60 protein-coding genes, 6 tRNA genes and 1 riboswitch (1 of these 67 cut by a window edge) are annotated in these 57,004 nt (G+C 42.7%); of the genes, 56 read left to right on the top strand and 10 right to left on the bottom strand.

The window, feature by feature from the left end:
* Positions 1-577, top strand: partial view of an APC family permease gene (locus PS3_RS03630; RefSeq protein ID WP_007122097.1) — the 3' portion only. 791 nt of this gene lie to the left of the window's left edge; only the last 577 of its 1,368 coding nucleotides appear in the window; its start codon lies beyond the left edge, outside the window; the stop codon is at positions 575-577.
* A gap of 62 nt (positions 578-639) precedes the next feature.
* Here the strand turns inward: PS3_RS03630 and PS3_RS03625 are convergent, their stop codons facing one another.
* On the bottom strand, positions 640-1,533 hold the full coding sequence (locus PS3_RS03625) for a cation diffusion facilitator family transporter (RefSeq protein WP_007122096.1): 894 nt from the start codon (positions 1,531-1,533) through the stop codon (positions 640-642).
* A 158-nt stretch (positions 1,534-1,691) separates the two neighbouring features.
* Here PS3_RS03625 and PS3_RS03620 point away from each other — a divergent pair, with 158 nt between their 5' ends.
* From PS3_RS03620 to PS3_RS03605, 4 genes are all read left to right on the top strand, one after another.
* Positions 1,692-2,441 (top strand): threonine/serine exporter family protein, encoded by a 750-nt coding sequence (locus PS3_RS03620; protein WP_007122095.1) that lies wholly within the window; start codon positions 1,692-1,694, stop codon positions 2,439-2,441.
* A 9-nt stretch (positions 2,442-2,450) separates the two neighbouring features.
* Positions 2,451-2,951 carry a threonine/serine exporter family protein gene (locus PS3_RS03615; protein WP_007122094.1) on the top strand — a complete coding sequence of 167 codons (501 nt, stop codon included), beginning with the start codon at positions 2,451-2,453 and terminating at the stop codon, positions 2,949-2,951.
* A gap of 46 nt (positions 2,952-2,997) precedes the next feature.
* Positions 2,998-3,666, top strand: coding sequence for a phosphatase PAP2 family protein (locus PS3_RS03610; RefSeq protein WP_007122093.1), 669 nt, complete (start codon positions 2,998-3,000; stop codon positions 3,664-3,666).
* An 84-nt stretch (positions 3,667-3,750) separates the two neighbouring features.
* On the top strand, positions 3,751-4,524 hold the full coding sequence (locus PS3_RS03605) for an SDR family NAD(P)-dependent oxidoreductase (protein ID WP_007122092.1): 774 nt from the start codon (positions 3,751-3,753) through the stop codon (positions 4,522-4,524).
* On the opposite strand, the gene PS3_RS03600 is transcribed toward PS3_RS03605, so the two are convergent.
* Complete coding sequence (locus PS3_RS03600) at positions 4,516-5,304, bottom strand: lp_1002 family arylesterase (protein ID WP_007122091.1); 789 nt, start codon at positions 5,302-5,304, stop codon at positions 4,516-4,518. The genes PS3_RS03605 and PS3_RS03600 overlap by 9 nt on opposite strands.
* A gap of 36 nt (positions 5,305-5,340) precedes the next feature.
* On the opposite strand from PS3_RS03600, the gene PS3_RS03595 reads away from it, so the two are divergent.
* The 8 genes from PS3_RS03595 to PS3_RS03560 all read left to right on the top strand — a co-directional run bounded on the left by PS3_RS03595 (position 5,341) and on the right by PS3_RS03560 (position 9,332).
* On the top strand, positions 5,341-5,793 hold the full coding sequence (locus tag PS3_RS03595; RefSeq protein WP_040468023.1) for a GNAT family N-acetyltransferase: 453 nt from the start codon (positions 5,341-5,343) through the stop codon (positions 5,791-5,793).
* Positions 5,794-5,829: 36 nt separating this feature from the next.
* Positions 5,830-5,998, top strand: a riboswitch (Lysine riboswitch).
* A 63-nt stretch (positions 5,999-6,061) separates the two neighbouring features.
* Entirely contained in the window at positions 6,062-7,570 is a 1,509-nt protein-coding gene (locus tag PS3_RS03590; RefSeq protein WP_007122090.1) for an amino acid permease, read from the top strand.
* Positions 7,571-7,616: 46 nt separating this feature from the next.
* A tRNA-Val gene (locus PS3_RS03585) sits at positions 7,617-7,689 on the top strand.
* A 9-nt stretch (positions 7,690-7,698) separates the two neighbouring features.
* Positions 7,699-7,781: transfer RNA gene (locus PS3_RS03580), tRNA-Leu, on the top strand.
* An 83-nt stretch (positions 7,782-7,864) separates the two neighbouring features.
* Complete coding sequence (locus PS3_RS03575) at positions 7,865-8,602, top strand: sulfite exporter TauE/SafE family protein (RefSeq protein WP_007122089.1); 738 nt, start codon at positions 7,865-7,867, stop codon at positions 8,600-8,602.
* 21 nt (positions 8,603-8,623) lie between these two features.
* Entirely contained in the window at positions 8,624-9,136 is a 513-nt protein-coding gene (locus tag PS3_RS03570) for a hypothetical protein (RefSeq protein WP_040468022.1), read from the top strand.
* Positions 9,137-9,177: 41 nt separating this feature from the next.
* A tRNA-Gly gene (locus tag PS3_RS03565) sits at positions 9,178-9,249 on the top strand.
* Between the two features lie 9 nt (positions 9,250-9,258).
* Positions 9,259-9,332 (top strand) — tRNA-Arg (locus PS3_RS03560).
* A gap of 106 nt (positions 9,333-9,438) precedes the next feature.
* Here PS3_RS03560 and PS3_RS03555 read toward each other — a convergent pair.
* On the bottom strand, positions 9,439-10,350 hold the full coding sequence (locus tag PS3_RS03555) for a lysophospholipid acyltransferase family protein (protein ID WP_050950808.1): 912 nt from the start codon (positions 10,348-10,350) through the stop codon (positions 9,439-9,441).
* A 261-nt stretch (positions 10,351-10,611) separates the two neighbouring features.
* On the opposite strand from PS3_RS03555, the gene PS3_RS03550 reads away from it, so the two are divergent.
* Together PS3_RS03550 and PS3_RS03545 are read left to right on the top strand one after the other, a co-directional pair.
* On the top strand, positions 10,612-11,325 hold the full coding sequence (locus PS3_RS03550) for a PAS domain-containing protein (protein WP_100207282.1): 714 nt from the start codon (positions 10,612-10,614) through the stop codon (positions 11,323-11,325).
* A gap of 6 nt (positions 11,326-11,331) precedes the next feature.
* On the top strand, positions 11,332-11,892 hold the full coding sequence (locus PS3_RS03545; RefSeq protein ID WP_007122087.1) for a phosphoribosyltransferase family protein: 561 nt from the start codon (positions 11,332-11,334) through the stop codon (positions 11,890-11,892).
* A gap of 69 nt (positions 11,893-11,961) precedes the next feature.
* Here PS3_RS03545 and PS3_RS03540 read toward each other — a convergent pair whose 3' ends face one another.
* Positions 11,962-12,891 (bottom strand): 3-hydroxyacyl-CoA dehydrogenase family protein, encoded by a 930-nt coding sequence (locus tag PS3_RS03540; RefSeq protein WP_040468020.1) that lies wholly within the window; start codon positions 12,889-12,891, stop codon positions 11,962-11,964.
* Positions 12,892-13,008: 117 nt separating this feature from the next.
* Here PS3_RS03540 and PS3_RS03535 point away from each other — a divergent pair.
* The 12 genes from PS3_RS03535 to cls all read left to right on the top strand — a co-directional run bounded on the left by PS3_RS03535 (position 13,009) and on the right by cls (position 23,841).
* Positions 13,009-13,082: transfer RNA gene (locus PS3_RS03535), tRNA-Pro, on the top strand.
* A 22-nt stretch (positions 13,083-13,104) separates the two neighbouring features.
* Positions 13,105-13,392, top strand: coding sequence for a DUF2316 family protein (locus PS3_RS03530; RefSeq protein WP_040468019.1), 288 nt, complete (start codon positions 13,105-13,107; stop codon positions 13,390-13,392).
* An 84-nt stretch (positions 13,393-13,476) separates the two neighbouring features.
* On the top strand, positions 13,477-13,698 hold the full coding sequence (locus PS3_RS03525; RefSeq protein WP_040468018.1) for a hypothetical protein: 222 nt from the start codon (positions 13,477-13,479) through the stop codon (positions 13,696-13,698).
* Positions 13,698-14,537: an SPFH domain-containing protein gene (locus tag PS3_RS03520; protein ID WP_007122086.1), complete on the top strand. Its 840-nt coding sequence runs from the start codon at positions 13,698-13,700 to the stop codon at positions 14,535-14,537. The genes PS3_RS03525 and PS3_RS03520 overlap by 1 nt, the downstream gene beginning before the upstream one ends.
* A gap of 411 nt (positions 14,538-14,948) precedes the next feature.
* Positions 14,949-16,322, top strand: coding sequence for a branched-chain amino acid transport system II carrier protein (gene brnQ / locus PS3_RS03515; protein ID WP_007122085.1), 1,374 nt, complete (start codon positions 14,949-14,951; stop codon positions 16,320-16,322).
* Positions 16,323-16,418: 96 nt separating this feature from the next.
* A tRNA-Gln gene (locus PS3_RS03510) sits at positions 16,419-16,491 on the top strand.
* A gap of 119 nt (positions 16,492-16,610) precedes the next feature.
* The gene (locus tag PS3_RS03505; RefSeq protein WP_040468017.1) at positions 16,611-17,102 is read left to right on the top strand and encodes a hypothetical protein; all 492 of its coding nucleotides are present in this window, start codon (positions 16,611-16,613) and stop codon (positions 17,100-17,102) included.
* A 157-nt stretch (positions 17,103-17,259) separates the two neighbouring features.
* Complete coding sequence (locus PS3_RS03500) at positions 17,260-17,694, top strand: MarR family winged helix-turn-helix transcriptional regulator (protein WP_050950807.1); 435 nt, start codon at positions 17,260-17,262, stop codon at positions 17,692-17,694.
* A 1-nt stretch (position 17,695) separates the two neighbouring features.
* Positions 17,696-19,441, top strand: a complete 1,746-nt coding sequence (locus PS3_RS03495) for an ABC transporter ATP-binding protein (protein ID WP_007122084.1) — start codon at positions 17,696-17,698, stop codon at positions 19,439-19,441.
* Positions 19,419-21,260 (top strand): ABC transporter ATP-binding protein, encoded by a 1,842-nt coding sequence (locus PS3_RS03490; RefSeq protein ID WP_040468016.1) that lies wholly within the window; start codon positions 19,419-19,421, stop codon positions 21,258-21,260. The genes PS3_RS03495 and PS3_RS03490 overlap by 23 nt, the downstream gene beginning before the upstream one ends.
* 80 nt (positions 21,261-21,340) lie before the next feature.
* Positions 21,341-22,351, top strand: coding sequence for a serine hydrolase domain-containing protein (locus PS3_RS03485; RefSeq protein ID WP_007122082.1), 1,011 nt, complete (start codon positions 21,341-21,343; stop codon positions 22,349-22,351).
* Positions 22,351-23,841 carry a cardiolipin synthase gene (gene cls / locus PS3_RS03480; RefSeq protein ID WP_040468015.1) on the top strand — a complete coding sequence of 497 codons (1,491 nt, stop codon included), beginning with the start codon at positions 22,351-22,353 and terminating at the stop codon, positions 23,839-23,841. Before PS3_RS03485 ends, cls begins: the two co-directional genes overlap by 1 nt.
* Before the next feature lie 42 nt (positions 23,842-23,883).
* On the opposite strand, the gene PS3_RS03475 is transcribed toward cls, so the two are convergent.
* The 3 genes from PS3_RS03475 to PS3_RS03465 are packed head-to-tail and all read right to left on the bottom strand — an operon-like array spanning position 23,884 to position 26,240.
* Positions 23,884-24,186, bottom strand: a complete 303-nt coding sequence (locus PS3_RS03475; protein WP_040468014.1) for a hypothetical protein — start codon at positions 24,184-24,186, stop codon at positions 23,884-23,886.
* Positions 24,187-24,195: 9 nt separating this feature from the next.
* On the bottom strand, positions 24,196-24,903 hold the full coding sequence (locus tag PS3_RS03470) for a type 1 glutamine amidotransferase (RefSeq protein ID WP_007122080.1): 708 nt from the start codon (positions 24,901-24,903) through the stop codon (positions 24,196-24,198).
* Positions 24,903-26,240 (bottom strand): Mur ligase family protein, encoded by a 1,338-nt coding sequence (locus PS3_RS03465; RefSeq protein ID WP_007122079.1) that lies wholly within the window; start codon positions 26,238-26,240, stop codon positions 24,903-24,905. The genes PS3_RS03470 and PS3_RS03465 overlap by 1 nt, the downstream gene beginning before the upstream one ends.
* A gap of 173 nt (positions 26,241-26,413) precedes the next feature.
* On the opposite strand from PS3_RS03465, the gene PS3_RS03460 reads away from it, so the two are divergent.
* The 28 genes from PS3_RS03460 (at position 26,414) to PS3_RS03325 (ending at position 51,306) form a co-directional block, all read left to right on the top strand.
* Complete coding sequence (locus PS3_RS03460; RefSeq protein WP_007122078.1) at positions 26,414-27,007, top strand: thymidine kinase; 594 nt, start codon at positions 26,414-26,416, stop codon at positions 27,005-27,007.
* On the top strand, positions 27,007-28,095 hold the full coding sequence (prfA, locus tag PS3_RS03455) for a peptide chain release factor 1 (protein WP_007122077.1): 1,089 nt from the start codon (positions 27,007-27,009) through the stop codon (positions 28,093-28,095). The genes PS3_RS03460 and prfA overlap by 1 nt, the downstream gene beginning before the upstream one ends.
* The gene (gene prmC / locus PS3_RS03450) at positions 28,088-28,948 is read left to right on the top strand and encodes a peptide chain release factor N(5)-glutamine methyltransferase (RefSeq protein ID WP_007122076.1); all 861 of its coding nucleotides are present in this window, start codon (positions 28,088-28,090) and stop codon (positions 28,946-28,948) included. Before prfA ends, prmC begins: the two co-directional genes overlap by 8 nt.
* Complete coding sequence (locus tag PS3_RS03445) at positions 28,949-29,965, top strand: L-threonylcarbamoyladenylate synthase (RefSeq protein WP_007122075.1); 1,017 nt, start codon at positions 28,949-28,951, stop codon at positions 29,963-29,965.
* 45 nt (positions 29,966-30,010) lie between these two features.
* A complete protein-coding gene (upp, locus tag PS3_RS03440; protein WP_007122074.1) occupies positions 30,011-30,646 on the top strand; it encodes a uracil phosphoribosyltransferase in 636 nt (211 codons plus the stop codon).
* Positions 30,647-30,724: 78 nt separating this feature from the next.
* Entirely contained in the window at positions 30,725-31,669 is a 945-nt protein-coding gene (locus PS3_RS03435) for a LacI family DNA-binding transcriptional regulator (RefSeq protein WP_007122073.1), read from the top strand.
* A gap of 216 nt (positions 31,670-31,885) precedes the next feature.
* Positions 31,886-33,229: an SLC45 family MFS transporter gene (locus tag PS3_RS03430; protein ID WP_007122072.1), complete on the top strand. Its 1,344-nt coding sequence runs from the start codon at positions 31,886-31,888 to the stop codon at positions 33,227-33,229.
* Between the two features lie 22 nt (positions 33,230-33,251).
* Positions 33,252-35,504: a glycoside hydrolase family 65 protein gene (locus tag PS3_RS03425; protein ID WP_007122071.1), complete on the top strand. Its 2,253-nt coding sequence runs from the start codon at positions 33,252-33,254 to the stop codon at positions 35,502-35,504.
* A gap of 11 nt (positions 35,505-35,515) precedes the next feature.
* Positions 35,516-36,178 carry a beta-phosphoglucomutase gene (pgmB, locus tag PS3_RS03420; RefSeq protein WP_007122070.1) on the top strand — a complete coding sequence of 221 codons (663 nt, stop codon included), beginning with the start codon at positions 35,516-35,518 and terminating at the stop codon, positions 36,176-36,178.
* Between the two features lie 130 nt (positions 36,179-36,308).
* Positions 36,309-37,439, top strand: coding sequence for a YibE/F family protein (locus tag PS3_RS03415; RefSeq protein ID WP_007122069.1), 1,131 nt, complete (start codon positions 36,309-36,311; stop codon positions 37,437-37,439).
* On the top strand, positions 37,418-38,188 hold the full coding sequence (locus PS3_RS03410; protein WP_040468013.1) for a YibE/F family protein: 771 nt from the start codon (positions 37,418-37,420) through the stop codon (positions 38,186-38,188). The genes PS3_RS03415 and PS3_RS03410 overlap by 22 nt, the downstream gene beginning before the upstream one ends.
* A 263-nt stretch (positions 38,189-38,451) precedes the next feature.
* The gene (gene atpB / locus PS3_RS03405; protein ID WP_007122068.1) at positions 38,452-39,162 is read left to right on the top strand and encodes a F0F1 ATP synthase subunit A; all 711 of its coding nucleotides are present in this window, start codon (positions 38,452-38,454) and stop codon (positions 39,160-39,162) included.
* A 30-nt stretch (positions 39,163-39,192) separates the two neighbouring features.
* Positions 39,193-39,405, top strand: a complete 213-nt coding sequence (gene atpE, locus PS3_RS03400) for a F0F1 ATP synthase subunit C (RefSeq protein WP_040468012.1) — start codon at positions 39,193-39,195, stop codon at positions 39,403-39,405.
* Positions 39,406-39,448: 43 nt separating this feature from the next.
* Positions 39,449-39,958 carry a F0F1 ATP synthase subunit B gene (gene atpF, locus PS3_RS03395; protein ID WP_007122067.1) on the top strand — a complete coding sequence of 170 codons (510 nt, stop codon included), beginning with the start codon at positions 39,449-39,451 and terminating at the stop codon, positions 39,956-39,958.
* The gene (gene atpH / locus PS3_RS03390) at positions 39,948-40,490 is read left to right on the top strand and encodes an ATP synthase F1 subunit delta (RefSeq protein WP_007122066.1); all 543 of its coding nucleotides are present in this window, start codon (positions 39,948-39,950) and stop codon (positions 40,488-40,490) included. The genes atpF and atpH overlap by 11 nt, the downstream gene beginning before the upstream one ends.
* A gap of 29 nt (positions 40,491-40,519) precedes the next feature.
* A complete protein-coding gene (gene atpA, locus PS3_RS03385) occupies positions 40,520-42,052 on the top strand; it encodes a F0F1 ATP synthase subunit alpha (RefSeq protein WP_007122065.1) in 1,533 nt (510 codons plus the stop codon).
* Positions 42,053-42,083: 31 nt separating this feature from the next.
* Positions 42,084-43,007 (top strand): F0F1 ATP synthase subunit gamma, encoded by a 924-nt coding sequence (locus tag PS3_RS03380; RefSeq protein WP_007122064.1) that lies wholly within the window; start codon positions 42,084-42,086, stop codon positions 43,005-43,007.
* A 15-nt stretch (positions 43,008-43,022) separates the two neighbouring features.
* Positions 43,023-44,438: a F0F1 ATP synthase subunit beta gene (gene atpD, locus PS3_RS03375; protein ID WP_007122063.1), complete on the top strand. Its 1,416-nt coding sequence runs from the start codon at positions 43,023-43,025 to the stop codon at positions 44,436-44,438.
* Positions 44,439-44,449: 11 nt separating this feature from the next.
* Positions 44,450-44,878 carry a F0F1 ATP synthase subunit epsilon gene (locus PS3_RS03370; RefSeq protein WP_007122062.1) on the top strand — a complete coding sequence of 143 codons (429 nt, stop codon included), beginning with the start codon at positions 44,450-44,452 and terminating at the stop codon, positions 44,876-44,878.
* 63 nt (positions 44,879-44,941) lie between these two features.
* The gene (locus tag PS3_RS03365; protein WP_040468011.1) at positions 44,942-45,166 is read left to right on the top strand and encodes a DUF1146 domain-containing protein; all 225 of its coding nucleotides are present in this window, start codon (positions 44,942-44,944) and stop codon (positions 45,164-45,166) included.
* A gap of 51 nt (positions 45,167-45,217) precedes the next feature.
* Positions 45,218-45,469, top strand: a complete 252-nt coding sequence (gene yidD / locus PS3_RS03360; RefSeq protein ID WP_040468010.1) for a membrane protein insertion efficiency factor YidD — start codon at positions 45,218-45,220, stop codon at positions 45,467-45,469.
* Complete coding sequence (locus PS3_RS03355) at positions 45,469-45,690, top strand: DUF2969 domain-containing protein (protein WP_040468009.1); 222 nt, start codon at positions 45,469-45,471, stop codon at positions 45,688-45,690. Before yidD ends, PS3_RS03355 begins: the two co-directional genes overlap by 1 nt.
* 23 nt (positions 45,691-45,713) lie before the next feature.
* Entirely contained in the window at positions 45,714-46,892 is a 1,179-nt protein-coding gene (locus PS3_RS03350) for an FtsW/RodA/SpoVE family cell cycle protein (RefSeq protein ID WP_007122061.1), read from the top strand.
* The gene (locus PS3_RS03345; protein WP_040468008.1) at positions 46,889-47,188 is read left to right on the top strand and encodes a biotin/lipoyl attachment domain-containing protein; all 300 of its coding nucleotides are present in this window, start codon (positions 46,889-46,891) and stop codon (positions 47,186-47,188) included. The genes PS3_RS03350 and PS3_RS03345 overlap by 4 nt, the downstream gene beginning before the upstream one ends.
* A gap of 70 nt (positions 47,189-47,258) precedes the next feature.
* Complete coding sequence (locus PS3_RS03340; protein WP_007122060.1) at positions 47,259-48,233, top strand: DUF2785 domain-containing protein; 975 nt, start codon at positions 47,259-47,261, stop codon at positions 48,231-48,233.
* Positions 48,234-48,293: 60 nt separating this feature from the next.
* Positions 48,294-49,427 (top strand): D-alanine--D-alanine ligase family protein, encoded by a 1,134-nt coding sequence (locus PS3_RS03335; protein WP_007122059.1) that lies wholly within the window; start codon positions 48,294-48,296, stop codon positions 49,425-49,427.
* A gap of 187 nt (positions 49,428-49,614) precedes the next feature.
* Positions 49,615-50,460 carry a helix-turn-helix domain-containing protein gene (locus PS3_RS09755; RefSeq protein WP_007122058.1) on the top strand — a complete coding sequence of 282 codons (846 nt, stop codon included), beginning with the start codon at positions 49,615-49,617 and terminating at the stop codon, positions 50,458-50,460.
* Between the two features lie 18 nt (positions 50,461-50,478).
* The gene (locus PS3_RS03325; protein ID WP_040468007.1) at positions 50,479-51,306 is read left to right on the top strand and encodes a helix-turn-helix domain-containing protein; all 828 of its coding nucleotides are present in this window, start codon (positions 50,479-50,481) and stop codon (positions 51,304-51,306) included.
* A gap of 34 nt (positions 51,307-51,340) precedes the next feature.
* Here the strand turns inward: PS3_RS03325 and PS3_RS03320 are convergent, their stop codons facing one another.
* The 3 genes from PS3_RS03320 to PS3_RS10585 form a co-directional block, all read right to left on the bottom strand.
* Positions 51,341-52,225, bottom strand: a complete 885-nt coding sequence (locus PS3_RS03320; protein WP_007122057.1) for a glycosyltransferase family 2 protein — start codon at positions 52,223-52,225, stop codon at positions 51,341-51,343.
* Positions 52,226-52,307: 82 nt separating this feature from the next.
* Positions 52,308-52,823, bottom strand: coding sequence for a DMT family transporter (locus tag PS3_RS10590; protein ID WP_235719982.1), 516 nt, complete (start codon positions 52,821-52,823; stop codon positions 52,308-52,310).
* 2 nt (positions 52,824-52,825) lie between these two features.
* Positions 52,826-53,194, bottom strand: a complete 369-nt coding sequence (locus PS3_RS10585) for a DMT family transporter (protein ID WP_235719981.1) — start codon at positions 53,192-53,194, stop codon at positions 52,826-52,828.
* Between the two features lie 272 nt (positions 53,195-53,466).
* Here PS3_RS10585 and PS3_RS03310 point away from each other — a divergent pair.
* The coding region (locus tag PS3_RS03310; RefSeq protein WP_040468006.1) for a Rib/alpha-like domain-containing protein at positions 53,467-57,004 on the top strand (3,538 nt) is incomplete at its 3' end.

Here is a 57,004-nt window from a genome sequence, read left to right as displayed (position 1 = left end):
CGTCAAAACCAATCAAGTCGTGGCCTTGGCAGCTGTCTTTTCTAATCGAATTTTGCAAACCATCATTTTATTAGGGGCCTTAGTCTCCATGTTCGGGATCAATGTAGCGGCCTCTTTCAACTCACCGCGAATTTTAGAAGCGATGGCCAACGAAGGTCAGATGCCACATTGGATTGCGAAACGTAATCGCAAGGGAATCCCGATTGTGGCTTATATCATCACCGTGGCTTTAGCCATCTTAATCCCAATGTCATTCTTATATGAAACTACTTTGGTAATTTTGATGAGTGCCATGGTTCGCTTTTTTGAATTTATTGTCATTCCGATAGGGGTGGTTGGGTACTATTATGATAAGCATCAACAACCAATCTTAAATGCCCCGAAAAACTGGTGGACGGATGTATTAATTCCGCTGCTAGGGGTCTTGTTGACGGCCTTCTTACTCTTTGAATATGATTGGGTCGGTGAATTCTCGATCCACGGTCACCTGAATTGGTATGCGATTTCTGGAATGATCGGTGGCTTTGTGGTCTTACCGATTATCTTTGCCCTATTTGCGCGTTGGGAACGTAAGTAACTAAAGGACCTATGCGGTCTACTAAAAAGGCTGGAGCTGATGCCCCAGTCTTTTTTAATGAGTTAAAATTGGTCGCTATCGGGATTAAATAACCGTTCATGGCGGCCCCGATAGCATTCGGCTTGGATCGTAACGTGATCGATCTGATACTTGTCTTTCAGGAGTTGATCAACCTGTTGGTACAATTGTTCAGCTTCGCTTAGTCGAATATCATTACAATTAATATGAAGTGACATCGAATTGTGGTGTTCATCAATCATCCAAGCATGCAGATGGTGGACGTGACAAATCCCATCAATGGCTAACAGATCCCGCTCAATTTCATCATAATTTACAGCGGGTGAGGTTTGCATCAAAATGTTAAAAGTGGTTTTGATGATTGGCCAGGCTTCATAAGCGATATAAAGGGCGACAATGATGGTTAAAAGGGGATCCACCCATTCGGCATCGGTAAAGGTCAGAACGAGAGCCCCAATGATCACGGCAACTGATGATAAGGTGTCGCTGAGTAAATGGAGATAAGTAGCCTTGATGTTTAAACTAGTGTCTTTACCCGCGTTTAAAAGAAACATTGATACAAAGTTGGCAATTAACCCAATCACAGCAACTACCAGCATTAATGGACCGTCAATTTTTTCGGGATGCTGGAAACGTTGAATGGCTTCAATGATTAAGACGACTGCGATCAAAACTAATAAAGCGGCATTAAAAAGAGCGGCCAAAATTTGGGCCCGTTGGTAGCCGTATGTTCGCTTAGAATTTTCCGGCCGTTGACTAATGATTTGCGCTCCATAACCAATCGCAATTGATACTGTATCGCTAAGGTTATGCATTGCGTCGGAAAGGAGTGAAAGGCTACCGGAAAAGATACCACCTAAAATTTCTACCACCGTAATGATGGCATTAAGGAGGGTGACACCGCCAAATCGCTTCCCCGAAACCTGATGTTGATGCATATAAATCCCCTTTATCTTGCTTTTGAAAATATTGTACAATAACTGGTCTGATAAGGAAATGTGACCTTTAAAGAAAAAACAAGCTAAATCGCCGAAAGGGCTTGTTATTTCGGTTGCTTTTACAGATAATTAACTCATTGAATATGAGGGAGAAGCGTATGGAAGATCAAGAACGAAATCTTGCAATTACGACCTGTATCTTAGCGGGCCAGATTTTGATCGAAAATGGATCGAATATGGATCGTGTGAACGACACTATGTATCGTATGGGGAGTGCGGCAGGCTTAAAATCCTTTCAGGTTTTTACAACGGTTACTGGGATCGTAGCCTCGTCTGATCATCAACCGAATGCTCAGGCCGTCGATATTCGGGTACGAAAAAATAATTTGCGCAAAATTGCCCAAGTGAATAGTGTTTCCCGGCAGTTTTCGGCCGGAGAACTAAGTCTTCAGCAAACCTATCAACGACTGAGTGAAGTTGATCGGGATCAAACTAATTTACCAGAATGGCTCCAATGTTTAGCAGCAGCGATCTTAAGCGCCGTTTTGATGGTGATTTTTACCGAAGATGTTCGCGATATCGCCTATGGATTTGTGATCGGTGGCTTAGGTTATTGGACTTTTCTCCGGCTGTTTGGTCGTTTCCAAATTAAGTATATTAGTGAATTTTGTTCTGCCTTGGTGATTGGGATCTGTACCGTTTTATTAGGCAAGTTAGGCTTGGTTCATGATACCAGTGCCACCATTGTTGGTTCCATTATGCCACTGGTACCAGGGGTTCCATTAACGAATGCGGCCCGCGATTTTGTTTCTGGAAATCTGATTAGTGGCCCTTCACGAGCTTTAGAAGCTTTATTGACGGCAGCATCGATTGGTTGTGCGATTGTCATCGTTTTGCGTTATTTTTAGGAGTGGCTAATGCAAACTAATTTATTAATTCAATGTTCAATGGCCTTCATCGCAGCAATCTGCTTTGGGATGATGTTAAATATCCCCGTCAAAGCATATCTGCCTTCGGGCTTGATTGGTTGTTTATCCTGGGCAGTCTATGTCATTTTATATTTCCAACTTCATTTAGGGCTAGCCATGAGTAACATGATTGGGGCCATTTTAATTTCGGTTACTAGTATGTTGTTGGCCCGCCGGCAAAAATTACCCATGATTATTTATAATGTACCGGCGCTAGTTAACTTTGTGCCTGGGGGCCAATCCTACCGGATGATCAGTAATTTTGTCTTGGGTCATAATGCTTTAGCGATGACTTATTTTTATCAAGTCATTGTCATTGCTGGAGCTTTGTCACTGGGTTTTGGGATTGGTGATTTGCTGAATGCCGCTATTTTCGGCCGACGGATTCGGGGACCGCGGCCCTTTAGTCAGGTATTATTACCGAAAAAACGCCCGCCGAAAAAAGACTGATATGGTATAATTTTCCCAATAGACAAGAAAGCGAGAGAGAAACTTAATGTTAATCCAACAAGATCATGGACGGAAACTACGCTTTTATGTTTCCGGAATTCTTTTCATCATCATTGCTCTAATGGTTTGGAAGAGCACCTTATTACCGAGCACCGTCGATGCAGCATTGCAAACTTTGTTCACCAGCAACCACGCATCGGGTTTCATGACTTTTATCATGAAATTTATCAGCTTCATTGGTAGCCCGAAAATGACCATTCTGTGGACCTTAGTGATTGCCTTCCTGTTATGGGGATTCAAGTTTAAGGTGCCGGCGGTATGGTCAGTTGTCACCTTGTTTGGTGCAGATGTCCTGGGCTGGATTGTTAAACACATTATCCAACGGGCACGGCCATCGCAACACTTGGCTTCTGATGATGGTTACAGTTTCCCGAGTGGGCATGTCTTAGGGACTTTCATTGTAGCCGCCATTATTCTTTTGATCCTGGTACCTTTGATTCAAAATCGGTTAAAACGAAATCTAACGATTGCCTTAACTTTGATTTTCGTAATTCTGTTAGCCATTTCACGGGTTTACCTATATGCTCACTACCCAACTGATACGATTGGGGCTATGTTATTAGCCTACACTTGGGTTCAAGTGATGGAAATGGCTTATGTAAAATATGCACCGACTTTACAGCACTGGAATTTTACCCACAATTCACGGATCTAAAAAAACCGCCAAAATGGCGGTTTTTTTGTTAGCTTTCATTTCGTGATACAATCAGGTCGTAAGATCAACTGGGAGGTGGAACTAATGGAGTCCTTTAATTCAACAAGTTTTCGCCTTGATGGGCGGGTAGCCTTGGTCACTGGTGGTGCCAAAGGGTTAGGAAAATATTATTCAATTGCCCTTGCCATGTATGGGGCGAAAATTTTTGTGGTTTCTCGATCAAGAGATGGTTGGGATGAGTTGAGAAGTAAAGTAAGCGAGTTAGGATCAGAAGTTAATTTTCTGCAAGAAGACATTAGTCAAACTGATTGTGCCGATCAGATTGTCGAAGCGGTTATTAAGCAGTATGGTCATTTAGATATATTAGTTAATAATGCCGGAATCCAGATCCGTAACGATGTTTTAGCCTTTAAAGATGAGGATTGGGATAAAGTGATTAATCTCAATCTAAATGCACTTTATCATTTGTCGCATGCCGCCGCTAAAGTGATGGTTAAACAATCCTCGGGAAAAATCATTAATATTGGGTCGATGCAATCATATCGGGCAGGAAAGTATATTTTCCCTTACACCGCTTCTAAGCATGGGGTATTAGGATTAACGAAGGCCTATGCGGATGCCTTAGCCCCATATCATATTCAAGTCAATGGCTTGGCACCAGGCTATATAAAAACTGACATGACCAAAGCCTTACAAGATGACCCCGTGCGCGGTCCAGAGATTCAAGCTCATATTCCATCAGGCGATTGGGGCGTTCCGGAAAATTTGATGGGCCCAATGATCTTTTTAGCCAGTTCGGCTTCTGATTATGTGACTGGAGTGATGTTACCAGTTGATGGGGGCTATTTATTACGTTAAGGATTGTAGCCACTCGTTAGCTAAATCGATCCAATGAGCTACGTGAGGATCGGCATGATCGGGTTCGTTTGGTTTAGCTGCTAATGGGTTAGCGATCGTCATTCCATGAGGCCCGTGCTGAAAAAGATGAACCTCATGGGGGATTTGATGGGCGTGAAGGGCTAAACTGTAATTGATCGTGTTTTGGACGGTAATCAATGGATCATCCATTATCGCCCACAAAAAGGTGGGGACGTTAGCGTCCGTGACATGATGACTGGCGCTATAAAATTCAGGGTCATTCGTCCATTGATGAAGGGTATCAACATCATTAGGAAAACCTAGATCAAGGTCAATCACCGGATAACCAAGAATGGCATTGGATGGCTTTAAGATAGCGCTGTGCGTACCTAGCTGATTGGTGAGCCAAGTACTGTCCCAATAATCATTATATAATGAGACGATCAGTCCACCCGCCGAGAACCCAAGAAGGGTTAACTGATCATTTAAATGCCATTCTTCGCGATGCATTTTAACCATGATTACCGCCGCCGCTAAGTCTAAAATTGGTTGGGGTAATAAGGGCTGTTGTTCACTAAGAAAAGTGTAGCGGAGGACCAAGGACTGAAACCCTAGCGCGTTAAAACGTAAAGCGGTTTTTTCGGATGACTCAGTGGGAATATGAGTCATTGATCCACCCGGGACGATTAGGATCGCTGGTAGTTTTTGGTCAGGATAAGTACTTTGCAAATAAGCCGTTAATTGGGCGTGTTCATTAATCGGGTAATCTTTAATTTCCATACAGTCACCTCATGTGGTTTAAATAGGAGCATTATAATGCAAGTGGACGAAAGTTCTCAAGTTCAAATTCATCAATTAGAGGCCCGTGAGCTTGATCAGATTGAAAACCTGCTGGCCGATCGACAGCTTGCCCAAGCCGCTGGATTAAAATTGAGTGAGCATCCGGCTGCCCGGCGATGGGCAATTCAAAATTGGCTGAATCAACAAGTCCTCTGGGGAATTTTTAAGGGGAAACAATTGATCGGGCTGATCGCCTTATTTCTGATTAATACCGGTCGTGAATTAGGATATTTATTAGAAAGACCTTGGTGGAATCAGGGGATCATGACGAAGGCGGTACAACAAGTTTTAGGTCACTATGCTAACCAGTTAATTGTTGCTTATACGCGGGATGACAACCTAGCTTCACAAGCAGTTTTGCAAGCAAACGGCTTTCATTTAATTGCTAAACAAGCTGGCATCATCAAGTGGTCGACTTGTAAAATGTGAGTAAGCGTGTATAATCACTAATGTATCAAAGTAAATAGTTAACGAAGAGGTGCATGTCTCATCAGTAATCATTGTTAGGCTGGCAAAAGCTGGAGCATTGATGAAAGGGTGCCGTGCCGAAACAAAACTGGTTTGCCCCAGTGGCGTTGGGGGATCGTTGAAGAAGCGATTCACTGTCGTGGAAACACGGAGCGCTTCTAGATAAGATAGGTTCTTTCTGGTGTGCCCGGGAAGAACTTTTTTGTATCGAAAACGAGGAGGAAATCTGATGGCAACAGACACGAGTCACCAGCAAGGTGGCGAAATTAAGCGATCTTTGCAATCGCGACATTTATCAATGATCGCTTTGGGAGGATCAATTGGGACCGGGCTTTTTATTGCCAGTGGGTCCGCAATCACGACGGCAGGACCGGGGGGCGCTTTGGTAGCCTACGCCGTAATGGGAATCATGGTTTACTTTTTGATGACTTCCCTTGCCGAAATGGCCACCTATATTCCGTTGAGTGGCTCTTTCGCGGCTTATGCAACTAAATTTGTGAGTCCTGCCATGGGTTTTGCCCTTGGTTGGAACTATTGGCTAAATTGTGCTATCACCGTCCCGGTAGAAGTCACTACGGCGGGGTTAGTCATGAACTTTTGGTTCCCCCATATTCCATCATGGATTTTTAGTGCGGTTGTTTTCGCTTTGATCTTTTTAATCAACGTGTTGTCAGTGAAGTCATACGGGGAGACCGAGTTTTGGTTGGCCCTAGTGAAGGTGGTTACGGTAATTGTTTTCTTAATTGTCGGGGTGCTAGTTATCCTGGGGATTATGGGTGGTCAAGGACCAGTTGGTTTAGAAAACTTTACTTATAAAAAGGCCCCGTTTGTAAATGGCTTTTCGGGAATTTTGAGTGTTTTCCTAGTAGCTGGATTTTCTTTTCAGGGAACCGAAATGGTCGGGATTGCCGCTGGGGAATCAGCAGATCCAGAAAAGAGTGTGCCGCGGGCCATTCATTCTACCTTCTGGCGAATTCTCTTATTCTATATTTGTACGATTTTTGTCATTGCCTGCATTTTGCCATACACCAACCCAAATTTGTTGAGTTCGGACGTTAAAGATATTGTGACTAGTCCCTTTACGCTGGTCTTTAAGCGCGCCGGTTTAGCAGCGGCAGCGAGTGTGATGAATGCTGTGATTCTAGTAGCAGTGCTCTCATCAGCTAATTCGTGGATGTATGCTTCTTCGCGGATGCTTTATTCCCAAGCGCGGGAAGGTTATGCTTGGAAGATCCTTGGTTATATTGATAAGCGTGGGATTCCAATTTATGGGTTATTATCCACCTTAGTGATTGGAATTCTTGTCTGGTTAACCCAATTTATCGGTCCAGAAGCCTATAACTACTTGATTGGCGCTTCAGGATTGTCCGGCTTTATTGCTTGGGTCGGGATTGCCGTTTCTCATTGGCGATTCCGAAGAGCCTTTATGGCCCAAGGTCACCAGTTGAGTGAATTAAAGTATCACGCGGCTTTATTCCCCTTAGGGCCAATTTTAGCCTTTGTTTTGTGTTTAGTCGTCATTTGTGGACAGAATATTGATGCCTTCATCAATATGGATTGGTCCAATATCGCCATTACTTATATGACGGTGCCGATTTTTATCATCTTGTACATTTATTACAAGGTCAAATATGGTAGTAAATTGATCCCCTTAAAGAAGGTCGATCTATCACGGCGTACGAAAGGAGAAGCTTTTGAACCAGCCGATGAGCCGACTGGAGAAAGGCAAAATCACTAATTGACAATTATCGGTAACTATAATAAACTAAAATAGTTATCGATATGGAGGATTAGCTCAGTTGGGAGAGCGTCTGCCTTACAAGCAGAGGGTCACAGGTTCGAGCCCTGTATCCTCCATCGATTCATGCGGATATGGCGGAACTGGCAGACGCGCAAGATTTAGGTTCTTGTGTCCTTGTGGCGTGGGGGTTCGAATCCCTTTATCCGCATTTATAGTTTAAGGAGCTTGATTTAACCATTGGTTATCTCAAGTTTTTTTATTTCTGCGAAAGTCATCAGGGAGGGCGGTTAAATGCAAGTATTTGGATTAGTGATTATCGGAGTTTTAATCGGTACTTTCGTCATTGCCATGGGCGGTGGCGGTGGCGCCTTTTATCTGGGTGTTTTGACAGCACTGTTTGGCCTTTCGCCAGTAACGGCGGCTGCTACTTCTCTGGTTACGGCTTTGCCATCAATTTATGTTGGTGTGATTGGCTATTGGCGTCATCACCGGATTAACTTTAAAATTGGAAATCAAATGTTGTTTGCTGCTATTCCAGGAGTCATTTTAGGTTTATTATTATCACCTTGGATTCCTGAAAAAATATACACTTGGATTATTGCTCTGCTCTTGATTTATTTTGGGGTTAAGATGTTAATGAGACGAGGTCAGCAGCGATCGCTACAACACCCGCAGATCGCGGCCTTGTCCTATGGTTTGCTCGGGGGTCTAATGGTTGGTATTTCGGGATCCAGTGGGGGTGGCCCGATCATTGCTGGTTTATTACTGATGGGTGAATCGCTTTTTGATGCTACGGCCACCTCATCCTATGTTCTAGCCGGAATGTGTAGTTTAGGAGCATTGGTGCATGCGGCCTCAGGAATGGTCGATTGGTCCATAGGGGTTCCTTTGATGATCGGAGCGGTGATTGGTGGCTTGTTTGCCCCTACTATTGTAGAATACCTTGACCGTTACCCGATTAGTGAGCAAATTTTGCGGGTAGTCCTCGCTTTGATGTTAATTTTCTTTGGCTTAAAATCGCTATTTTAAGCATACTAGTAAGGAGAAACGATGGAATTAACCAAAGGACAACAAGTTGAAATTCGCCGAAAACAACGCCAAGGGGTGGCCTTCCCCGAAAGACTATTTCAATTGGCTTATGATCAGATTCCCGACGCTCCTTACGAATTTAAGATCCGTTTAATTGAAAGTCGGCAGAAGGATTGGCCCTTAACCAATGATGATATAAAAGTGTTAAGTGCGCTAGCCAATCATCAAAGCATCGATCGCCTGATAGTCAAACCGACCAAAAAGCGTCAAACGACTAAAAAAGCAAGTCAAGCTGAACTTAATTCGCTTCATCAGCAACTAAAAGGGCTAATCGCGAATTATCAGGCCCTACTTAGTCGTGCTGAAGAAGTTGGCCTCATGCCTTTAGAAAAGCAACGCCGCTGGCTTGATAAGGCTCAGCGAATTTTAGAGAATCATCGGGCCACGAAGGCAGTACTTAGCAAAGAAGTTGCATATTTAGAAGACCAGATTGATCGATGGTCGGATCAAATTAATCGTCGTCAACTGGATTGACAAACTTAGTTATCATGATAGAATACTAAGTATAGTCAAACGCGGAAGTAGTTCAGTGGTAGAACATCACCTTGCCATGGTGGGGGTCGCGGGTTCGAATCCCGTCTTCCGCTTTTTATTTTGCACCTATAGCGCAACTGGATAGAGCGTCTGACTTCGAATCAGAAGGCTGCGGGTTCGACTCCTGCTAGGTGCATCCCATTAAGAAATTGTAAAGCTGGAAAGAAGCAATTATGTTTCTTTCCAGCTTTTTTGGCAAACTAAAAGAGAGATCACCAATAGATCTCTCGATGTAATAGTAATTATGATAAGGAACGATCAGGTGCGGGAACGGGTGTTGAAATTTCTGACTGACGCCGTGGTCGTAAACCAGCAATATCCGTGTCTTCCCAATGATAGGAGAGCGGACGATGATAGACTTTTTCGTAGGCTTGACATTTTTGTTGATAGTCCAATTCCTGCATTCGAACGGAGTTGGCCTTAATAGATTGCCCTGGATCAGGGGAAATCGGTTCTAAGACATGCACCCGATAATGAGTTTTATAAAAGTCATCATTAGCTAATTCGTCATCTTGAATAATTTCAACAAATAAGGAAATGATCGGGACATTAAAGCGAGCCGCATAGTAGTAAGCACCTCGTTGTAATGGGCGAGGTTTCCGATAGTTATACCACATTTCCTGTTCGGGATAGATTAGGATCGGATTGCCTTGGGTTAAGGTCGTTTCGAGTCGATGGGAAAATTCGCGTCCCATATATTCCATACCGCCCCCTTGAGAGGAAATCGGGATTAAATCATAATTCCAAAAGATAAAATGAAGTGGGTATGCAGCCATTAAATTCGTTTCTTGGCTGACAATGGAGAGATTCTGGTAGCCGGCATGGCGGACTGCTGAGCGAACCGCCAAATTTTCGAGCGGGCTGAAGTGGTTACTGGTTACAATAGCCCCGGTATGAAGATCGGTAATTTTCTCCAGGCCCTCAATATTTTCAGCAGGAACTAGTTTCATGGCATAGCGATCCATAAATTTCCGGACGTTGTGGTTTCGGATTTTGGCCCGCCGAGTCTGCTTGTATTTCCAGTATTGGGCAATTAAGTCGCTACTTGCCTGACTGGAGAGACTGGCATCATTGTCCTGAACCTTGGCATGGAAGTCTTGGTCCAAAACAGCCTGGTGAATATTTTCAATAACTTGATAACTTGATTCAAACATTTCAATTCCTCTGGTTTTGCAATCATCGGTCGGTGAAGCTAGGTTATCTTTAATTTTATAGATATTTTAGCTTGATACAATCATCAAATTGGACCAAAGTGTCTCATATCTGATAATTATGGATAGGGTGATAGTAAAAATTTGTGATAATCTTTGATATTTTGACCATCATACCATAATCGAAGGATTTCTTCACAAGCGATTTATGACTAGCGATGATGAAGGAATTTTAGTTACAATAAAAGAAAAGGAGTGATTTAAATGGCTGAAAATGATGGCTTAAGGTGGTTGGGCGAGCTTGACCAAGCAGAAGTGGCGAAGGAAGACTTTGCGGCTAAAGGTCAAGGAAAATTTACGGTGAATGGACTTAATCCCCATGACGATGATTGGCTGGAAAAAGCTAGTCAGAAAGTACATGCTGCTCAAGGGGATGATTATGTGCTCCTCGATCGCGGCTTGTTAACCGTCAATCAATTGAACTGGTTACTAAAAGAAGTTTATGGGGAATTAACCTACTGTGACGATAATCACCAATTAATGTGGTATAACCGGCAATACGACGATCCCAATCAAATGATGGGGCGGCGCCGTCCAGAACAAGTCGGCGATAATATGGATGAGGTTCATCCCGATGTTGGTAATGTGCGTAAATATGCTAAGCAAGTTTGGTATGGGTTACGGACCAAAGCGGATGGTCGCGATGAAGTATGGACACCGGTCTCCAAAGGACATGGTGAGCCCATCATGCATTATAACCGTTATAAGCGGATTGAAGACGAAGCGGGTAATTTCCGGGGGATCGCTGAATGGGTGGTTGATCTCAAGCCATTAGCTGAGTACTATTGTCGGACGAATGGTCTGAAAATGGTCCCAGATGACCAGGCGCAACGACCTGATTTTGTAGAGACCCCGGCAGATGTGAAACGTCATCAAGCTGATAAAGATATAGATGCAGCTAGTCATCCATCCAATTAGGGAGTCATTATGGACTATCAAATATCGATTGGTAAATTTAAGCGAAAGTTACCTTTAGTCAAAATTGATGAAAACACGCAGATTGCCTCGTTTGTTTTATTAGGTGATACTGAACTAACGGTTGAAGCCGCCCGGCAGTTGAAGGAAAAATTGACCTTGGATTATGATTTCGTGGTGACTTTGGAAAGTAAAGGGATTCCCTTAGCTCATGAATTAACTCGCCAAACTAATCGGGACCGGTATGTGGTAATTCGAAAGAGTATCAAGGCCTACATGACCGAGCCGGTAGTGACTACGGTAGAATCCATCACTACTAGTGAGCCACAACAATTGGTCCTAGATGGAATGGATGCGGCAATGTTAAGTGGTAAACGGGTCGTACTGTTGGATGATGTAATTTCAACCGGGGGCTCATTAAAAGCTGCTGAAGAACTACTAGCTCGGGTAGACTGTCAGGTGGTAGCAAAAGCGGCCATTTTAGCGGAAGGTGCTGCGACCCAGCGGAATGACATTATCTATTTAGCATCTCTCCCCTTGTTTGATTCTAGGGGACGAATCAAAGATTAAAAAATGGGTGTGAAGAAATGCTAATTAACATTTCTTCACACCCTGATTGCTTTTTCCCCAGCTTCATTCTCAATCTTGCTTGAGTTCGTTAATTAAGCCTTGATCACGATTTTTAATCAATTGTTGACCGGTATCACCTTGCCAATCATAAAAGCCATGACCAGTCTTTAGACCTAAGGCATGTTGATCAACTTTAGCTTTTAAGCGGGGATCTTCACCAGTTTGATTATCTAAATCAGCGTAGAGATACTTAGAAATGTTATCAAAGACGTCAAGCCCACCAAGATCAGCGTTAGCAATCGGTCCCACTAAATTCCAGCGACGCCCCAAACTGTATTTGACGATTTCATCGACGGCCTGGGGACTGGCAATTCCTTGTTCCACAATGTTTAATGCTTCGCGTAAGACAGCTGCTTGGATTCGATTGCCAACGAAACCTAAGGAGGCCTTCTTTAAGGCTACGGGGTGCTTGTTAATACGGTTCATTAAATCAACGGTAGCTGTAACGGTATCTTCAGTAGTATTCGAGGCTGGTACCACTTCGACCAAGGGCATTAAATGAGCTGGATTCCAAAAGTGGGCGACGACAAAGCGCGTCGGATTTTGTAACTTATTAGCGATGTCATCGGGATTTAGGCCGGACGTATTAGTAGAAAAAATGGTCGTGTCTTCAGCGACCGCTTCGATCTTTTGCCAAAGCTCTTGTTTTAAAACTAAATCTTCACTAATGGATTCGGTAACGAAATTGGCCTGCTTAAGGGTGTCAGCATAATTATCATAATAATGAAGATTAGAAATCACCTCGTCATAAGAACCTGCGCTTAGTTGATGGTCAGCTAATAATTTGACGATCGCACTGATCCTTTGGTGGGTTTGAGCTTTTTGGTCAGGATGATATAAAAAGATGTTCGTGGTAAAACCGGCGGCTGCAAATTGACCAGCGATGGCACTTCCCATAGTTCCGGTACCAAAACAGGCAATTGTGTTAATCTTATTCATTAATTGATCCTCCAATCCTTTTACCTATATGATACTGGGATAAAATGGGGATGTGTAAAAATTTTTATCACCATTACAGAAAAAATAGCGTACAATAGTAATTGTAATTTTATTGATCGGGAATTAGCTCAGCTTGGTAGAGCGCGTCGTTCGGGACGACGAGGTCGCAAGTTCGAATCTTGTATTCCCGATTTTTTATTTGAAGGAGATTGTATGTTAACACCACGTGAAGTTCAAAATACCCGCCAAGAACTCCAAGAAAACTTTCGTCGTCTGGGATATGATCTGGATCGAGTTAGTCAAGAAACTGAATTATCTAAAGCTGCAATCCAAGCAGTCCTTATCATGGATCACCCACAACCGGGGGACGTATGGCAGGTTCGGGATTATCTTGAAGATATGTTAGTTCAGTCTGGGCAAGCCGTTTATCCATGGTCGAAACTTGCGAACCATTCCGCTAATCGGTGGTTTGCTTATCGGACGCCTTGGCGGGAAAAATAGCTGGTATTAAAAGTCATCATGTACGTTAATTGACAACGTATCATGATGGCTTTTTATATTACTTGTATTACATGAGATATAGAAATGGATTATGGATATAATATCCAGCAAGCAATTTTATCAAGAGCGATTAATCTAATTTTGGCACGCTTAATCGAAATTTTAAGATTACTGGTATCTTATGAGACCATAGCACCACCAGCTGTTAATTTCGCACATTGGACAACCAATCCCGCGGTACTGCTTGTTAAGTGGGTCTGGTATAATAAACAAAACTATTTTGAATTACTGGGAGGAAATTCATGATGATTAAGGAAAAGAATGTTTTTCATATTAACGGTTATGCAGGCTTGTTAATTGCCTTGATTTTATTGGCTTTGTCAATTTGGGCCTTCTTTAGTTCGATCGTCTTGGCCGTGATCTTATTCATCCTGTCGTTCATCTTGTCATCAGGTTTGGTGATTGTGCAGCCTAATGAAGCAGTTGTCTTAACCTTTTTTGGCTCTTATTTGGGGACGATTCGCGAGCCAGGGTTATTTATGACCATCCCTTTTACGATGAACCAAAAGGTCTCCTTACGGATTGATAACTTCAACAGTGCCGTGATTAAAGTTAACGACATGATGGGGAATCCAGTCGAAATTGCGGCCGTTGTGGTTTATAAGGTTGTCGATACAGCTCAAGCCCGCTTTGCGGTGGAAGATTATGGACAATTCGTGGAAATTCAAAGTGAATCGGCGGTACGACACGTGGCCAGCGAATATCCCTATGACACATTGGAGGGCGATGATCAACTAACCTTACGAGGAAATCCGACTGAGGTTTCGCAACGTTTAACTCAAGAATTACAGGAACGATTGCGGGTCGCCGGAGTTGAAGTCGTCGAAACGCGATTAACGCACCTGGCCTATGCAACGGAAATCGCGGCGGCCATGCTCCAAAAACAGCAATCAACAGCGATTCTTTCAGCGCGGAAAATTATCGTTGAAGGGGCGGTTAAAATTACTGAAGACGCCATTGATCGCCTGGCTAAAGAGACCAATTTGTCCTTAACCGATGAACAAAAATTACAAGTTATTAACAATATCATGGTTGCGATTATCTCCGAACGGGGGACCCAACCAGTGATTAATACGGGAGAATAGCAAGTAAAACAACTTCGTTACTTAATTATTTTAAGAAAATTATTAAATTTTATTGACATTTAATGATAGCTAGATTAAGATACCAACCATAGATTAATTATTCGAGCACAATGAGAAAGAAGAGTAGGTTGATGAATCTGTCAGCGAGTTCCGTTAGGTGAGAGGGAATCAGATCTTCATGAACTGAAAATCACTTTTGAGTCCGCGCCAACCAAGGCCCGGTGGGAACACCCATTATCGTGTGCGTGTATCGCATTTTTTGCCGTACACAGTAAGTAGGTACTAGTGATAGTACCTGGACCTAAGGGTGGTACCGCGGATTGACGCCCCTTAATCAGGATGGACTGATTAAGGGGCGTCTTTTTTGTGCCATGAATAAATAATAATATATTTTTGAAGGAGTAGATTATTATGAATGATCTCACATCGCGTAAGTTAACCTGGAAAGAATATTTAGTGGTTGCTTCGCTTTTATTCGGTTTATTCTTTGGGGCTGGAAACTTAATCTTCCCACTCCACTTAGGTCAATTAGCTGGGGGCCATTGGGTCTCAGCGACGGTTGGTTTCTTGGTAACAGGGGTGGTATTGCCCTTGTTGTCAGTTTTAGCCATCGCGGTTACCCGGGCCGAAGGGGTTTATGATATTGGGAAACCATTGGGTGCTGGTTTTGCGATCGTCTTTATGGTTTTGATTCACGCGACAATTGGTCCTTTGTTTGGGACGCCCCGGACCGCTTCAGTCTCCTTTACCGTGGGGATTGCGCCATTTATTTCTAAAGGGAACGAAGGGATGGCCCTTCTAATCTACTCCGCGGTTTTCTTTGCCTTAGCCTTTTTCTTTGCTTATCGTGAAAATAGCATTTTAAGTAATGTTGGGCGGGTTCTAAATCCAATGTTCTTAGCTTTACTCTTCATTATGTTTTTGGTTGCCTTTCTACGGCCACTTGGTAATCCGATGACGGCTCAAGCCACGTCAGATTATGTGCATGGAGCGTTCGTGAATGGATTCTTGCAAGGCTACAACACGATGGATGCCCCAGCGGGCTTAGCCTTTGGGGTAACCGTGGTGCACGCCGTTCGGCAAATGGGACAGAAACGTGATAATGATGTTGCCCGAGTAGTTGCCAAGTCTGGTGCCCTAGGGATGGCAGGAGTTGCCGTTATCTATCTCCTGTTAATCGTTGCCGGGGCAATGTCTTTAGGTAAGTTTAAGTTGTCAGCTGATGGTGGGGTAGCCTTTACGCAAATCGTTAATTACTATGGTGGTGCTTTTGGTCAAGCAGTTTTAGCTGTCTTAATTGCTGTTACTTGTTTAACGACGGCAGTCGGTTTAGTGGCAGCTTTTGCTCAAGATTTCCATAAGCATTTCCCACAAATTTCTTACCATATGTGGTTATTCTTAACGACCTTGGCTTCATTCTTATTCGCTAACTTTGGTCTCGATACATTATTAGCATGGTCGACCCCAATGCTAATGTTCTTATACCCATTAGTATTAGTCTTGATCTTGTTATCAGTGTGTTCACCATTATTCCACCGCGACCCATGGGTTTACTTATTTGTAGTAGTATTTACGGTTGTTCCAGCTCTTGGTGATATGGTAGTTTCCTTCCCAAGTGTGGTTAGTGCCAGTGCCTTTGGTAAAATGGTTGCAGCATGGCGTTCCATGTTACCATTATCCGATTTAGGGATGTCGTGGTTAGTTCCAGCCCTAATCGGTTTAGTGTTAGGTTTATTAGTTCACTTCGCCTATGGTCGGAAACGAGTATTATCTCGGGAAGTATAATGCCCGACATCAGTGCAGGAACTTTTTAGTGGGGTAACTTAAAAAAAGATTGATTATTACTTGGCAAATGTTTATACTATGTAATGTTCAATTTATTGGGCATTCGCCAAGGTGGTAAGGCAGTGGACTCTGAATCCATAATGCACTGGTTCGAATCCAGTATGCCCAATCTTTCAAGATGTGACTTAGGGTCACATCTTTTTTTGTTATTTTTGTAAATTTTGTTACGTTTTTGTTACATGAATGTTACAATAAAGATAATAAAAGAGGGGATGGGGGTAAGGACTCATGAAAACCACTAAAAAAACTTTAACTAGTCTGTTGGTATTAGCATTAACAATTGGCCTTGCCGGCTGTGCGACCACTAATCAAGCCGTAACCAGTCATGATAGTAACGTCAAAACGTCAAGTGTTGTTAGTTCATCAACTAAGGAGAAAACGGCTAAACAAGCTAGCTCACAAAGCCAAGCTAGTTCAATGAGTAGTACAACTAGCCAAAGCACGACCGCCACTTCAGTAAATAGTAGTTCAGCGACGGCTGATAATAATTCTTCCAGTGTTGCTAATAGTAATGTCAGTTCGGATGTTTATAATTCCTTTGTTAAAGACAGTGGGGTTAGCTTGAATCAAGATCAGAGTTTAGTGGCCGTGCAAAATTCTGATGGTACTTACCAAGTTGACGTGCGCAGTACAGATGGTGATCCAAATATTGCGCATCTAAATGGTACCTACACATACAACCCATCAACGGGTTCAGTAAGTGAAAATAGTAATCAATAAATTTTGATATGGAAATAGGGTTTGGAAAATTCCAAACCCTATTTTTTTGCGCTTTTTTACCAATCAATATCTTTGACAATCAAATGATTCTGAGTAAAACTACTATAGTTAGGTACCTAAAGGTTAGGTTCCTTACGATTAAATAAGGAGGCAAAGTATGGATGATGAGATTGTCGAATTAGTGATTCGGTTTGTCCATGATTTGAGAATGTTATCCCAGCGCCATCCTAAATATGTCATGTATGGTCAAGGCAAGATTATTCGACTCCTCGATCAACACCCAGGAGTTTCCCAACGCGAACTGGCCGAGTTAGCGGCGTTAAAACTGGCTTCGTTGACGGAAACGATTGAACGGATGGAACGTGATGGTTTGGTTGAGCGCCAGCGGGATCAACAGGATCGACGGATTATTCGGGTCAAATTAACGCCTTTAGGACAAAAACGTTCTCAACAACTAGCTAAAGAACACCAACAGTTCCAAAAAGCCCTGCTTAATTCCTTGTCGGTAGAAGAAAAGCAGGCTTTGATTCAAATTTGTCAGAAATTAAACACTAATTTGCTAGCATTAATAGAAAGGGGCATTCAGAAATAAGATGATTCGGATTGCCAGAAAATATTTTAATTGGTTGGCCGTAACCATTGCTGTTGTCTGTTTGTGTATCCAGGTGGCGTCAGATTTATATTTACCAACCGTAACGTCAGACCTGATTAATAAAGGGGTCTTACAGCAAGATTTTAATTATATATGGCATCAGGGGGCCATTATGCTCTTAGTGGCTTTTGTGGGCTTAGCTGGTTCCGCAGTAAATGTCTACTTTGCTTCAACGCAATCAATGAAAGTTGGGCAAAAATTACGGCAGGATATTTTTAAGCACGTCTTAACCTTTTCCAGTAAAGAAATGAGTGACTTTGGGGATTCTTCTTTAATTACTCGTTCCACGAACGATGTCGTCCAAGTCCAAAACGTCCTAGTACAAATGCTACGGATGATGTTGATGTCGCCAATTATGCTAGTCGGGGCGATCATCATTGCTTACAATCAAGAGCCGCGTCTAACCAAGATTTTTTTGATTTCTTTACCTATTTTGGCCTTAGCCATGATCATTATTATGGTATTTGCTGTGCCATTATTTAAGAGCATTCAAACTAAGACTGACCGGATTAACTTAGTCTTTCGCGAAGGCTTAACAGGGGTCCGAGTAATTCGGGCCTTTAATCAGGACCAACGGGAACAAGATTGGTTCCGTCAAGCCAATGCCGATTATACTAATACCGGGATCAAGGCTTTCACCTTAGTATCATTTTTAATGCCAATTATGACGCTGATCTTAAGTATGACTAATGTCGGGATTACCTGGTTGGGCGCTCATTATATTGCTAATATGTCGATGCAAGTTGGAAATCTTGTCTCCTTTATGACTTATTCGACTCAAATTATGATTTCATTTATGATGTTATCGATGATTTTTGTCTTTGTCCCACGGGCTTCTGCATCAGCAGCGCGGATTAATCAAGTATTAGATACCGATTCGAGTGTGGTTGATGATCCAGAGAATGAGGTAGCTTTAGACGTGGAACAAGCAGCTGATTTGAAGTTTGATCATGTCGATTTTCGGTATGAAGGCGCGGATGAATTAGCCTTAACGGATCTGAATTTTGATGTCAAGGCTGGACAGACCTTAGCCATTATTGGCGGGACGGGGTCAGGAAAATCAACCCTCGTTAATTTGATTCCCCATCTCTTTAATATTGAGCGCGGGCGGATTGAAGTAAATCATCAAGATATTACTAAATTGTCGCAACATGATTTACATTCGTTAATTTCCATTACCCAACAAAAAGCGATTCTCTTTACGGGAACGATTCGCTCCAATCTCTTGTTTGGGAATCCAAATGCGACCGAAGAAGATATGTGGCGCGTTTTAGAAATTGCCCAAGCCCGTGATTTTGTTGAAGAAACGGGGGGCTTGGATGCAATTGTGGAAGAAAATGGGGATAATTTCTCGGGTGGTCAACGGCAACGATTGGCAATTGCGCGAACCTTGATTAAACCAGCCTCCATTTATATTTTCGACGATTCCTTCTCAGCCTTAGACTTTAAGACTGATGCTAAATTGCGAGCAGCCTTACGGGAAGATTCAGCTATGCAGTCAGCTATTAACGTGATTGTCGCACAACGGGTATCGACTGTAGTTGATGCTGACCTAATCTTAGTCTTAGATGACGGGAAAGTAGTCGGTCAAGGAACCCACGCCGAGCTCAAGGCCCATAATCAGGTCTATCAAGAAATTATTGACTCACAAATTCAGGAAGGAGATGTTGAACGTGCGCAACGGTAATCGTCGAGGAAAACCAGTTGAAAAGGCCCGCCATTTCTGGCCAACCACGAAACGCTTAATTTCATATCTCCGACCTTGGAAATGGGGCGTACTGCTTTCAATTTTAATGGCTATTGTTTCGGTGGTCTTAAATATCGTTTCCCCCAAGATTTTAGGTCAAGCTACGACTGATATATATGACGGAATTTTAAAAGGGGTTCAACAAATGAAGTTGGGCCTGCATGTCACTAAATATCCGATTGATTTTAATCATGTGGGGCAAATTTGTTTAATTGTTGTTGCTCTCTACATCTTGTCTGGTTTGTTCTCCTTTGGACAGCAAGTTTTGATGACTTGGATCTCGCAAAAGGTCGTTTATAATCTCCGGCAAGATTTTAAAGAAAAAATGGGTCGGTTACCGATCAAGTACTATGATCAACATTCGAATGGTGATTTAATGAGTCGGATGGTCAACGATATGGATAATATTTCGGGGACTTTACAACAAGGATTGATCCAGATTGTAACTAGTATTATCACCTTTGTTGGGGTCTTGGGGATGATGCTATCAATTAGTTGGAAGTTAACCTTGGTTGCATGTATCACTTTACCATTAAGTGCTATTATAATTGCCTTAGTTGCACCGACCGCTCAACGGCTCTTTGCCCACCAACAAGCTACTTTAGGGAAACTTAATGACCAGGTTGAAGAAATTTATGCTGGTCATACGATTGTGCGGACCTTTAATAAAGAAGCGGATGAAGAAGATAAATTTGCGGAAAACAACCAACGTTACTATCAAGCCGCTTGGAAGGCGCAATTTTTCTCAATTCTTATGTACCCATTGATGGCTTTTGTCCGTAATTTAGGCTACCTGATGGTGGCGATTGTGGGGACGATTGAGGTGGCACATGGGCAAATTACCTTGGGGAATGTGCAAGCTTTCCTCCAATACACTAACCAGTTCTCACAACCCATCACCCAAATTGCCAACTTGTCGAGCACGATTCAACAAACGATTGCCTCGGCAGAACGGATCTTTACGGTGTTGGATGAGGCAGAAATGGATAATCAATTGCTTGATACTACGGTCTTACCGGCGCCACAACCTAAGATTGAATTTAAGGATGTTGCCTTTTCATATGGGGATGAACCACTCATAGAGGACTTCAATTTGAGTGCGGGAAAAGATCATATGGTCGCGATCGTCGGTCCCACTGGAGCTGGTAAAACCACGATTATTAACCTGTTAGAGCGCTTTTATGATGTTGATGCTGGTCACATTTATTTAGATGGTCAAGATACCCGTTCGATGACGCGGCAAGAGGTTCGACAACGTATTTCGATGGTCTTACAGGATACTTGGCTTTTCACTGGGACGATTTATGATAACATTAAGTATGGTCGCGAAGATGCTACGGAAGAAGAAGTCTACGAAGCAGCTCGCCAGGCCCACGCTGATAACTTTATTCGGCAGTTACCTGAAGGTTATCAAACCGTTTTGGACGAAACAGCGTTAAATATTTCGCAAGGTCAGCGGCAATTGTTAACGATTGCCCGGGCTTTCTTAGCTAATCCGGAAGTATTAATTCTGGATGAAGCGACAAGTTCCGTTGATACTCGTACTGAAACCTTGATCCAAAATGCAATGAATGATATTCAACAGCATCGGACAAGTTTTGTGGTTGCTCACCGGCTTTCAACGATTCGTAATGCCGACCGAATTATTGTCATGAATCATGGTCACATTATCGAAACGGGTAATCATGATTCCCTAATGGCTCAAAACGGTTTTTATGCCGATCTGTATAATAGTCAATTTTTGGGTGCAGATATTTAAATATTTATCGATAAGTAACGGAGTTGTGTTTATTCACAGCGCCGTTTTTTGTATAATGTTGACCAAGAGGAGATTTTAGAATGTATCAAAAGACGCAAGCAAGTTTGAAAGCAATGGTCGATCAAGGAATTGTACCAGCTTTAGCAATGGCGATTATTGACCCGCGAGGGGACCGTCAGGTATTTTTTGGTACGACGGATGGACAAGCTAATCACCCCGTAAATGCTAATCATATCTTTGATTTAGCTTCACTGACGAAGGTTCTAGGCACCTTACCAGTGATCTTAAACTTGCTAGGTCAGCATGCTTTGTCTTTAGATGATCCAGTAAATAAATATCTACCGATTGTTCAAGAGTCGCGATTAACAATTCGGCACTTGTTAACCCATACGTCAGTGATGGATGGCTATATTGCTCATCGTGATCAGTTAAGGGCCCCGGAATTGAAGACGGCCCTATTAAGCACCCAAATGAGTGTGGATAATTTAGGCCGCCTAATTCGCTATAGTGATACTAATTTTTTGTATTTAGGCTGGATTGTCGAGAACATTCTAGGGCAACCAATTCAAACCGTTATTGAGCAAAGACTCCTTCAACCACTTGAGATTACGGGATTAACTTTTCATCCTGATCCGCAATTAGCGGTCCCGACAGCTGATCCAGCAGGGAATCGGTTCCAGGGAATTGTTCATGATCCGAAAGCTCGGATCTTAAAAGATCAGTGTGGGAGTGCGGGCCTTTTTGGGACCTTGGATGGGGTTCAACAATTACTTTCTTTATGGTTAGCTAATAATCTAAAGGGAATAATTGAACCATCTTTAACTTCAATGATGCAAACCGATCAAACAGCGATGCCTGGTCACCACCTGCGGGGATTAGGGTGGAAATTAATGCATGCAACAGCGCCGGACCATCATTTTGTGGTAACCCATACCGGTTTTACTGGTACCTGGGTGATGGTTGATTTCAAACAAAATCAAGCATTAATTGTTTTATCAAATCGGGTCTATCCGAATGGTCAGAATGATCAATTCTTAGATCTGCGGGATCAAGTTATGGCTACTTATTTAGGGGAAAAAGAGGAAAATTAATGTTTTTATTGTTATTAAGTCATTCTTTATGGATCATAATTATCTTAAACACCATCTTGGCGATCTGGACGGTCTTTCGGGATCGGCGCGATATTGCAGTCACTTGGGCTTGGTTGATGGTTTTAACCTTCCTGCCAATCATTGGCTTTATTTTCTATTTATTTGTTGGCCGAAAGTTAAGTAAGGACCAAATCTTTAATATTCGGCACGAACAAAAGGCCGTCATGGACGATTTCAAAGTTCAACAACAAAACCTGATTCGTAGTCGCTCGCTCTTAACCAAGCGTAAAAATCTGGAACGAGATTTGCTGTTATCGAATTTATTACTAGAAACGGATGAGGCCATTTTAACCCAAGGGAACCAGGTGCAGCTGTATACGGATGGTAATGAAAAGTTTGATCAATTAATTCAGGATATTAATCAAGCAACGACCCAGGTGCACATTGAGTACTACACCTTCTCGTCTGATCATTTGGGCCGGCGGGTGTTACATGCCCTGGAAGAGGCCGCGCGGCGCGGCGTTGAGGTCCGAGTACTTTATGACTTGGGTGGCTCCCGGGGGACAAATTATCGGTTCTTCCAATATCTAGAACGACTAGGTGGCGAAGCCCAAGCTTTTATTTCTTCTTCTAAAGCTCTGTTCTCTAGTCCCCGTTTGAATTATCACCTTCACCGGAAGCTCGTCATTATTGATGGGAATATCGGCTATATTGGGGGCTTTAATATCGGTGACCAATATGTTGGCGAAGATCCGAAGTTCGGTTATTGGCGGGATACGCATCTGCGGGTAACAGGTTCAGCCACGGTCATGATGCAAATTCGCTTTATGATGGATTGGAACACGACTTGTCGGCGGACGAAGAAGACGCGGATTGATATTGATGCCGAATATATGCGGACCCAGTTTGAACGATTAGCTGAATATGAAAGTCGCTCCCAAGGGGTACCAATGCAGATTGTTTCTTCAGGTCCTGATAATGAAAACTATGCAATTCGTCGAGGCTATCAAGGAATCATTAGTCAGGCGCGGCAGTATGTTTATATTCAAACCCCATATTTGATTCCTGAAGATTCGATTCTGGAGTCATTGATTGTGGCGGCCAAGGAAGGAGTGGATGTCCGCATTATGATCCCTTGTATGCCGGATCATCCCTTTGTCTATCGGGCGACCGAGTATTTTGCCAAGTATCTGACTGATAATGGGGTCAAAGTCTATAAGTATAATCATGGCTTTTTACATGCGAAGACGATGGTTTCTGGTAACAATATTGCCTCAGTTGGTTCGGCTAATTTAGATTATCGGAGTGCCAAGTTGAATTTTGAAGTGAACGCCTTTACATATGATCATCAATTAGCAGGTCATTTAAAAGCGATTTTTGAAGCCGATTTAAAGCAGTCGACCTTATTAACCACCGACTACTTTGCTAATCAATCCAGATGGTTGAAGTTGAAACAATACTTTTGTCGCCTCTTAGCACCAATTTTATAAACCAAATGCCCAGCAACTAAGTTTTAGTTGCTGGGCATTTTGCTAGTTATACTGGTGTCGAATTTGATTCATTAAAATTAAGACGATGGTTTCAATTAATACCAAAAGATCAATTAAGACAAAGCTGATTAAATCAGAGGTAAAAATTATGACAATAATAAATAGCCAGGAAATCCAGTTCCACCAACGCTCAAGCTTAATTACTTGCCCCAGGCGCGGGTTGCTATTAGCGACGCTAGGTGATTGACTAAGGGCGTTTAAGAAGGTGTACAAGCGAACTTCATACACACTTTCGGCGAGATAAATAATGATAAATATTGTAATGATAGTAGTATAAGCAGTCATTGATGCTCCTTAAAAAGTTGGTTTAATTTCCAAAGCTTCTTGCTTGGAAAAGTCAGTCGTCGGATATTTTTTCCGAAGAGCCTGGAGTAAGATCCGTTTAGCCAGCTGACCATTGCGCGTTAAGATCGGGCCGTGGAAATAAGTACAATAAGTTTGTTTATAAATGGCACCTTCAGTCTGGTCTTCGCCATTATTGCCGTTACCAGAAATTACCTTACCGAGTGGATGTTCACTTTCACCAATGAAAGTTCGTCCATTATGGTTTTCAAAGCCATGGTATATCTCACCAGTGAGTTCGTTTTTTATTTCAATATCTCCAATAAAACGGTGGTTGTCTTGGCTGAGGGTGTAATGATCTAAGGCCCCTATACCTTGGATTTTCTTCCCGTCGGCGCCGATATAGTAATGACCGAGTAATTGGTAACCACCACAAATCGCTAACATTGGCTTTTCGTCATTGATAAATTTTTTAATGGCGGCTTTTTTGGTTTGGATATCTTGAGAAACAATCATTTGTTCATAATCTTGCCCACCACCGAAGAAGGCAAGGTCAAATTGATCGGGTTCAAAATCATTCTCAATACTAATTACTTGGACATCAATTTCGGTATCCATTTGTTGCGCATAATATTTTAAGGCGGTGATGTTGCCGACATCCCCATATGTATTTAAAAGATCGCCATACAAATGAGCTAATCTTAAATGATAAGAAGCCATTAATCCATCCCCCCTTGAATATAGTGCTCATCTGCCAATAATTTACGAACTTGCAGGACCGCCGTATAGGTCGCCAGTAAATAAACGTGTTTGGTTGGCATTTGTTTAATTTGATCGATTACCTGGTTTAGATCTGGACAGGTCCACATTTCATCAATCCCCGCCATCGTTAAGCGAGTCGAGATATCTTTATAGCGTTCGCCACCCGTCATAAATTGCGGAATATCATGGTCAAGGAGTTTTTCAAAGTCCCCATCCCAGATCCAACTAGTATCAATCCCGTCAGCATAGTTAGCGTTTAACAAGAAGCCAAAACTGAAGGGTTCAGGATCCGTTAAGATCATGTCAAGAACTTGGTTTAAGCCGACCGGATTCTTCACGAGGATCAAAGTAACTTCTTTGTCGTCGATTGGGATCACTTCTTGGCGACCAAAGACTTTTTTGTCTGAAGCAAAAGCATGTTGGATTTGCTCAGCCGGAACCCCTAAAAAGCGTCCTAAGGAGTATGCAGCCAAGGCATTATAGATGTTATAAACGCCCCCAATTCCGATGTGGTATGCATCTCCATCAATTTCAACTTCGGAACTGGTAGGGGTTAATTGTTTGATGTCAGTCACTTGATAAGTTAATTCCGGACGTTTAAAGCCACAGTGCGGACAATAGTAATCACCTAAGTTGGCATAAACAATCTTATGGTAATGTAAAATATGGTGACATTTAGGACAAAGTAAGCCATCCGTATTCGCAGGAGCTTGGAGATCAGCAGAGCTATTATTAGCGAAACCAAAATAGATGATTGGATTTGGCAGTTCTTTAGTATTAAAAATCTGATCATCACCGTTGGCGATAATGGTAGCATGGGGAGCTAAGGCCACTCCTTTTAGGATTTTGTCATAAGTGGTGTAGATTTCGCCATAGCGGTCCATTTGATCCCGGAAAAGATTGGTGAAGACAAAGGCAATCGGTGTGATTTGGCGGGTGATTTGCACAACATAGGCTTCATCAACTTCGATCACGGCTAATCCTTTTTGCTTAGCCTTAGGAGCAGTGATGAAGGTGGTTACAATTCCTTGAGTCATATTGGAACCAGTCGGGTTGGTCAGGACTTGTTGATACTTTTCTTGAGCAACCCGGACACTTAGCGCCGTGGTTAAGGTTTTTCCATTGGTTCCAGTGACGATCACGACATCGTATTTTTGGGAAAAGGCTTTTAAAATGTTAGGATCGATTCGCGTGGTAATTTTTCCTGGTAAGGAGCTACCGCCGTGAAAGAAAGAATGTAAAAACCAGTAACTGGACCGACCGGCAATTTCAGCAATTGAAGAACGAATTGACATGATATTTTCCTTTTACTTGAACATATTATCGAACTAATTTTAAGGGATTCGGACTAAAAAGAAAAGCAATCCACCACTTTTCGCAAAATTAACGATTGCGCTATGAAAGTTGATCTTAATCGGCTATAATTAAATCGCTATGCAAATGTTCAAGTAAAGATGGGTGAGGACTAATGGCACAATTATTTTTTAAATATGGGGCAATGAATTCGGGAAAATCAATGGATATTCTCAAAGTGGCTCATAATTATGAAGAACAAGGCAAACCGGTCCTGTTAATGACCAGCGGCGTGGATGATCGGTCCGGTCAAGGGATGATTGCCAGCCGCGTTGGTTTGGAACGTGAAGTAACACCAATTTATGCCGATACGAACGTGTTTGATTTAATCAAACAAACTGACCAACAGATTTATTGTGTCCTGGTTGATGAAGCACAATTTTTGAAGCGTGAACACATTGTGCAATTAGCCAAAGTAGTGGATGAGTTAAATATTCCCGTCATGGCTTATGGTTTGAAAAATGATTTTCGGAATGAATTGTTTGAAGGTTCCAAGTACCTCTTGATTTATGCTGATAAAATTGAAGAAATCAAAACCATTTGTTGGTTCTGTTCTCACAAAGCTTTAATGAACTTACGGATTAATAATGGTAAACCAGTCTATGAAGGTGAGCAGATTCAAATTGGAGGCAATGAAAGCTACTATCCAGTTTGTCGGAAACACTACTTTCATCCGGACTTACCATGCGAAACGGAGGAAAAAGATTAATGGAAATTTCTGAAGTCTTTGATAAATTACAAGCGGTCGCCGATCGTTATGAAGAATTGAATGAATTGATTAGTGATCCGGAAGTGATTGCGGATACCCAACGGTTCATGAAATTGTCCAAAGAAGAAGGAAGTTTGCGCGAAACGGTTGAAAAGTACAATCGCTATAAAGAAGTCACGCAAACCATTGATGATGACGAAGAATTATTACGGGAAACGAATGACCCTGAGTTGTTGGAGTTAACCAAAGAAGAATTATCCGACGCTAAACTGGAACAAAGTCAATTACAAGATGAACTTGAAGTATTATTAATTCCGAAAGATCCCAATGACGACAAAAACATCATCATGGAAATCCGGGGAGCTGCCGGGGGAGATGAGGCCAGTCTCTTTGCTGGGGACCTTTATAATATGTACGTTCGGTATGCAGAAAATCAAGGTTGGCAAGTCGAAGTAGTTGATCAAACGGCTACTGAAGTGGGTGGCTTTAAAGAAATCGTCTTAATGATTACGGGCGATAATGTTTACTCCAAGTTAAAATTTGAAAACGGGGCGCACCGGGTTCAACGGGTACCAGTGACCGAATCAGCCGGACGGGTCCACACGTCAACTGCGACCGTTGGGGTGATGCCAGAAGCCGAAGACGTGGAAATTGACTTAGATGATAAGGATATTCGGGTTGATGTCTATCGTTCATCTGGGGCCGGGGGTCAACACATTAACAAGACTTCTTCGGCCGTTCGGATGACCCACTTGCCAACGGGAATTGTGGTGGCAATGCAAGATGAACGGTCACAACAACAAAACCGGGCCAAGGCCATGCGGATTTTAAAGTCCCGGGTTTATGATTATTATCAACAACAAGAACAAAGTGAATACGATGCTAACCGGAAAAAAGCTATTGGGACGGGGGACCGATCAGAACGGATTCGGACCTACAACTTCCCGCAAAACCGGGTAACTGACCATCGGATTGGTCTAACCTTAAATAAATTAGACAAAGTGTTAGCAGGCGATTTAGACGAAATCATCGAAGCTTTAATCATTGCGGACCAAACTGAGAAGTTAGAGCAATTACGTAATGAGTAAGTGGACCTATTTTGAAGCTCAACAGTGGGCGATTAATCAATTGGCGGATACAGGGATGGATCTACAATCACCAGCTTTTATTCTCTCGATGATTCATGATTGGACTTACACCCAATTAATTAGTCATAATCGAGAAACGATGCCGGATGATGAGGTGGTGCGCTATCAAAAGGCGGTTCAACAGATAGCTAATCATGTTCCACCACAATATGTTGTTGGGAAAGCCCCCTTTTTTGGTCGTACTTTCATTGTTAATCAGGATGTGTTAATTCCGGAGAGTGAGACGGAAGAACTAATTGAGTGGGTGCTTAATTATTATGCGGATGATCAGCCATTAAATGTTCTAGATTTAGGAACTGGGAGTGGAGTGATCGGGATTACCTTGGCTCTAGAACGGCCTAACTGGCAAGTAACTTTAAGCGACATTTCACCAGCCGCACTTCGGGTAGCCAAGGCTAACCAGCGATTACATGGAACCAATTTGCGTCAAATCGAAAGTGATCTCTTTGCGCAAATTGATGATCAATACGATTTAATTGTGACTAATCCTCCATATATTGATCATCAAGAAGTTGGCCTGATGGACCAAGCGGTTAAAGAATATGTACCACCTTTAGCTTTATATGCGAATGAGCATGGATTGGGGATTTATCGGCGGATTTTTGAAGAAGCTGGGAAATGCCTAAAAGTAGGTGGTCAAATTTTTGGTGAAACGGGATTTAATCAAGAAGTGACAATTCAAGCTTTATTAAATCGAATTGCGCCTCAGGCGAATATTGAAACTCGGCACGATATTAATGGTAATATGCGGATGATTAGAGTTTGGGACTTATTAGAAAGTCAGGCAAAATAAATGGAAACTAAAATTTTTCAGCCTCAACAAATCGCAGAAGCGGCTCACTTGATTCAGCAGGGACAATTGGTCGCTTTTCCAACCGAAACGGTTTATGGTTTAGGGGCGGATGCTACCAATCCCCAAGCCGTTCGCCAAGTTTATCAAGCAAAGGGGCGACCAAGTGATAATCCTTTGATTGTTCACGTCAGTACGCCAGCTATGGTGGCTCAATATGCTGCGGATATCCCCGTTAAAGCGCAAAAATTGATGACACATTTTTGGCCGGGTTCTTTAACGATTATTTTGCCAATCAAACCCGATGTACTCGATCCAGTGGTCACGGGTGGTTTACAAACCGTAGCCTTTCGTTTGCCGGATAACCAAGTAACCCTTGAAATTATCAATCAAGCCGGGGTGCCGATTGTTGGGCCATCAGCTAATACCTCCGGGAAGCCTAGTCCCACTACGGCGCAACATGTTTATCATGATTTAAAGGGCAAAATTGCGGGGATTGTTGACGATGGGCCTACCCAAGTTGGCCTCGAATCAACGGTGATTGATTTATCTACGGATGAACCTGCGATTTTACGGCCAGGGGTGGTGACCGAAGCTGAAATTGAGCAGGTAATCGGTCCGTTACGGGTTGATCATCATCGAGTTAAGGCGAATGAAACGCCGAAAGCGCCTGGAATGAAGTATAAGCACTACGCCCCAAATGCTCAGGTACTAATGGTGGCGGATGATGACTGGGAACTCGTGAAGGATCAATTAACTGATTCTAGCGTTGGTATCTTGGCAACGGATGATCATTTAAAACAATTAGCTTTAGCTGATCAAATTCCGACTTATTCCTTAGGTCAAGATGTGGCTTCGGCTGCTCAGCGTTTGTTTGCCGGTTTACGCTGGTTTGATGATCAACCAACTATTAAAACGATTTATGCGCAAACTTTTGCTAATCAAGGGGTTGGCGAAGCTTATATGAATCGCTTGAATAAATCTGCCGGGGGACAATATTTTTACGGGTCAAACAAATAATTCGGTTTAAGATAATAGAAAAAATAATGAAGGGGAAATATAACCATGGCAAAATTTGAAGTGATGGATCATCCATTAATTCAACATAAATTAACAATGATTCGGGATAAAAATGTGGGGACGAAGGTCTTTCGGGAAACGGTCCGGGAAATTTCGACCTTAATGGCTTATGAAGTATCGCGAACCATGCCCTTAAAAGACGTGGAGGTTGAAACTCCGATTTGTAAAACAACCAAAAAATCTTTAGCTGGGAAAAAGGTTGCCATTATTCCGATTTTACGGGCTGGTTTAGGGATGGTTGACGGTATTACGGAAATGATTCCGGCGGCCAAGATTGGGTTTATCGGCATGTATCGTGATGAAACTACATTGAAGCCCCACGAATATTTTGTAAAATTGCCTGAAGACATTGCCGAACGGCAGTTATTTATTGTGGATCCAATGTTGGCAACGGGTGGGTCAGCCGTAATGGCAATCGACGCCTTGAAGAAACGGGGGGCGAAGGAAACGGCGATGAAATTCGTCAGCTTAGTAGCGGCTCCCGAAGGGGTTAAGGCGATTCAAGAAGCCTTTCCTGATGTAGATATCTTTACCGCAGCCCTTGATGATCATCTGAACGAAGATGGCTACATTGTGCCAGGTTTAGGGGATGCCGGTGATCGGTTATTTGGAACTAAATAGCAATTTTTGAACCTCGAAGGTTACTAGCTACCTCCGGGGTTCTCGTGTAATTAGTGATTGGGTACAGGAAGAAAATTAATGATAACGATCAAAGACATTGCAAAATGCGCCGGAGTTTCGGTATCGACGGCTTCGCGAGCCTTGAACCATAATTCTCGAATCAGTCAAAAAACCATTGATCGGGTAGAAAAAATTGCTAACGAGTTAGGCTATCAGCCTAATCAAAGTGCGAAAACCCTGTCGAGTGGAGAATCAACGGCGGTTGGGGTAATTTTTCCGGTAACAGAAAAAGATGCACCAGCTAATCCCTTTCATTTGGACCTGATTCGCGGAATGAATACTGAACTCCAAACAATGGGGCGCGTTTTATCGGTGGCAATCTGTCAGACCAGTGAAGCGCTCCTGACCAATGTTAAACAGATGGTGGAACAGGCAAAGATTCACCATTTTTTGGTGCTGTATTCCTATCAAGATGATCCGGTTACCCAATACTTACGCGAGAGCGGTCAAAATTTTGTGGTGGTGGGAACGCCAGATAATCCCAAGGATCGATTTGTTGATAATAACAATCTATTAGCAGGGAAAAAGGCAACCAGTTTTTTGTTGGAGCAGTATCAGGTGCACCATCCCTTGTTCATTCGTTCGACTGGCCATTGGAACTATGAAAAAAATCGGGAAGAAGGCTATCGGTCAACATTACCGGAGACCGATCAATTAGTTCTGCAAATTAGTGAACAGACAACTAATCAGCAGTTACGACAATTTGTTGAGGATCATCCTGAAATTGATGGGATTGTCGCAGCCGATGATATTGGTTTATTGATCTTTTATCATAATCTCGGTTTTCTTCCAGAAATTTATCAAGTTCCAACCGTTTGTTTTAACTCCAGTCGCTTAATTGATATGGCGGGGCTCAAGGTTGATAAGGTTGATATGCAACCTAAATTAATCGGACAGCAAGCGGTGAAGTTATTATTTAAACCGCAACAACATCAAAAGCTAATTGGTTTTGAGATTCAGTAAAACTATTCGGCGTCTCGCAAGATTGCTCGATGGTTTAGAATGTATTTGTAGATCTGAAGAATATAGTGGGTTGAAGAGGTTATTCCTATTCAGCCTTTTTTTAATGCAATCGATTACATTAATTTTGCACAAACGCTTGCACAACTTGTGACGATTTGTTATATTAAAGTACGTAAAGCGCTTACAAAGTTTAGCGATATCTAAGGAGATACATTTATGGATAATAAATCAACGACTTCTGGGTTGCCGATGTTATCACGCAGTATGATCTGGATGATTAACTTTGGTTTCCTAGGGGTGCAAACCGCATTTACCTTACAAAGTTCTCAAATGTCACGGATCTTCCAAACCCTGGGGGCGGATCCTAATAATTTGGGATGGTTCTTCATTTTGCCACCATTAGCCGGAATTATTGTGCAACCAATTGTTGGTTACTATTCTGACCGGACTTGGGCACCTAAATTAGGTGGGCGTCGGTTACCTTACTTAATTTTGGGGACGATTGTGGCCGTAATCGTGATGATTCTACTGCCAAATTCGGGTAGTTTTGGCTTTGGTTATGGTTCGCTTGCCGCTCTTTGGTTTGGTGCTGTGACCGTTGCCTTCTTGGATTTGTCATCAAATGTGGCCATGCAACCATTTAAGATGATGGTTGGGGACATGGTGAATGATAAGCAAAAGAGCTATGCATATGGGATCCAAAGTTTCTTATCTAATACGGGGGCTGTTTTAGCCGCCATCTTCCCATTCTTGCTAACCTGGTTTGGGGTGGCCAATACAGCTAAAAAGGGTGTTGTGCCACAATCAGTGGTGATCGCTTTTTACGTTGGAGCAGCCTTGTTAGTGGTTACGAGTCTCTTTACGATTTTACGAGTTAAGGAATATGACCCCGCTACTTATGCGAAGTATCATGGTATTTCTGAATCTGATAACTCTGAAGGTGGTAACTGGTTGACCTTGTTAAAGCAAGCGCCGAAAGCCTTCTGGACGGTTACTTTAGTTCAATTCTTCTGCTGGTTTGCATTCCAATACCTATGGACATATTCAGCCGGGGCAATTGCTCAAAACGTCTGGCACACAACCAATGCTACGTCAGCAGCTTACCAAGCGGCAGGGAACTGGTACGGGGTTTTAGCCGCCGTGCAATCTATCGCCGCCGTTGTTTGGTCCTATGTATTGGCTAAAGTACCTAACCAATACCATAAGGTTGGATATGCTGGTAGTTTATTATTAGGGGCGGTTGGTTTCCTATCTGTCTTCTTCATTCATAACCAATACGCTTTGATTATCTCATATGCTCTGGTTGGGATTGCCTGGGCTGGGATGAACACTTACCCATTAACGATCGTTACCAACGCCTTATCAGGAAAGCACATGGGAACTTACTTAGGTCTCTTCAACGGTTCAATTTGTCTTCCACAGATTGTGGCCTCTGTCTTTAGTTTTGCCCTGTTCCCAATGTTAGGTGGTTCGCAAGTTAACATGTTCTTGTTAGCTGGGATTGTGATGGTTATTGGGGCCTTATCAGTAGCAACCATTAAAGAAACACACCAAGCATAAGATTTAAAGGAGAATATTTCATATGAAGCGTACTTTTGAAGTGGCTCCCTGGCACGTTACGACAACGCAATGGGATCCCGAAAACAAGCGATTACAAGAATCAATGACCAGCCTAGGAAATGAAAATCTGGGGATGCGTGGTTTTTATGAAGAAGGTTATTCTGGTGATACCCTGGAAGGACTTTATCTAGGTGGTGTCTGGTATCCAGATAAAACCCGGGTTGGTTGGTGGAAGAATGGTTATCCAAAGTATTTTGGGAAGGTCATTAATGCTGTTAATTTCATTAAATTACCGATTAAAGTTAATGGTGAACAACTAGATCTGGCCAAGCAAACACCAAGTAACTTCAAACTTGATTTAGATATGCAAGCTGCAAAACTCACCCGTTCCTTTACGGCTGAAGTTGGTGGTGCCCAAGTTGAATTTAACTTCGAACGGTTTATTAGTGCCGCTACTAAGGAATTAGTTGGCCAACGACTAACGGTTAAAAATCTTGGTGATCAAGCAGCAGAAGTTGAAGTATCCAGCTTGATTGATGCGGATGTACGTAACGAAGATGCCAATTACGACGAACAATTCTGGAACGTTTTAAATACTGCCACTGATGGTGACCGTGCATTAATGACGGCGATTACCAAAGAAAATAACTTTGGAACGGAACGCTTTACCGTTGGGTTCGAAAGTTCGGTCAAGACGTCGATGGATCAAGTCGACACAGTCAAGACAGAACAACAAGTTGGTTTAGTATACCGGCAAAGTTTGGCAGCTGGAACAGAATTGACCTTTGAAAAGCGGTCTGTCTTCGTTTCATCACGGGATTTTGCGGACGAAGAAGCGATCGTGGATCGGTTACATGCCCTAACTAGTGAATTAGATCAGGCTAACTTTGATGATCTTCTAGCGTCCCATACAGCTGAATGGGCGGATCGTTGGACCAAGTCCGATGTTAAAATTGCCGGTGACGATGAAGCACAACAAGGAATCCGTTTCAATCTCTTCCAATTGTTCTCGACCTACTATGGGAATGATTCTCGGTTGAATATCGGACCAAAAGGGTTTACTGGTGAAAAGTACGGTGGGGCAACCTACTGGGATACAGAAGCTTTTGCCATTCCGGTTTACTTAGGCGTTGCTGATCCTGCCGTGACGCGAAACCTCTTAATGTATCGTTACAACCAATTAGATGGTGCCTTCGTTAATGCCCAAGAACAAGGCTTGAAAGGTGCTTTATACCCAATGGTGACCTTCAACGGGATTGAATGTCACAACGAATGGGAAATTACCTTTGAAGAAATCCACCGGAATGGGGACATTGCTTTTGCGATCTATAACTACACTCGTTACACGGGCGACAAGTCATACGTGTTACACGAAGGTAGTAAGGTCTTAACGGAAATTTCTCGTTTCTGGGCGGACCGGGTACATTACTCCCGACGGGTTGGTAAATATATGTTAGCCGGGGTGACTGGACCTGATGAATACCAAAACAATGTTGATAATAACTGGTATACCAATTTACTTGCTCAATGGACCCTTAAGTACACTTTGGAAGTCTTAGCAGAAGTTGATTCCGACGTCGCCCAAGACTTACAAGTTTCTGATGAAGAAAAGGCCCACTGGCAAGAAATTGTTGATCAAATGTATCTACCAGAAGATCAAGAATTAGGAATCTTTGTAGAAAATGATGGATTCTTAAACAAAGATTTAAAGCCAGTTAGTGAATTAGCTGACAGTGACCTACCATTAAACCAAAACTGGTCATGGGATAAAATCTTACGGTCGCCATACATCAAGCAAGGGGATGTTTTACAAGGAATCTGGGACTTTATTGATGACTTTACGCCTGAACAAAAGGCCAAGAACTTTGATTTCTATGAACCGTTGACAGTACATGAATCAAGCTTATCAGCTTCAATTCACTCCATTCTTGCGGCCGACTTGCATAAAGAAGATCAAGCGGTTGAAATGTATGAGCGGACTTCGCGCTTGGATCTTGACAATTACAATAATGATACGGTAGATGGGTTGCACATTACCTCGATGACTGGATCGTGGTTAGCGATTGTCCAAGGCTTTGCGGGAATGCGGATTCGCAACGATCAATTGCATTACGCACCATTCTTGCCAAAGAAGTGGGATTCATATCAATTCCGGCAACAGTTCCGGGGGCGGGTCATTGAAGTAACGGTGGATGCTAACGGGACGAAGCTTGATTTAATCTCTGGTGAACCATTAACGATTGATTTAGATGGTCAAACGGTTGATTTAAAATAAGAGGAGTCAAAATGAAGTTTGAACAAATTAAGGGCTTTGCTTTTGACCTAGATGGGGTGATTGCTGATACCGCCCGCTTTCATGGTCAAGCATGGCACCAATTAGCCGATCAAGTGGGGACTCCTTGGACTCAAGAACTGGCTGATGGCTTAAAGGGTGTTGGCCGGATGGATTCATTGGAAATGATTCTTAAGGCTGGCGGTCATGAAAATGATTACTCGTTAGCCGAGAAAGAAGCGCTGGCCAAAGCCAAAAATGATAATTACCTCCATTTAGTTGAAACACTTACTCCCGAAGATATTCTTCCAGGGATGAAAGATTTCTTAGATGAATTAAAAGCGGCTGATTATCAATTGATTTTGGCTTCAGCTTCTAAGAACGCCCCAAAGGTGTTGAAGTATTTGAAACTAAGTGATTACTTTGTGGATATTGTTGATCCAGCTCAGTTAGTACAAAGTAAACCAGCTCCTGATATCTACATCCAAGCTGCTAAACAACTTGGCCTCAGCCCAGACGAAGTAGCTGGTGTTGAAGATGCGCAAGCCGGTGTGGATGCGATTAACGCGGCGGATGAATTATCAATTGGGATCGGGACGAACTTAACGAATGCGGATGTTCGTTTTGATCAAACTAGTGATGTCTCTTTAGAGGCCTTAAAGGCTAAATTACAATGAGAATTAATAGCGGTTTCAACGATCCGGTGAGTTTTGCTCACCGGATCGTTTTTTAAAATTTTGATAAGTTGGTTCGCTTAGATAATTCTTGCGGTACAATCAATAGGGAATTTTTTAGAGGAGCACGCCCATGATTTTATCTTGGATAAAAGCGCATCGCCTGATGTTAATCATGATGATTGTCATCGGGATAGGTGCGATGTTTTTTGTCACGCATAACCAAACTTTATATCGAACCCCCATTGCCAAAGTGATCGCCGTTAAGAACGGTCATCCGCAAAAACAAACTGATCAATTTGAAAATGTGGATAGTGAAACCAACCAAACTTTAACCGTCCGTATGCTGAATGGTCGTTATCGCGGTCAGACCCTAACCGTAAAAAATCAATTTTCTCAATCAGGGGCTATGGATCAACGTTACCGGGTGGGTGATCAAATTTTTCTAACCCAAATTAGTAAACAACATGGTCAATTATCAGCCTATATTAAAGGTTACAAGCGGGACGTCGTATTAGTTTTTCTCACCTGGCTGGTAATTGCTCTGTTGTTATTGATGATGACCACCAGTGGCTTCTTCGCCCTCTTAAGTGTCGCTTTGAATGTTGTACTCTTTATTATTGCCATAAAGTTAAACGAGCTCACCAAGGGTGACAATGCCTTGTTAATTTTCTCCGTGCTCGCGGTTTTATTTTGTTTTTTAAGCCTGCTCCTAGTTTTAGGTCCCAATAAGAAGATGCTCGCCACCTTTTTTGCTACCGTGATTGCCACCAGTGTTTCCATGCTGATTAGCTTGTTAGTGATGGCAATGACCCATGATCGAGGAATTTATTTTGAGTCGATGGAATACGTTACCCAAGTACCACGCTCGATTTTTATTGCCGAAACCCTCTTAGGGTCCTTAGGGGCGGTGATGGATGAATCTTCAGATATTATTGCCACTCTCTTTGAATTGAAAGAAATTGATCCAGAGGTGACGGCCGGACAACTTTTTATCTCTGGACGCAATATTGGTAAAACCATTATGGGTCCCTTGATTAACGTTTTATTTCTCATTTTTATGGCGGATACTTTTACCTCAGCATTACTATATATCAAAAATGGCAATAACTGGGGATATACCTTTGCAATGAATATGAGTCTCGGGACGGTTCAAAGCTTAGTGAGTGGAATTGGAATCGTCTTGGCAATTCCGTTAGTAAGTGCCTTTGCAGCATTGTTGTTGGGAAAGCGGGGTAAAAAATGTCAACAATTACAGCCTTAGGGTTAGTATTAATGATCTTGATGGTGCTAATCGGTGGTAAACAGGGTTGGATAGCCTTTTGGTCCTTAATCCTTAACTTTGGCTTTTTATTTGGGGCGATTGTTTTGATTGCCTTTCACGTTCCGCCACTATTAGTTACTTTAACCACCGGGATCATAATCTTAGCCATTACCATTTTTATGGGAGAAGATGATTTGCAAACAACTGTGGCGGCTTTTTTTGCTTCTGTGGTTGTCATGATATTATTATTAATCTTGATCATTGTGGTTGAATATTGGGCCCAGGCGCAAGGTTTTGGAATTGAAGATAGTGATGATTTAGAAGGAATGTCATTATTGATCGGCACGAGTTTTTTTAGTATTGCCATTACCACCGCCGTGTTAAGTACCCTTGGCGCGATTGCTGAAGCTGCCATGGCCATTACGGCCGGATTAGCCGAAATTTTGAATCGTCATCCTGAAACACCCGATCAGCAATTAGTTAAAAGTGGCATGCAGATTGGCCACCAAATCATTGGAACGACCCTTAACACCTTGTTTTTTGGCTTTTTTGGTGGCTTATTAGCACTGTTCGTGTGGTTTGCCGGTTTAGATTATTCACTGGGAACGATCATGAATAATAAGATTTTCGTCTTAGAAATGATCGCCGTGTTAATTTCGTTTTTAGCAGTAATTATCACGGTACCGGTGGCAACCTGGACGATGGTATGGCGACATCGTCACCATCCGGTCAGTAAAAAAGAAGTTTGAAAATATATTTATGTGTAATTAGCTTTGTTTTCGCAAAGAATGCGACAAATTCTTAAAATAGTTTTAATAATTTCACATAAAATAAACCGTTTTCATTAAGTAAATCCCTTTATAGCAAGGGATAAGGCTTTTGGAATAACTTTGAAATTTCGTTATAAAAATGATATATTAGAGAACGTAACTACGCTAGATAATGTCATTTAATAAGATCTCTGCCACGTTACAACCAAATTATTGTTATAAAGAAAAGAGGTGAGATATAAATGGGCGGTGATGCTTTTACCTTTGAGTTGTTCGGCCTGACCTTCAATTGGACGAACATCATTTCGGGAACAATCATTTGTTGTATCGTGTTTTTTGTTTGTTTCGGGTTATCTCGACACTTACAAATGAAGCCAACGAAAGGCCAGAACATGATTGAATGGGTGGTTGATTTCACGAATGGGATTACGCGGAGTCAAATGAACTCTACGGAGAGTGCTAAATATAGCTACTTTATCTTTATCCTGTTCGTCTTCTTGTTTGTTGCCAACCAATTTGGTTTGATTTTCCAATTTGGCTGGAATGGGCACGAACTACTCAAAAGTCCAACGGCTGACCCAGTCATCACGTTGACCTTCTCCTTGCTTTGTGTGACCTTGTCACATTTCGCAGGAATTGCGCAAAACGGGATGAAAGGTTATTTAAAGGAATTCGTTTCGCCATTTGCATTGTTTTTACCAATCAAAATCGTGGAAGAATTCAGTAACTTTTTAACGTTAGGGTTGCGGATTTTCGGTAATATTTATGCCGGGGAACTGCTGTTAGGCTTGATTGGACAAGTAGCGTTCTCGCATGGAGTCTGGACAATGCCAATTGGCCTAGCCCTAGAAGTGGTTTGGCAAGGGTTCTCAGTCTTTATTGGCTCCATCCAAGCTTATGTCTTTGTAACATTAACATCGGTTTATATTTCTCGGAAGGTCTCTGGGGAATAATCTGTCTATATCTTAAGGAGGATATGTACTATGGGTGCAATTGCTGCAGGTATTGCTGCTGGTTTAGCAGCTGTTGGTGCGGGTGTTGGTAACGGACAAGTTATCGGCCACGCGATTGATGGGATGACACGTCAACCAGAAATGGCTGGACGGGTTCAATCACTTATGTTCATTGGGGTTGGTTTGATCGAAGCCTTGCCTATCTTAGCGATCGTTATTGCTTTCCTTGTTATGAACAAGTAATTCAGGATTGTAAAATAACTTTTCGCAAAGGAGGTATCAGTAGATGTTTGTTCTAGCAGAATCCAACAGTCTATATGTTGGGGATCAAATCTTTTATCTAGTTTCATTCATCATTTTGGCATTGTTGGTATGGCATTTTGCTTGGAAGCCAGTTACGCAGATGATGCAAAAGCGGGCCGACAAGATTGCTAATGATATCGACACAGCCCAACAATCTCACGAAGAAGCTGAAAAATTGGCCGCTCAACGTCAAGCAGAGTTGAAGGGGACCAAGGCCGAAGCGGCGAAGATTGTTGACGATGCTAAAAAGAGTGGGGAAAGTCAACGGACCCAAATCGTTGAAACTGCTCAACAAGATGCCCAAAACTTGAAAGAACAAGCCCGTCGGGATGCTGACCAAGCGCGTGAAAACGCCTTGCGTGGTGCCAAAGACGATGTGGCAAATCTATCTATTGAAATTGCTTCTAAGCTTATCCAAAAACAATTAAATGCGGACGATCAACAAGCACTAATTGATTCTTATATTGAAGGGTTGGTAAAACATGAGTCTTAATAAGATGACAGTTGCTAACCGCTATGCACGAGCTATGTTTGAATTAGTCGATGCACAGGGACAACTAGATCAAACTTATGAAGAACTTACCAATTTACGTCAAGTTTTTCTCGACAACCCAACTTTAGCCAGCCTATTGTCTGGTGTTAACTTGAGTTTGAAAGAAAAAGAATCATTACTTCAAGTTTTGAAACAGGATGCATCGCAACCAGTTACAAACTTGATTCAAATGGTGTTTGATTACGGCCGAATGGATACCTTGGTCGCAATTATCAATGAGTTTGAACGGCGGTATGATTTGAAGTACAAGCGAGTTCATGCTGACGTTGTCACAGCGGTGCAACTAGATGAAACACGGCGCAATCAACTGAAAGCTAATTTAGCTGAACGATTAGGGGCTAACGAAGTCCTTTTATCCGAAAAGGTTGATCCAGCAATTATTGGTGGTGTAATTGTACAAACCGAAAATCAAACGATGGACGGTAGTATTGCCACTCAAATTGAACAAGTACGTCGTTTACTTTTAAATTAGTAATTTGAAACTGAAGAGGTGAGATTTGTATGAGCATTAAAACTGAGGAAATCAGTTCACTCATCAAGAAGCAACTCGCCAACTACGAAGCAACGATTTCCGTTGAAGAGACAGGGACCGTTACCTATGTTGGGGATGGGGTTGCTCGGGCCGATGGTTTGGAAAATGCCATGGCCGGTGAGTTGCTCGAATTTAGTAATGGTGTCTACGGGATGGCCCAAAACCTCGAAAGTAACGATGTTGGTATCGTTATTTTAGGGGAATACACTGGAATTCGTGAAGGTGACACAGTTAAACGGACTGGTCGGATCATGGAAGTTCCCGTTGGTGACGCCTTATTAGGTCGGGTTGTTGACCCATTAGGACGTCCAATTGACGGTCTTGGTGACATCAAGACTGAAAAGACTCGTCCTATCGAGCATAAAGCTCCAGGTGTTATGGAACGGAAGAGTGTTTCAGTTCCACTACAAACTGGGATTAAAGTGATTGATGCGTTAGTTCCAATTGGTCGGGGACAACGTGAATTGATCATTGGTGACCGGAAGACTGGTAAGACTTCGATTGCCATTGATACTATCATCAATCAAAAAGACCAAGACATGATTTGTATTTATGTTGCAATTGGGCAAAAGGAATCAACGGTTCGGGCGCAAGTAGAAACCTTACGTCAGTTTGGGGCCCTTGATTACACGATCGTCGTTTCAGCCAGTGCTTCTAATCCAGCTCCAATGCTTTGGATTGCACCTTATGCTGGGACAGCGATGGGTGAAGAGTTCATGTTTGGTGGGCGTGATGTTTTGATTATCTATGATGATCTATCGAAGCAAGCCGATGCATACCGTGAACTTTCCTTGATTCTTCGTCGGCCACCTGGTCGTGAAGCTTACCCTGGTGATATTTTCTATACGCACTCACGGTTGTTGGAACGGGCTGCGCGGTTATCAGACGACCTTGGTGGTGGTTCGATGACGGCCTTGCCAGTTATTCAAACCCAAGCGGGGGACGTTTCGGCCTACATTCCAACTAACGTTATTTCCATTACTGATGGACAAATCTTCTTGAACGCTGATTCGTTCTATGCTGGACAACGGCCAGCCATTGATGCCGGGACTTCTGTTTCGCGGGTCGGTGGTGACGCCCAAATCAAAGCGATGAAGAAGGTTTCTGGGACTTTGCGGCTTGATATTGCTTCGTACAACGAATTAGCCTCATTTGCGCAATTCGGTTCAGATCTGGATGCGGCTACTCAAGCTAAGTTAGCGCGTGGTCAACGGACGGTTGAATTATTGAAGCAAGGTCTGCATGCCCCACAACCAGTAGAACAACAAGTTGTAACCCTCTATGCTTTGGCACATGGTTATGTTGATGATGTACCAGTTGATGATATTGCTCGGTTTGAAAGTGAATTGGCAAGTTACATGCGTGGTAACCACCAAGACCTTTACGATCAAATCACCCAATCAGGCCAATTGCCTGGTGATGATTCCTTAGACGATGCAATCAAGGCCTTTAAGCAATCATTCCAAACATCAGCTGAAGCAAGTCAAGCTCAAAATGATTAAAAAACCCGGTAAGAAAGGACGGTGAGGATAAGTGCCAGCTTCACTAGCTGCTGTTAAGCGGCGGATTGAATCGACCAAGAGTACGCGTCAAATTACGGCGGCCATGCAAATGGTTTCAACTGCTAAGCTTAACCAAATTCAACACCACACAACGACTTACCAGGTTTATGCCGATAAGGTTAAATCAATTTTAGCGAGCCTGGTGAAATCACATGCAATTGATTCACTGGGTGGGAATAAAGGAATGAGTTCCCTTTTTCACCCACGTGAAGTGAAAAAGACTGGGATCCTTGTAATCACTTCAGATCGGGGCTTAGTTGGGAGTTACAACAGTAACGTCATCAAGGCAACCCTTGATCTGATGCGGGAAAAGAATTTAACTGCTGCCAATACCGAATTCTTAACGGTCGGCCGGACAGGGTTAGATTTCTTCCAAAAACGCGGCATGGATGTCGTATATGAATACACGGGTGTCAGTGACGTGCCAAAGTATGCTGAAGTACGGCATATTGTTAACGCAGCGGTACAAAAATATCAAGATGGCGCGTATGATGAATTGTATATTTCATACAGTCACTACGTTAACCGGATTTCAACAGAAGTAAAGTCGGAGAAGTTCTTGCCAATTTCAGCTGATGATTTAGTTGATCCGAACGAGAAAACTTCGACGAGTACTGATGAAAATTCAGTGCCAGCCGCAGAATATGAAATTGAACCATCATTAGAAGAATTTGTTGAAATGGTTGTTCCACAATATGCAGAAAGCTTAATTTATGGGGCCATTTTGGACGCCAAAACGTCCGAACATTCATCTAGTTCTAATGCGATGAGTTCTGCGACGGATAATGCCGATGATATTATTTCAACCTTACAGTTGCAATATAACCGGGCACGTCAAGCAGCCATCACCACCGAAATTACTGAAATTACTGGTGGGATGACTGCCCAAGAATAATTAGGAGGAAACAATATGAGTGCTACTGGAAAAGTTGTTCAAGTTATTGGACCAGTTGTTGATATTGAATTCCCCTTAGATGAAAAACTACCTGAAATTAACACTGCCTTAGTCATTCAAATGGCAGATGATCAAACTTTGACTGTCGAAGTTACCTTGGAATTAGGTGACGGGGTTGTTCGGACAATTGCCATGGACGCCACCGATGGATTAAAGCGGGGAATGGAAGTTACGAATACCGAAGGCTCAATCAGCGTTCCGGTTGGTGACGAAGTTCTTGGTCGGGTGTTCAACGTCTTAGGTGATACAGTTGACAATGGTCCTCAATTTGGACCAGATGCACAACGGATGCCAATTCACCGTGACGCACCAAAATACGAAGACTTAAATGACAATACCGAAATTTTGGAAACGGGGATCAAGGTGATTGATCTCCTAGCTCCATACGTTCGTGGTGGTAAGATCGGTCTATTCGGTGGTGCCGGTGTTGGTAAGACGGTTCTGATTCAAGAACTAATTCACAACATTGCCCAAGGGCATAATGGGATTTCTGTCTTTACGGGGGTTGGTGAACGAACCCGTGAAGGTAACGATATGTATTATGAAATGAAAGAATCAGGAGTTCTTGACAAGACGGCCATGGTTTATGGTCAAATGAACGAACCTCCTGGTGCCCGGATGCGGGTAGCCTTGACTGGTTTAACGATTGCGGAATACTTCCGTGATGTTAAGGGTCAAGATGTGCTTTTGTTTATCGATAATATCTTCCGGTTTACTCAAGCCGGTTCAGAAGTTTCCGCCTTACTTGGTCGGATTCCTTCAGCCGTTGGGTACCAACCAACCTTGGCAACTGAAATGGGTCAATTACAAGAACGGATTACTTCAACTAAGCAAGGTTCGATCACCTCAATTCAAGCTGTTTATGTGCCTGCCGATGATTATACCGACCCGGCACCAGCAACAACTTTCGCCCACTTGGATGCCACGACTAACTTGGAACGGTCCTTAACGCAAATGGGGATCTATCCAGCCGTGGATCCATTAGCTTCGACTTCAACGGCTTTGACTCCCGAAATTGTTGGGGAAGAACACTATGAAGTCGCCACTGAAGTTCAACACGTCTTGCAACGTTACCGTGAACTCCAAGACATCATCTCAATCTTAGGGATGGATGAATTGTCAGATGAAGAACAGACGGTCGTTGCTCGGGCTCGGCGGATCCAATTCTTCTTGTCGCAAAGCTTTAGTGTGGCGGAACAATTTACTGGTCAACCAGGGGCCTATGTATCATTAAAGGATACGATCAAAGGTTTCAAGGAAATTCTGGAAGGGAAGTACGATGATCTTCCAGAAGATGCCTTCCGGTTGGTAGGTTCAATTGATGAAGTGGTAGCAAAAGCTAAGAGTATGCAGGCGGCTGTTGAAGAATAGGAGGGATAGTTATGGCTGAACATTCATTTCAGGTGACTATTTCTACTCCTGATGGAGTTGTTTATGATCAACCAGCTACGATGGTTGTGGTAACGACGGCCGGCGGCCAAATGGGTGTCATGGCTAACCACGTTCCAGTGGTGGCAGCTTTGGGCATCGATTTGGTAACGGTAAAGCATAGCGATACCGACGCTGCCGATGACGTTATCGCGGTCAATGGTGGCTTTATGGAATTCCATAATAATGTCGCAACAATTGCTGCTGATAGTGCTGAATTAGCGCAAGATATTGACATTAATCGGGCCGAATCCGCTAAGGAACGGGCTGAGAAAATGCTTAATCAAGCTAATGCCAGCCACAATAAGAGTGAATTGGATCGGGCTGAAGTTCACTTGAAACGGGCAATTAACCGTTTGAAGGCTACTAACCGTCCAATTTAAAGTTAATATTAAATTAATAGCCTGTGGCAATTATGCCACAGGCTATTTTTAGAGGGAATAAAAATGACTTGGCTTAGTTCATTAATTAAATTTATGGTGGAAATTGGAGCGGTTCTCATAACTTTCCAAGCCCTTCGCCAACTTCATCTAGAACGGTTCTTTCGTCAAGAGCAACCATCATGGCCACTCTTCATGGTATTAATTTCCGTTGCGATTGGCTATGGCTGTGCCCAATTTTGTATTAGTTTCTTTGAAACCTTATACCAGATGATGAATACGATCCGTTAGTACAATATTATGGTATAATGACGAGTACATGTGAGAAGGAGCCCAGCTGTCTTGTTAACGATCATTAAATTGTTGATTAAACTTTATCAGCGTGACCGATCCCTGCGACGGCCCTATCGGGTATGTCGTTTTGAACCGTCATGTTCAAATTATATGTTAACGGCGATCGATCGCTTCGGTTACCGGGGAGTCATGATGGGTTTAAACCGTATCTTGCGGTGTCGTCCCGGAGTTCCTGGTGGTTATGATCCGGTTCCTGATCATTTTACAATCAATTCAGCGAAGGCAAAAAGGGTGAAATAGTGTCAAAAAAAGATAAAACAATTGAAGTTACGGTTAATGATATTGAACGGAATAATCAGCCGATTCAACAAGTTTTTATAGGGAAACAGTTGATTGGTGAAATCTTACCGGATCAGGAAAAATTCAAGGCAACCATGCTAACTAATCAAGCGCAATTTTTTGTGCATTCCCAAGAAGAGGGATTAGCAATGATCTTGCAAGAGTATCATTTACATAAATAATCGATCAAGAGAAAGGAGTCATAATGCGTCGTGCAATAGACTTTTTAAAGTGGCGTAAGGGAGCCACAATCGATTGGGGAATTGTATTTTGTGTCTTGATATTGGCAATCGTGGGGATCATGTCGATTTATGTGGCGGCTGATAATGACACCTCGGGTGGAGCCGTCTATCGGCAAGTGATATCCCAATTTGTATGGTATGTAATTGGCGCGGTGGTTGTCTATTTGGTAATGCAAATGGATGCCGAACAGCTCTGGAAGGTCGCCCCTTACGTCTATGGAGCGAGTTTGTTCCTGATGTTTGCGGTCGTTATCTTCTATAGTCGTTCCTACTACATCAGTACTGGCGCCCGGAGCTGGTTTGCCATCGGTCCTTTTACTTTTCAACCATCTGAAATTGCTAAACCAGCTTATGTTTTAATGATGGGGCGGGTAATTACCACCCATAATTCGATGTACCCCAAACACACTGCCAAGTCCGATTGGAAATTAATCGGGAAAATGATTCTCTGGTTATTACCGCTAATTGTGAGTCTGACTTTACAAAATGACTTTGGGACCAGTTTAGTCTTTTGTGCCATTTTCGCCGGGTTAGTGTTGGTATCAGGGATTACTTGGCGAATTATTATTCCAAGTGTCACGATTGTGGGCGCGATCGGAGGCTCGGCTCTTTGGATGGTGACTAGTAACTTTGGTCGCTCAATCTTAACAATGGTGGGCTTTCAATCCTATCAATTTGATCGGGTGGATACCTGGTTACATCCAGAACAAGACACCACTAATCAGGGCTATCAGCTTTGGCAAAGTATTAAGGCGGTTGGTTCTGGTGGCTTGACGGGGACTGGTTTTAATCATTCAAATGTCTACGTTCCCGTTCGTGAATCTGATATGATCTTTACGGTGATTGGTGAAAACTTTGGCTTTATCGGCAGTATTGCTTTAGTTGCTATTTACATGCTGTTAATCTATTTGATGATTCGAGTGATTTTTGAAACCCGGAATGAGTTTTATGCCTACTTATCCACAGGGGTGGTAATGATGATTTTGTTCCATGTCTTTGAAAATATCGGGATGAATATTGGTTTGCTTCCATTAACGGGGATTCCGCTACCATTTGTCAGCGCAGGGGGTTCCTCGCTGCTAGGAAACCTGATTGGAATCGGGATTATCTTATCGATGCGTTATCATGAGGAACGGTCATGACCAGAAAATTAGCCCATCCATGGTGGCAAAGAGAACGAGACCAGGTAGTTGAAGTTGGTTTAACACCAGAAACTCTGGACTATTTAAAAAAGATCAACTTCATTGATGGTCCACTTGTGGGGGCACAAGTTCAATCTACCTGGCCGTGTTTGCAAGTTGAAGCGAGCAGCACCAATACGGATTTAACTTTGCCCATCAGTGGGACGATTGTAGCTAAAAATGAGCAAGTCTTAAATCAATGGCAGCCGAAGATAACTCATCAGACCTGGCTTTATCAAATTAAGCCGCAGGTATAACAAGAAAAAAAGCCTTCAAAGTTCGTATGATCGATCTCTGAAGGCTTATTCCATTAAAAGGAGGATGCCTATGGATGAGGAGCAAATTAAACATTTGAATCAACAAGTTCGGGAATTACGTCATGCGACGGCGAATGGACAGATTTTTAAACAATTAGACCGCCTTGCAGGGGACCTCATCGAGCAAACTCCACGTCATCCGCGAACGCCAATTGCGACGGTTGAAGATGATGCGGCCTTTTATGATGAGTTAAGGCAGATGTATAAAAAATTGCAAGATGACCAATTGGATCAAGTTAGTGACGTTTGGCTCTTAAGTCTGTTAGATCATTTTAAAGTCGATGATCCAGCTATTCGGCTGAACGGCTGTCTCATGATCTTCAATGCCCTCTTAGCGAATGATCTCTTGACTAACGATCAATTACGCTTGAGTTTTCATTATCTAGCACAAAATGACATTTTATTAGCGCATATCGACGAACCTAAAAATCGTGCTGTATTTGGTCGCGCAACGGCTTTATCGGCTTTAGCAAGTTTGCTCTATGCTGATCGGGCCGGCTATTTCTTTTTACAAGAGTATGAAGTGGATCGGCTAGTTGATTTAGTGTCGATAATCCTAGTAATGGAAAAAGATACCCGCGGCTTTGTTGGTGAGCAAGGCTGGGCCCATATGTATGCAGAATTGGCCAATGTCCTAGGAGAACTATCCCAACGCGAAGAATTGGTTCGCGGGGATAAGGTCAGTTTGATGGCATTATTACTGGCTAATTATTCTCGCTTAACGACACCATTAATTATGGGTGAAAATGAGCAGTTGGCTGACTACCTGGTAAATTTAATGAATCAACATCAGGTCTATCGGCGTTATTTCTTATTAGCATTACGGAATTGGCGGCTTCGTTTACGAGCCGGCCGCCCGCAAAATGCGGGTAACTGGCACCAAATTTTTAATTATCGGCGTTTAATGCAATGCTTGTTGATGGTTAATGATTTACCAGAACAGATTGGTAAGGTCATTTTGGAGCAGGATGACCAAAATGAGTAAATATGCTATAATGAAGTTTCTGGAAACGCGTAATAAATAAAATTGAAAGAAGGTACAACCATGACGGACAAGAAATTACACATTGCTCTGTTATTCGGCGGTAACTCCTCAGAACATGACGTATCCAAACGGTCAGCCCATAATATTTTTGACGGGATGGATAGGGACAAGTATGATGTCTCGCTGTTCATGTTTACCAAAGATGGCATTTTGCTTGATCATCAATCATCACAACGTATTTTTGATGGTGAACCAGAAGATCAGGTCGTTAAAGAAGCGTATGCAAAGATGGATTTAAATTCACCTTTAGCGCCAATTGCGGCCTTAAACGAAGTCCCAGAAATTGACTTTTTCTATCCGGTGATTCACGGGAATTTAGGTGAAGATGGGACTGTGCAAGGCTTATTCCGGCTCTTAAAGAAACCTTATGTTGGCTCAGGGATTGCCGCTAGTGCTATGGCTTTTGATAAGGAATTAACTAAACGGATTTTAAATCAAGCCGGCATTCGGAATACCAAATACATTTTGGTTACTCCTGATAACCAAGCAAGCTATGGCTGGGACCAAGTTAAGGCTGAATTAGGAGACCTGGTTTTTGTGAAACCAGCTAAACAAGGTTCCTCAGTTGGAATTCATAAGGTACGCAATGCCGAAGAATATCAAGCTGCCCTGACGGATGCTCTGACTTATGATTACAAGGTCCTGATTGAAGAAGCAGTGCCGAATCCACGAGAAATTGAAATTTCGATTTTGGGGAATGATCAGCCAATTGCTTCCAAACTTGGTGGGTTACGAATCCCAGAAGGCGATGATTTCTATGACTACAACAACAAATTCGTTGATGCCAGTGGCGTCGTTTTTGACCTACCAGTCATTGTAGCTGAACCTTTACAAAAAGAAATCACGCAAATGGCCTTGGATGCTTATCAAGCATTGGAAATGAAGGGGATGTGTCGGATGGATTTCTTAGTTGATGAAAATGACGTCCCATATCTAAGTGAACCAAACACGCTCCCAGGCTTCACTAACATTTCCTTATATCCACAGATGTGGAATGTTTCAGGGATTTCTTACTCCGAATTAATTGATCGGCTGATTGAACTTGGAATTGAAGAATTCAATCATCAAAATCAACTTCGCTATGATTTCCAATCCCTGGGCGAGGAACACGTCGGGAGGAAGATCTACAATTAGCAAATAAAAAACAGTCTGCGGACTGTTTTTTATTTGGTCCAGATTAATTACTAGCAATCTCCCAAGGACAGGTGTTAGAATTTGTTTTATTATTATGAAGGTAATTAATATTTGCTTACCTAATATAATTGGCTATGCTAATATATATTTGATAATCCATAGGGATTGATAGTAAGGAGCAAAAGAGATGGAATTGAATGGTGCTAAGTTTCGGGAGATTCGTCGTGAGAGGGGTCTGTCACAAATCGATTTATCAGAAGGGATTTGTACCCAAGCGACCATTAGTTTGATTGAAAATAGTAATCGGATTCCAAAACTGGAGATTTTGAATCAATTAGTTGATCGCTTAGATGTTCCCCTTAGCGCAATTTTAGTGGTCGACCGATTAGATAATGGTTTACTTGAACAAATTACGAATTCCATGTATCAAAATAAATTGGGCGAGGTAAATCATCTGCTTGAGGAGATCGATTCCAATAGCCTGGATGGCGATGATTTAACCCGCTATTATTACCTGATGGGTTTTAAAGAATTACGTCAGGGAAATTATGATGATGCTATTTATAATTTGGGCTTAGTGTTAACTCAATTATCAGTTAATAGCAGTCGTCAAGATTATTGGCCGGCAGTTTATTATGGCTTTGCCGCGGCTTATTCGCGAAAGGGTGACCTTGACAAGGCGCAAGAAATGGTGGATCGATCTATGAAGGATTTGACCCATTTCATGGAAGGCGCACGTCATCGGAATTATGGCTTTTGGCTAGCGATTTCTGTGGCGCAATTACAACTAGAATTGAATCAGCCGGATAAATCCTTACAAGTATGTCAAGCAATCATTAAGGTAGCCTTGAATAAGCGGCAATTATCTCCTTTAGGCAAGGCCTACCATGTAATGGGGCAAGTTAATTTATCGCAAGGCGATTCCCAGTTAGCGCGAGAAAATATCACGATTGCCAATAGTTTTGCCAAGGTCCTCAAAGATCAAGTAGAATTGAAAGAAACCGCAGCACTTCTCGATTCAATTAAAGACTAAATAAAGTGAGATTAAACCATGTATATCAAAGGTGAAGAAGTAAAGAAAATTCGGAAGTCATTAGGACTATCCCAAATTGAATTAGCAGCCGGAATTTGTTCCCAAGCGACCATTAGTTTGATTGAAAAAGAAAATCGACTCCCTAAGAGCTCGACCCTTACTAAGATCTGTGATCGTTTGCAGATTCCGATTGGGCAAGTGATTGTTTATGATCACCAAACCATGCAACAAAACTTAGATCAATTAGCCAAAGAATTAATGGTGGGGGAAGTTGATCAAGTCGAAACGGCGATGGGAAACATTATTTTTGATGACCTGACCAGTAAAGAAGAACAATTTGTTTATCAAGTCTACTCTGGTTTAGCTAAATTGCGTGCGGGAAAGAATAAAGAGGCTACATTTGAATTCCAGAATTTACTTGGTCAAGCCTATCAGGCTGACTTTTCGACCTATATTCCCTTAGTAATGTACGGCAATGGCTTGACCTATCTGGTCAATGAAGACCACCGGTATGCCGATGGGATTTTTGATAATATTTATCAATCATTGCGGAATGTTACTTTAAGGACCAGTTATTGGAAAGTGATCTTGTATGCTGGGTTGGCTTCATCGATGTTAGAAATGCAAAAGCCAGGTCGGGCCTTAGAAATGATCAAGGTAGCTTGTGAGACTGCCCGTGAATTAGATTCTTTATATCCGATGAGTGGTCTGTTCTTAATTAAAGCCCAAGTGGAACGGGCCTTGAAAAAAGAAGAAGAGTCTCAAGCTGATTTTAAGACCGCTCAACAGCTAGCTGATTTGAATCATCAGACCTATGTTCAACAACAGTTAGATCAGTTCAATTAAGAAAAAACTCCCAGCAGATCTGCTGGGAGTTTTCTTATCTGGCGCCATGATATTGACTACCAAAGAGCAACATTTCTTGAATTAGGTGGTAACCGTGACTATCAGTTAGCTGGTTGGCTTCAAAGATCCGTTGATAATCTAGTAAAATTCTTTCAAAACGGTTTCGAGTAGGAATATAGTCATAGCCGGCCATCACAAAGTCAGTCAATTTAATTTGAAAACATTTGATCAGGTCCTCTACGCGTTTATCGTCCATTTGACTGGTCATGACACTGGGAATTCCTTGTCGATAGATATAATGATTTTCGTTGATTAAGACGATCTTGTGAGCTTTCATAAAGAGCCGATGAATGCTGGCCTCATCCTCAAAAATCATGCCCTCCGGAAACTGGAAGTACTCTAATAATTCAGCCTTGAAGAGTTTGCAGAAAGGGACAATAAAGATCGAGGAGTTGGAATCCCAGTTCGATTGATATTCACAAGCTTCTTTTGGGGTAAGGTCCCTTGTATAGAGATCACCATCCGTTAAATAGTAGTAAAAACAATCGTTAGCTTGATGAAAGACCTTATAATTGGTAACAGCAATGTCAGCGTGGTGACTGATTAAGTGATCATAAAGTATTTGCAAATAATCTTCGTCTAAGACGTCATCGCTATCGACAAAGGTGACATAGTCACCAGTCATCAGTTTAAGCCCATGATTGCGAGCGGCGGACGCTCCGCGATTGGCTTGGTGAACGACTTTAATGCGGTCATCTTCTTGAGCAAATTGATCGCACATTTCACTTGAACCATCGTTCGAACCATCATCAATCAAGATGAGTTCAAAATCAGGAATAGTTTGGTGACGGACACTATTAACAAATTCAGTAAAATATGGCGCTACATTATATACTGGAGCAATAATACTAATTAACATTTGAATAAACCTTTCTACCTACCAAAATAGGATCATGATAAGTTCTAGTTTATCATGATCCTATTTAATTTCTGCTAAATAATTAATGTTTTATTTTTCTTAAGTGAACCAGATCCAGTTGCATTACGATGTTGGCTAAAATTAGTAGGCTTCCGCCGATGATTAAATGGCTAGTGAGTTTGTCAAAGCCGAATAGAACGGAGAAGAGCCCCGCGAAAAGTGATTCGGTAATTAGGATTAAGCCAGCGGTGGCGGGGTCGACCTGTCGTTGACTAATAATTTGTAACCCTTGGGCAATAAAAGTTATCCCGATTGCTAAAATCGCTAAAGGAATGATGGCCGCTAGCCAGTCGATTTGGTGAAAGGTTGCACGTTCAAATAGGCAGGTACAAATGGTGCCCACGAAAAACTCCACCAGGCCGATTAAGGTGATCACCACCCAAGGACTGGAAGCTTTGCCTGCGTAACGACCAAAGACAATCAATTGCCCAGCCCAAAAAATGGCTCCGATTAAGGATAATAGATCAACGCTTTGCAAATGTAGATCCGTCAAAGATAGACCCGAGATAAAAGCGGTGCCGAAGATCGCGATTAGCATCGCTAGCCACTCTTTACGTTGGGGCGTTCACGCCAGATGGCCCAAATAATAAAGGGAGCAATGATGACGTATAAAGAAGTGATAAAGGCGTTTTTAGCGGGCGTCGTATAGCGTAAGGCATCAGTTTGAAAATAATAACCGAGAAAACTGATGATTCCTGAAATAATCCCCACGCGCAGGTCATAGGCCGTTAAGTGTTTGAGTTGCCGATGAAAGATGACTAGACCGGTAAGGGCGCATAAGCCGCCACGCCAGGCATTAATCATACTGGAATGCATCTCAGCATTAATTGCTAATTGATCCAAAAGATATGAAATTCCCCATAATAGGGCCACACAAATTAAGCCAAGTTTGGCCTGTTGCTTTGACATCGTGATGTCCTCCCTTGATGCTCTAGCAATATTCTAACAAATTTTGATGACCGTGGATTTGAAAGATTATCAAGGGATAATTTTTTTGCCCGCATACCTAATTATTAAAAGAACATTAATTTATCGGCATTTTAGCGTCATATAAATAGATAAATATGAAATTATTTTAACCATTCCCGGAATAAATACGGAATAATATGTTGCTAAATATATCATAATTGTTAAAATAGTTATATAAATTGTTATATTAATTTATTAAAGGAGGGCCAGATATGGTTTCTAAGAATAACAATCACCTATATGACGAAAAAATGAATCGGACTCACTTCAGTTTTTCGTTACGGAAGTTAAACATTGGGGTAGCTTCTGTCTTATTAGGGATTGGATTTGGTTTCGGGGTAGTTAATCATAACGAGACCGTCGCACATGCCGATACGACTGATACGACTGCAACGACGACTGATACGACCCCTGCTAGTGATGCGTCAACCAGCAGTGCTAGTGCGACTTCAGCGACTACGACGAGTGCAGTTGCGGTTACGCCAACATCTGCAACTACTTCGTCTAGTGCGAATGATGCTTCCAGTGCCGCTGACTCATCAAGTACTTCTTCAGCATCCTCTGATGTTGCTACTAACGATCTAGATCAAGCGATTTCTGCTGATGCGATTGATCAAGGCTACATCACTTCCGAAACGGATTTGACCAACGCCGCACATACCCTATCAGGACACGTTTACATTGCTGATTATGGGACTTACTCCACGATGTCCAATGGGATGACGGATGCTCCTGATGGGACCAAGGTCTACATGCAATGGATGGATACTGATGGGGCTATTTCACCAATCTATGTGGCAACTACTCACAGTAATATTGGAACCTCAGCTGGACAAGGTGGGGCCGGTTTATATGCCTTTAATTTGAGTAGCTCTTCTAAAGGAAATGTCGTCAAAGATGGCTGGACCGATGCCAACGGCAAGGTGCACGTTTATAATGCCACCGCTGGTCAATACTACCGTTTATGGGTCGTGGATACTAAGGCGGCTGATGGAAATACCTTAACGATGTTCCGGCAAGCTGGTGGTTTTTACGCTGGCTCATGGGTTAATTCATTTACCACATCGAACCTAGGTCAATTCCCATTGGCTGGTACGAACATGCAACGGACGGCTGTCTTCATGTACGAATTACCAGAAGGGGTTACCAACCAAGGTGACAATGGGGTTTCATACATGACTACTTCTGCTGACCAGTGGAAGACCTATGATCAAGGGACCTTAAGTACTCCGGCAGTTGCTGGTGCTAAGACCACCGATGGGACCACTTCAGCTGGGTTTTCCATCTCTGGACGAGTTTGGTTAGAATCGACGGCTGGTGATTTAACTAATTCTGGGACTGGTCCAAACTATAATCCTGCCATGGGTGATGGTGTGGCTAGTGGCTATACGGTGGTGGCATCAGTCTTGACCGAAGAAGGGGCGACTGCATACAAGAATTCAGTATCATCGTTAGATAACAGTTTACAAGCTGCTGCGGCAAAAGAACTCTTAGAAGCCCATCCCGAATACATCGCAGAAACGGTTAAAACAACGACCGACTCAAATGGTCAATACTCTTTAGCCTTTTCTTCGGACGCCATCACTAGCGCGGCCAATCAACATGAAGCCATTTACATGTTTGTGATGGATAAGAACGGTAATGTAGTGACCGCTTATTCACCATACACCACGACTCTTTTCCGGTCACCAAGTGCAACGGGGACTTCATCGCTTAGTGCTCAAATAGTTCCGGCTTATAATGCAATTGCTTTTAATTCACCATCTTGGTACAACGTTAACTTTGCGGTGGTACCAAATACAATTGTGAACCTTGATATCACGAACTATGATACAACTAATAATCCAGCTTCCTATGGTGATACGGCCAACGTTAAGTTAAGTGACTATTCTGCTTCAGGAAGTGGACAACTCTCAGCTTTAGATGACTCAATTAAATGGACGTCCTCTAATGACAGTAGCTTCTCATTAAGCGTGCCAGTTTCTAGCATTAATGATGGCTCTTTAGCGAACTTAACTATTTCAGCTGACGGGAAGACGGTCACGACAGCGGATGGTCAATCATATACTTTCGATGAAGCCATTCCAGAAGGAACTGTCTTTACCGCATCCTTAGTTGAAGGAACGGTGACGGTAGCTGCTGACTCCTTCATGGTTAAGACCACGGATGCTAAGAAGTATGAACCAAACTATGCCGACCAAACAGTGGCCGCTGGACAAACTGCTTCAGTTACTCCAACCTTTACTGATAAAGAAGGTAATACTGTTACCTTACCAGAAGGGACGACCTTTACTTCTTCAGCAACTGATGCTAACAGCTCATCTGCTTCAGCCTGGGCAACTCTTGATCCAACAACTGGTGAAATTGTATATACACCTAGTGCTGATCAAGCTTCTGGCGACTATGAAGTACCAGTGACCGTTACTTATGCAGATGGTTCCACTGACCAAGTGACTGCCACAGTCCACGTGACGAACCAAGCGGCTGATTACACGCCAGTTTATGACAATGATGGTCACAAGTACGTTAAAGCGGGAGACTCAGTTGACTTCCCAGCACCAACCTTTACTGATAAGGATGGTAATACGGTAACGGTACCTAGTGGCACTACCTTTACTACTGGTGATACTAGCTTCCCAGGAACGGTCACGGTTGATCCAACGACAGGAGCAATCACCGCTACAGCCAATGATGATGCAACTGCCGGTGATTACACGGTGCCAGTCACGGTTACATACCCAGATGGCACGAGTGAAGTGGTTAATGCAACTGTTACCGTGGTACCAGCTCCAGATAAGGTGACGACCACGACGGTGCCATACACGACGACATACACGGCGGACCCAACTAAGGACGCTGGGGTACAAACAGTGGTTACTGAAGGTCAAAATGGTTCAACGACGACCACAACGACGCAAAATGTTGATCCAAATACGGGTGCATTGACTGATGGGACTTCAACCACTAGCTCAACGCCAGCAACGGATGCGGTTATTTCAGTTGGGACCAAGCCAACCACTACTACAGAAACGATCCCGTACGAAACCGTTAAAGAAGACGACCCTACTTTAGAACAAGGTCAAGAAGTCGTTAAGACCCCAGGTCAAGACGGAACGAAGACAACTACGACGACATACACGGTTGATCCAACTACGGGTGAATTGACACCAACCTCAACGACGACCCAATCTGATCCAGTGAATGAAGTTGTGTCGGTTGGGACTAAGACGCCTGCTGACAACAAGACCCAAGCTGAGACGAATGAACCAGCATACGCTGACACGACTGTTCCAGCTGGTCAAACGGTAACGACTAACCCAACCTTTACGAATGGGACTCCAGAAGGTGCTACCTACTCAGTCGATAACAGCAATGCCCCATTTGTAACCGTTGACCCAACCACCGGTGCTTTAACTGCGGCACCATCTGTTGACCAAGCTCCTGGTGAATACACAGTGCCAGTCACAGTTACTTACTCTGATGGTTCTACGGATAAGGTTGATGCTAAGATCACAGTGACGGACAATGAAGCCGCAACTCATGACGCCCAAGGTGGCGACGTGACAAAACCATACGGTGAAGCAACGACCGCTGATGATGTTACTAACGCCGTTAAGATTACGCCAGATGATGATGTAGCTAAGAACGCGACAGTTACGGTGGATGATCCATCAACCTTGCCAGATGGCAAGACGCCAGGAACGGTAGAAGTTCCAGTTACGGTTACTTACCCAGATGGATCGCAAGATC

Source organism: Limosilactobacillus gastricus PS3 (genome assembly GCF_000247775.1).
Lineage (GTDB): Bacteria > Bacillota > Bacilli > Lactobacillales > Lactobacillaceae > Limosilactobacillus > Limosilactobacillus gastricus_A.
This window is presented reverse-complemented; position numbering and strand designations above follow the sequence as displayed.

Excerpts from the sequence above, each read along its gene's own strand:
- PS3_RS03625 (WP_007122096.1), bottom strand. The coding sequence starts at position 1,533 with ATGCATCAACATCAGGTTTCGGGGAAGCGATTTGGCGGTGTCACCCTC.
- PS3_RS03620 (WP_007122095.1), top strand. The coding sequence starts at position 1,692 with ATGGAAGATCAAGAACGAAATCTTGCAATTACGACCTGTATCTTAGCG.
- PS3_RS03615 (WP_007122094.1), top strand. The coding sequence starts at position 2,451 with ATGCAAACTAATTTATTAATTCAATGTTCAATGGCCTTCATCGCAGCA.
- PS3_RS03610 (WP_007122093.1), top strand. The coding sequence starts at position 2,998 with ATGTTAATCCAACAAGATCATGGACGGAAACTACGCTTTTATGTTTCC.
- PS3_RS03605 (WP_007122092.1), top strand. The coding sequence starts at position 3,751 with ATGGAGTCCTTTAATTCAACAAGTTTTCGCCTTGATGGGCGGGTAGCC.
- PS3_RS03600 (WP_007122091.1), bottom strand. The coding sequence starts at position 5,304 with ATGGAAATTAAAGATTACCCGATTAATGAACACGCCCAATTAACGGCT.
- PS3_RS03595 (WP_040468023.1), top strand. The coding sequence starts at position 5,341 with ATGCAAGTGGACGAAAGTTCTCAAGTTCAAATTCATCAATTAGAGGCC.
- PS3_RS03590 (WP_007122090.1), top strand. The coding sequence starts at position 6,062 with ATGGCAACAGACACGAGTCACCAGCAAGGTGGCGAAATTAAGCGATCT.
- PS3_RS03575 (WP_007122089.1), top strand. The coding sequence starts at position 7,865 with ATGCAAGTATTTGGATTAGTGATTATCGGAGTTTTAATCGGTACTTTC.
- PS3_RS03570 (WP_040468022.1), top strand. The coding sequence starts at position 8,624 with ATGGAATTAACCAAAGGACAACAAGTTGAAATTCGCCGAAAACAACGC.
- PS3_RS03555 (WP_050950808.1), bottom strand. The coding sequence starts at position 10,350 with ATGTTTGAATCAAGTTATCAAGTTATTGAAAATATTCACCAGGCTGTT.
- PS3_RS03550 (WP_100207282.1), top strand. The coding sequence starts at position 10,612 with ATGGCTGAAAATGATGGCTTAAGGTGGTTGGGCGAGCTTGACCAAGCA.
- PS3_RS03540 (WP_040468020.1), bottom strand. The coding sequence starts at position 12,891 with ATGAATAAGATTAACACAATTGCCTGTTTTGGTACCGGAACTATGGGA.
- PS3_RS03530 (WP_040468019.1), top strand. The coding sequence starts at position 13,105 with ATGTTAACACCACGTGAAGTTCAAAATACCCGCCAAGAACTCCAAGAA.
- PS3_RS03525 (WP_040468018.1), top strand. The coding sequence starts at position 13,477 with ATGGATTATGGATATAATATCCAGCAAGCAATTTTATCAAGAGCGATT.
- PS3_RS03520 (WP_007122086.1), top strand. The coding sequence starts at position 13,698 with ATGATTAAGGAAAAGAATGTTTTTCATATTAACGGTTATGCAGGCTTG.
- brnQ (WP_007122085.1), top strand. The coding sequence starts at position 14,949 with ATGAATGATCTCACATCGCGTAAGTTAACCTGGAAAGAATATTTAGTG.
- PS3_RS03505 (WP_040468017.1), top strand. The coding sequence starts at position 16,611 with ATGAAAACCACTAAAAAAACTTTAACTAGTCTGTTGGTATTAGCATTA.
- PS3_RS03500 (WP_050950807.1), top strand. The coding sequence starts at position 17,260 with ATGGATGATGAGATTGTCGAATTAGTGATTCGGTTTGTCCATGATTTG.
- PS3_RS03495 (WP_007122084.1), top strand. The coding sequence starts at position 17,696 with ATGATTCGGATTGCCAGAAAATATTTTAATTGGTTGGCCGTAACCATT.
- PS3_RS03490 (WP_040468016.1), top strand. The coding sequence starts at position 19,419 with ATGTTGAACGTGCGCAACGGTAATCGTCGAGGAAAACCAGTTGAAAAG.
- PS3_RS03485 (WP_007122082.1), top strand. The coding sequence starts at position 21,341 with ATGTATCAAAAGACGCAAGCAAGTTTGAAAGCAATGGTCGATCAAGGA.
- cls (WP_040468015.1), top strand. The coding sequence starts at position 22,351 with ATGTTTTTATTGTTATTAAGTCATTCTTTATGGATCATAATTATCTTA.
- PS3_RS03475 (WP_040468014.1), bottom strand. The coding sequence starts at position 24,186 with ATGACTGCTTATACTACTATCATTACAATATTTATCATTATTTATCTC.
- PS3_RS03470 (WP_007122080.1), bottom strand. The coding sequence starts at position 24,903 with ATGGCTTCTTATCATTTAAGATTAGCTCATTTGTATGGCGATCTTTTA.
- PS3_RS03465 (WP_007122079.1), bottom strand. The coding sequence starts at position 26,240 with ATGTCAATTCGTTCTTCAATTGCTGAAATTGCCGGTCGGTCCAGTTAC.
- PS3_RS03460 (WP_007122078.1), top strand. The coding sequence starts at position 26,414 with ATGGCACAATTATTTTTTAAATATGGGGCAATGAATTCGGGAAAATCA.
- prfA (WP_007122077.1), top strand. The coding sequence starts at position 27,007 with ATGGAAATTTCTGAAGTCTTTGATAAATTACAAGCGGTCGCCGATCGT.
- prmC (WP_007122076.1), top strand. The coding sequence starts at position 28,088 with ATGAGTAAGTGGACCTATTTTGAAGCTCAACAGTGGGCGATTAATCAA.
- PS3_RS03445 (WP_007122075.1), top strand. The coding sequence starts at position 28,949 with ATGGAAACTAAAATTTTTCAGCCTCAACAAATCGCAGAAGCGGCTCAC.
- upp (WP_007122074.1), top strand. The coding sequence starts at position 30,011 with ATGGCAAAATTTGAAGTGATGGATCATCCATTAATTCAACATAAATTA.
- PS3_RS03435 (WP_007122073.1), top strand. The coding sequence starts at position 30,725 with ATGATAACGATCAAAGACATTGCAAAATGCGCCGGAGTTTCGGTATCG.
- PS3_RS03430 (WP_007122072.1), top strand. The coding sequence starts at position 31,886 with ATGGATAATAAATCAACGACTTCTGGGTTGCCGATGTTATCACGCAGT.
- PS3_RS03425 (WP_007122071.1), top strand. The coding sequence starts at position 33,252 with ATGAAGCGTACTTTTGAAGTGGCTCCCTGGCACGTTACGACAACGCAA.
- pgmB (WP_007122070.1), top strand. The coding sequence starts at position 35,516 with ATGAAGTTTGAACAAATTAAGGGCTTTGCTTTTGACCTAGATGGGGTG.
- PS3_RS03415 (WP_007122069.1), top strand. The coding sequence starts at position 36,309 with ATGATTTTATCTTGGATAAAAGCGCATCGCCTGATGTTAATCATGATG.
- PS3_RS03410 (WP_040468013.1), top strand. The coding sequence starts at position 37,418 with ATGTCAACAATTACAGCCTTAGGGTTAGTATTAATGATCTTGATGGTG.
- atpB (WP_007122068.1), top strand. The coding sequence starts at position 38,452 with ATGGGCGGTGATGCTTTTACCTTTGAGTTGTTCGGCCTGACCTTCAAT.
- atpE (WP_040468012.1), top strand. The coding sequence starts at position 39,193 with ATGGGTGCAATTGCTGCAGGTATTGCTGCTGGTTTAGCAGCTGTTGGT.
- atpF (WP_007122067.1), top strand. The coding sequence starts at position 39,449 with ATGTTTGTTCTAGCAGAATCCAACAGTCTATATGTTGGGGATCAAATC.
- atpH (WP_007122066.1), top strand. The coding sequence starts at position 39,948 with ATGAGTCTTAATAAGATGACAGTTGCTAACCGCTATGCACGAGCTATG.
- atpA (WP_007122065.1), top strand. The coding sequence starts at position 40,520 with ATGAGCATTAAAACTGAGGAAATCAGTTCACTCATCAAGAAGCAACTC.
- atpD (WP_007122063.1), top strand. The coding sequence starts at position 43,023 with ATGAGTGCTACTGGAAAAGTTGTTCAAGTTATTGGACCAGTTGTTGAT.
- PS3_RS03370 (WP_007122062.1), top strand. The coding sequence starts at position 44,450 with ATGGCTGAACATTCATTTCAGGTGACTATTTCTACTCCTGATGGAGTT.
- PS3_RS03365 (WP_040468011.1), top strand. The coding sequence starts at position 44,942 with ATGACTTGGCTTAGTTCATTAATTAAATTTATGGTGGAAATTGGAGCG.
- PS3_RS03350 (WP_007122061.1), top strand. The coding sequence starts at position 45,714 with ATGCGTCGTGCAATAGACTTTTTAAAGTGGCGTAAGGGAGCCACAATC.
- PS3_RS03345 (WP_040468008.1), top strand. The coding sequence starts at position 46,889 with ATGACCAGAAAATTAGCCCATCCATGGTGGCAAAGAGAACGAGACCAG.
- PS3_RS03340 (WP_007122060.1), top strand. The coding sequence starts at position 47,259 with ATGGATGAGGAGCAAATTAAACATTTGAATCAACAAGTTCGGGAATTA.
- PS3_RS03335 (WP_007122059.1), top strand. The coding sequence starts at position 48,294 with ATGACGGACAAGAAATTACACATTGCTCTGTTATTCGGCGGTAACTCC.
- PS3_RS09755 (WP_007122058.1), top strand. The coding sequence starts at position 49,615 with ATGGAATTGAATGGTGCTAAGTTTCGGGAGATTCGTCGTGAGAGGGGT.
- PS3_RS03325 (WP_040468007.1), top strand. The coding sequence starts at position 50,479 with ATGTATATCAAAGGTGAAGAAGTAAAGAAAATTCGGAAGTCATTAGGA.
- PS3_RS03320 (WP_007122057.1), bottom strand. The coding sequence starts at position 52,225 with ATGTTAATTAGTATTATTGCTCCAGTATATAATGTAGCGCCATATTTT.
- PS3_RS10590 (WP_235719982.1), bottom strand. The coding sequence starts at position 52,823 with ATGCTAATCGCGATCTTCGGCACCGCTTTTATCTCGGGTCTATCTTTG.
- PS3_RS10585 (WP_235719981.1), bottom strand. The coding sequence starts at position 53,194 with ATGTCAAAGCAACAGGCCAAACTTGGCTTAATTTGTGTGGCCCTATTA.